The organism is candidate division KSB1 bacterium (genome assembly GCA_022566355.1).
Classification (GTDB): domain Bacteria; phylum Zhuqueibacterota; class JdFR-76; order JdFR-76; family DREG01; genus JADFJB01.
Genome location: JADFJB010000020.1, coordinates 1 through 45,037, shown reverse-complemented (window position 1 = coordinate 45,037; position 45,037 = coordinate 1). Strand labels below are relative to the sequence as shown.

General features: G+C 39.9%; 36 protein-coding genes and 1 pseudogene. 36 read left to right on the top strand and 1 reads right to left on the bottom strand.

Features of this window, described 5'->3' with window-relative positions; genetic code table 11:
- The 35 genes and pseudogenes from recJ to IIC38_05605 all read left to right on the top strand — a co-directional run.
- Window positions 1-1,625: single-stranded-DNA-specific exonuclease RecJ (gene recJ, locus IIC38_05775; protein ID MCH8125453.1), on the top strand; the 1,625-nt coding region annotated here is incomplete at its 5' end.
- 77 nt (window positions 1,626-1,702) lie between these two features.
- Window positions 1,703-3,367 (top strand): acyl-CoA carboxylase subunit beta, encoded by a 1,665-nt coding sequence (locus tag IIC38_05770; GenBank protein ID MCH8125452.1) that lies wholly within the window; start codon window positions 1,703-1,705, stop codon window positions 3,365-3,367.
- An 89-nt stretch (window positions 3,368-3,456) separates the two neighbouring features.
- Window positions 3,457-4,608: an acyl-CoA dehydrogenase gene (locus IIC38_05765; protein MCH8125451.1), complete on the top strand. Its 1,152-nt coding sequence runs from the start codon at window positions 3,457-3,459 to the stop codon at window positions 4,606-4,608.
- A gap of 24 nt (window positions 4,609-4,632) precedes the next feature.
- Window positions 4,633-5,817, top strand: coding sequence for an acetyl-CoA C-acetyltransferase (locus IIC38_05760; protein MCH8125450.1), 1,185 nt, complete (start codon window positions 4,633-4,635; stop codon window positions 5,815-5,817).
- Window positions 5,818-5,843: 26 nt separating this feature from the next.
- Window positions 5,844-6,692, top strand: coding sequence for a 3-hydroxybutyryl-CoA dehydrogenase (locus IIC38_05755; GenBank protein ID MCH8125449.1), 849 nt, complete (start codon window positions 5,844-5,846; stop codon window positions 6,690-6,692).
- Window positions 6,693-6,791: 99 nt separating this feature from the next.
- Window positions 6,792-7,934, top strand: coding sequence for an acyl-CoA dehydrogenase family protein (locus IIC38_05750; protein MCH8125448.1), 1,143 nt, complete (start codon window positions 6,792-6,794; stop codon window positions 7,932-7,934).
- Window positions 7,935-8,057: 123 nt separating this feature from the next.
- Complete coding sequence (locus IIC38_05745; GenBank protein ID MCH8125447.1) at window positions 8,058-8,987, top strand: branched-chain amino acid transaminase; 930 nt, start codon at window positions 8,058-8,060, stop codon at window positions 8,985-8,987.
- A 15-nt stretch (window positions 8,988-9,002) separates the two neighbouring features.
- On the top strand, window positions 9,003-9,458 hold the full coding sequence (gene nusB / locus IIC38_05740) for a transcription antitermination factor NusB (GenBank protein ID MCH8125446.1): 456 nt from the start codon (window positions 9,003-9,005) through the stop codon (window positions 9,456-9,458).
- 126 nt (window positions 9,459-9,584) lie between these two features.
- Entirely contained in the window at window positions 9,585-12,668 is a 3,084-nt protein-coding gene (gene secA, locus IIC38_05735) for a preprotein translocase subunit SecA (protein MCH8125445.1), read from the top strand.
- Between the two features lie 200 nt (window positions 12,669-12,868).
- A complete protein-coding gene (locus IIC38_05730; protein ID MCH8125444.1) occupies window positions 12,869-13,339 on the top strand; it encodes a DUF494 family protein in 471 nt (156 codons plus the stop codon).
- 24 nt (window positions 13,340-13,363) lie between these two features.
- Window positions 13,364-15,604, top strand: coding sequence for a type I DNA topoisomerase (gene topA, locus IIC38_05725; GenBank protein MCH8125443.1), 2,241 nt, complete (start codon window positions 13,364-13,366; stop codon window positions 15,602-15,604).
- A gap of 1 nt (window position 15,605) precedes the next feature.
- Window positions 15,606-16,505: a tyrosine recombinase XerC gene (gene xerC / locus IIC38_05720; GenBank protein ID MCH8125442.1), complete on the top strand. Its 900-nt coding sequence runs from the start codon at window positions 15,606-15,608 to the stop codon at window positions 16,503-16,505.
- A gap of 131 nt (window positions 16,506-16,636) precedes the next feature.
- Window positions 16,637-16,984: a ribosome-associated translation inhibitor RaiA gene (gene raiA, locus IIC38_05715; GenBank protein ID MCH8125441.1), complete on the top strand. Its 348-nt coding sequence runs from the start codon at window positions 16,637-16,639 to the stop codon at window positions 16,982-16,984.
- A 2-nt stretch (window positions 16,985-16,986) separates the two neighbouring features.
- The gene (locus IIC38_05710) at window positions 16,987-17,973 is read left to right on the top strand and encodes an HPr kinase/phosphorylase (GenBank protein ID MCH8125440.1); all 987 of its coding nucleotides are present in this window, start codon (window positions 16,987-16,989) and stop codon (window positions 17,971-17,973) included.
- A gap of 33 nt (window positions 17,974-18,006) precedes the next feature.
- Entirely contained in the window at window positions 18,007-18,411 is a 405-nt protein-coding gene (locus tag IIC38_05705; protein ID MCH8125439.1) for a PTS sugar transporter subunit IIA, read from the top strand.
- Window positions 18,412-18,414: 3 nt separating this feature from the next.
- Window positions 18,415-18,906 carry a PTS sugar transporter subunit IIB gene (locus tag IIC38_05700; protein MCH8125438.1) on the top strand — a complete coding sequence of 164 codons (492 nt, stop codon included), beginning with the start codon at window positions 18,415-18,417 and terminating at the stop codon, window positions 18,904-18,906.
- 41 nt (window positions 18,907-18,947) lie between these two features.
- On the top strand, window positions 18,948-20,363 hold the full coding sequence (locus tag IIC38_05695) for a Glu/Leu/Phe/Val dehydrogenase (protein MCH8125437.1): 1,416 nt from the start codon (window positions 18,948-18,950) through the stop codon (window positions 20,361-20,363).
- 438 nt (window positions 20,364-20,801) lie between these two features.
- The gene (locus IIC38_05690) at window positions 20,802-22,355 is read left to right on the top strand and encodes a PQQ-like beta-propeller repeat protein (GenBank protein MCH8125436.1); all 1,554 of its coding nucleotides are present in this window, start codon (window positions 20,802-20,804) and stop codon (window positions 22,353-22,355) included.
- Window positions 22,356-22,383: 28 nt separating this feature from the next.
- Entirely contained in the window at window positions 22,384-23,127 is a 744-nt protein-coding gene (locus tag IIC38_05685; GenBank protein ID MCH8125435.1) for a DJ-1/PfpI family protein, read from the top strand.
- Window positions 23,128-23,454: 327 nt separating this feature from the next.
- A complete protein-coding gene (locus IIC38_05680; protein MCH8125434.1) occupies window positions 23,455-25,257 on the top strand; it encodes an amidohydrolase in 1,803 nt (600 codons plus the stop codon).
- 84 nt (window positions 25,258-25,341) lie between these two features.
- Window positions 25,342-26,100, top strand: coding sequence for an SDR family oxidoreductase (locus IIC38_05675; GenBank protein ID MCH8125433.1), 759 nt, complete (start codon window positions 25,342-25,344; stop codon window positions 26,098-26,100).
- A 191-nt stretch (window positions 26,101-26,291) separates the two neighbouring features.
- On the top strand, window positions 26,292-26,711 hold the full coding sequence (locus IIC38_05670; GenBank protein MCH8125432.1) for an ATP-binding protein: 420 nt from the start codon (window positions 26,292-26,294) through the stop codon (window positions 26,709-26,711).
- Window positions 26,712-26,727: 16 nt separating this feature from the next.
- Window positions 26,728-26,973, top strand: coding sequence for an STAS domain-containing protein (locus IIC38_05665; protein MCH8125431.1), 246 nt, complete (start codon window positions 26,728-26,730; stop codon window positions 26,971-26,973).
- Window positions 26,974-27,148: 175 nt separating this feature from the next.
- Window positions 27,149-28,816, top strand: coding sequence for a PP2C family protein-serine/threonine phosphatase (locus IIC38_05660; GenBank protein ID MCH8125430.1), 1,668 nt, complete (start codon window positions 27,149-27,151; stop codon window positions 28,814-28,816).
- 148 nt (window positions 28,817-28,964) lie between these two features.
- Window positions 28,965-29,876 (top strand): hypothetical protein, encoded by a 912-nt coding sequence (locus IIC38_05655; GenBank protein ID MCH8125429.1) that lies wholly within the window; start codon window positions 28,965-28,967, stop codon window positions 29,874-29,876.
- A 45-nt stretch (window positions 29,877-29,921) separates the two neighbouring features.
- A complete protein-coding gene (locus IIC38_05650; protein ID MCH8125428.1) occupies window positions 29,922-31,370 on the top strand; it encodes a hypothetical protein in 1,449 nt (482 codons plus the stop codon).
- A gap of 50 nt (window positions 31,371-31,420) precedes the next feature.
- Window positions 31,421-32,596, top strand: coding sequence for a PP2C family protein-serine/threonine phosphatase (locus IIC38_05645; protein ID MCH8125427.1), 1,176 nt, complete (start codon window positions 31,421-31,423; stop codon window positions 32,594-32,596).
- Window positions 32,597-32,945: 349 nt separating this feature from the next.
- Window positions 32,946-33,231: pseudogene (locus tag IIC38_05640) on the top strand (GIY-YIG nuclease family protein).
- A gap of 110 nt (window positions 33,232-33,341) precedes the next feature.
- Window positions 33,342-36,041: a hypothetical protein gene (locus tag IIC38_05635; GenBank protein ID MCH8125426.1), complete on the top strand. Its 2,700-nt coding sequence runs from the start codon at window positions 33,342-33,344 to the stop codon at window positions 36,039-36,041.
- A 128-nt stretch (window positions 36,042-36,169) separates the two neighbouring features.
- Window positions 36,170-37,228 (top strand): SpoIIE family protein phosphatase, encoded by a 1,059-nt coding sequence (locus tag IIC38_05630; protein MCH8125425.1) that lies wholly within the window; start codon window positions 36,170-36,172, stop codon window positions 37,226-37,228.
- Window positions 37,229-37,704: 476 nt separating this feature from the next.
- Entirely contained in the window at window positions 37,705-38,937 is a 1,233-nt protein-coding gene (locus tag IIC38_05625; GenBank protein ID MCH8125424.1) for a M48 family metallopeptidase, read from the top strand.
- A gap of 258 nt (window positions 38,938-39,195) precedes the next feature.
- Window positions 39,196-40,347: an N-methyl-L-tryptophan oxidase gene (gene solA, locus IIC38_05620; protein ID MCH8125423.1), complete on the top strand. Its 1,152-nt coding sequence runs from the start codon at window positions 39,196-39,198 to the stop codon at window positions 40,345-40,347.
- Window positions 40,347-40,862: a cupin domain-containing protein gene (locus tag IIC38_05615; protein MCH8125422.1), complete on the top strand. Its 516-nt coding sequence runs from the start codon at window positions 40,347-40,349 to the stop codon at window positions 40,860-40,862. The genes solA and IIC38_05615 overlap by 1 nt, the downstream gene beginning before the upstream one ends.
- Window position 40,863: 1 nt before the next feature.
- On the top strand, window positions 40,864-41,610 hold the full coding sequence (locus tag IIC38_05610) for a class I SAM-dependent methyltransferase (GenBank protein ID MCH8125421.1): 747 nt from the start codon (window positions 40,864-40,866) through the stop codon (window positions 41,608-41,610).
- Entirely contained in the window at window positions 41,607-42,335 is a 729-nt protein-coding gene (locus IIC38_05605) for a hypothetical protein (GenBank protein ID MCH8125420.1), read from the top strand. The genes IIC38_05610 and IIC38_05605 overlap by 4 nt, the downstream gene beginning before the upstream one ends.
- 129 nt (window positions 42,336-42,464) lie before the next feature.
- On the opposite strand, the gene IIC38_05600 is transcribed toward IIC38_05605, so the two are convergent.
- A complete protein-coding gene (locus tag IIC38_05600) occupies window positions 42,465-43,394 on the bottom strand; it encodes a hypothetical protein (protein MCH8125419.1) in 930 nt (309 codons plus the stop codon).
- Window positions 43,395-43,598: 204 nt separating this feature from the next.
- Here IIC38_05600 and IIC38_05595 point away from each other — a divergent pair, with 204 nt between their 5' ends.
- Window positions 43,599-44,753 carry a beta-lactamase family protein gene (locus IIC38_05595; GenBank protein ID MCH8125418.1) on the top strand — a complete coding sequence of 385 codons (1,155 nt, stop codon included), beginning with the start codon at window positions 43,599-43,601 and terminating at the stop codon, window positions 44,751-44,753.
- Window positions 44,754-45,037: the final 284 nt, after the last annotated feature.

The following is a 45,037-nucleotide window of genomic DNA, read 5'->3' as shown; positions in this document are numbered from 1 at the left end:
TAAATATACCCCTTCCAATAGCTAGAATCTTACTCAAACGTAAAATTCAAAATCTTGAGCAGGCGAAATTATTCTTTCGCCCAAATATACAGAATTTAAATGATCCATTTTTGATGAAAGATATGGATATCGCCGTGGATCGCATTATTACTGCAAAGAAAAATCAAGAAAATGTAGTCATTTATGGCGATTATGATGTGGATGGCACAACCTCGATTGCCTTGCTAACCCTATTCTTTAAAGAAATAGGGCTCCCGACAAAATATTATATCCCTAAAAGATTGAAAGAAGGATATGGGCTTTCAAAAGAAGCAATTGATGAAATTAAAAGCTGGGGTGCACATTTAATTATTACAACAGATTGTGGAATCACTGCATCTGATCAAGTGGCGCATGCAAATCAACTTGGTATTGATGTTATAATCAGTGATCATCACCAGCCTGGTAATGTGCTGCCAAACGCTTTAGCTGTGCTTAATCCCAATCAGCCGGGTTGTGAGTATCCTTTTAAAGAACTTGCCGGTATTGGGGTTGCGTTTAAGTTGGTTCAGGCAATTGCACAAAGGCTTGGCTTGGATCACGATACCTATTGCAAATATCTGGATTTGGCTGGAATAGGAAGTTCTGCAGATATTGTCCCTTTGATAGACGAAAACCGAATTTTAGTTCATGAAGGTTTGAAGCGAATTAATGAGACACCAAGAATTGGAGTTCAAGCGCTTTTACTGCAAGCCGGGTTATTTAAAAAAAATATTGGGACAGGGCAAATCGTGTTTTCGATTGCCCCTAGAATTAATGCAGCTGGCCGGATGGGTGAAGCAAACAGGGCTGTGGATCTATTGATGACAGAATCAGAAAACCTGGCTAATAATATTGCAGCAATTTTGGAAGCTGAAAACAAATCCAGGCGATTGGTTGATGAAAAAATTTTTAAAGAAGCCTGTGAAATCCTGGAGGAAAAAACGGTGGATGCAAAATTCATCGTCTTATCCAAGGCAGGATGGCATCCCGGTGTTATTGGTATTGTTGCCTCTCGTTTAGTAGAGAAATTCTATCGGCCAACAGTTTTAATTGCTACGGAAAATGGAGTAGGTAAAGGATCAGTCAGGAGTATTCCCGGATTTAATGTGTATGAAGCGCTGAAATCCTGTGAACAATTGATGCTGGGATTTGGCGGACATAAGTATGCAGCAGGAATAAAGATAGAATCGGATAAAATACCCCAACTATGTCAGCAACTAAATGAATATGCCGATAAAAATATGGATGAGAATTTATTAATCCCAAAAATTAGGATAGATACTGAATTGAATCTTGATGAGATGACTCCGCGTTTTTTAAAAATATTAAAACTATTTGCTCCTTTTGGTCCACAAAATATGAGGCCGGTATTCATGTCACAAAATCTGGAAGTTGTTGGATCGCCAAACATTGTCGGCAAAAATCATTTGCGGATGAAAGTTCGCCAAAATGGAGTGGTCGTTGATTCGATAGGTTTTGACATGGGTGATTTAATGTACCGAGTAGAACCAAGCAAAAAGAACCTGGACATGGTTTACTGCATCGAAGAAAACGAATTTTTGGGAAGGACCAACCTGCAGTTAAAAATTAAAGACCTGCGATAAAGAAACAGGAATGGATGTTGTATAAATTTGTTTTATCGATATAGAATAGGCAATCAAAAAAAACATAGAAGGGTTCTATGAAAAGATATTCTTCCGGATTAAAATCGAATTCTTCACAATATAAACAGCGCCATAACAGGATGCTCGAGCTTTTAAATGAACTTAATCTTAAACAAAAAGAGATAGTTACACCGGCACCAAAAGCTTTAGAAAAACTTCACAACAGGAACAAAAACTCAGCCCGGGAAAGGATTCAGGCGATTCTCGATAAAGACTCGTCTTTATTAGAACTCGGCTTATTTGCCGGCTATGAGATGTATGAGGATATCCCGGGAGGATACCCGTCTGGGGGTACAATTATTGGCATTGGGACTGTAAGTGGTCGCAAAACCATGATAATTGCGAATGAACCATTGGTTAAATCTGGCGCCTGGGTTGGAATTACCTGTAAAAAAAATCTGCGTGGCCAGGAAATTGCTATGGAAAATCGCTTGCCGGTTATCTATATGGTTGATTCCGCCGGGGTTTTTCTGGACAAACAAGAAGAGGTATTTCCGGATAAAGAGCATTTTGGTCGAATATTTAGAAATAATGCGATTATTGCAGCAATGGGGATTCCGCAAATTACCTGTGTTTTCGGTTTCAGCGTTGCGGGTGGAGCCTACTTACCAGGAATGAGCTCAAGTTTGGCGATGGTGGATCAAAATGCATGCATGTTTTTGGCAGGTCCGTTTTTGGTTAAATCTGCTTTGGGCCAGGAAGTCGATATCCAAACATTAGGAGGGGCCAAAATGCATAATGAAGTAAGCGGTGTCGCCGATCACCAATTCGAGAATGAAAATGAAGCATTCGAATGGATTCGAGATCAGATGAGTCTACTTGGCCATACTTCGAATGCTGTGTTTGATCGTGTTGATCCTGAAAATCCATTTTATGATCCAGAGGAAATTCTTGGCATATTACCGGATGATGCGAGGGGAACTTATGAAACTTTGGAAATTATAGCAAGACTTGTTGATGGTAGCCGTTTGGAAGAGTTTAAGCCAAATTTTGGCAAGACACTTGTCACAGCTTTTGCCAGAATAGGTGGCTTTGCAGTTGGCATTATCGCAAACCAGGGAAGGCCGGTTAAAAAAGAAATGCCACTGGATGCGAACGGGAACCACCAGCCGCCCCAAATCCAGATGGGTAATGTGATCTATAGTGATTCGGCCAATAAAGCCACTCATTTTATTATGCTTTGTAATGAAAGGAAAATTCCACTTGTATTTTTGCATGATGTCACGGGTTTCATGGTAGGACGCCAAGTAGAGAGTGAAGGAATTATCAAGGACGGCGCTCAATTCGTAAATGTACAAGCAAATTCTGTGGTTCCAAAATTTTCCGTTATTTTGCGAAACAGCTATGGCGCCGGAAATTATGCCATGTGTGGTAAAGCTTATGATCCCCGTTTAATATTTTCCTGGCCTACAGCAAAAATAGCCGTTATGGATGGAGAAATCGCAGCAAATACAATATTATCTACTAAAAAGAATATAAGCAATGAAGAAAGAGAAACGCTTAAAAGAGAAATATTGGAAAAGTATAAGAAAGAAACATCGCCGTATTTCTCTGCAGCTAGATTGATTACAGATGATATTATCGATCCGAGAAATACACGTGGTTGCCTCATAGAAGGTTTGGAAATAGCTTCTAATAATCCCAATACCGGTGAATTTAGAACCGGTGTAATGCGGATGTAGCTTTTGTTGAATCTCATTCTTCCTGGTCTTAACAATAATAATTTTAAATAGAATTGAATTTAAATATTTAATTGTAATTTGGAGAATCTATGGATTTCGAATTATCCGAAGAACATAAAATGCTGCAAGACCTGGTTCGTGATTTTGTAGCTTCAGAATTGGAGCCTATTGCATCAGAGCTGGACGAACAAAAACGTTTTCCAAAAGAAATCTTAAGTAAAATGGGTAAATTGGGTTTGCTTGGGATTCCGTTCCCGGAAGAGTACGAAGGGGCAGGAATGGATACCCTGGCATTTGCCCTTGCAGTAGAGCAAATTGCCGGAGCATGCGGTTCCACTGCGCTTACCCTTTGTGCCCACTCATCTCTTGGTACTTATCCAATTTTTAATTGGGGAACTGAAGAACAGAAGAACAAATATTTACCAGACCTCTGTTCGGGTAGAAATCTTGGGGCTTTCAGTCTTACCGAACCGGATGCAGGTTCTGATGCAGCCGCATTAAAAACGACAGCCGTTAAAAGAAACGGCAATTATTATTTAAATGGCACTAAGATGTACGTTACCAATGGCGGTCATGCTAAGACCATCATAGCCTTTGCCAGGACGGATTCAGCCGTAGCAAAACATAAAGGCATTACTGCATTCATAGTAGAAGCAGGGTCACCTGGATTCAAGCTTGGCAAAGAAGAAAGAAAACTTGGTGTGAACGCTTCAAATACGCAAGAAATTATTTACGAAGATTGCATAGTTCAGGAAGAAAACGTGCTGGGTAAACCGGAAGAGGGCTTTGGAATCGCTATGCAAATCTTAGATGGTGGAAGAATAGGTATTGGCGCTATGGCATTGGGTATAGCACAAGCTGCTTACGATCGCGCCAGAAAATATGCCAGTGAAAGGGTGCAATTTGGTAAGCCAATTTCAAACTTTCAACCTATTCGATTCAAGTTATCCGATATGGCAACTGAAATTGCCGCAGCCAGGCTTATGGTCTATCATTCTGCCTGGTTAAAAGATAGGGGAAAGGCATTTATGAAATATGCAGCTATGGCCAAGCTTTTCGCTTCGGAAGTGGCAATGAGAACGACAAATCAAGCAATCCAGGTTCATGGAGGTTATGGGTATCTAAAAGATTACCCCGTGGAACGCTATTATCGCGATGCAAAGCTTACCACCATAGGCGAAGGGACTTCTGAAGTTCAGCGTTTGGTCATTGCTAAGTATATTTTAGATGAAGTGAAATAACCAAATAGACCATTAGGAGGAACCATGGTAAACAATAAAGAAGCTGTAATTGTGAGTGCTTGCAGGACTGCGGTGGGTGCTTTCAATGGAGCATTGGCAACAGTACCCGCTACAAAACTTGGTTCAATTGTAATTGAAGAAGCTTTGAAACGTGTGAATATAAATACATCAGATGTGGATGAAGTGATTATGGGGTGTGTTTTACCCGCAGGGCTTGGCCAAGCCCCGGCACGCCAAGCTGCCTTAGGTGCTGGTTTACCAACCAATGTTGAATGTATGACCATCAATAAAGTATGTGGTTCCGGATTAAAGGCAGTTATGTTGGCAACTCAGGCGATTCTCCTTGGCGATGCAGATATTATTGTGGCTGGCGGTATGGAAAACATGAGTCAAGCTCCGTATTATCTGGAAAAAGCCAGGCAAGGCTATAGACTGGGCCACGGCCAATTAGTTGATGGCTTGATTAAAGATGGTTTGTGGGATGTTTACAATAATTATCATATGGGAAATGCAGCTGAACTTTGTGCTCGAGAGAAAACCATTACGCGGCAGGATCAGGATGAATTTGCAGAGTTGAGTTATAAACGTGCTTTGGCGGCACAAGAATCAGGCTGGTTTACAGATGAGATTGTTCCGGTTTCAATCTCGCAGAGAAAAGGGGATCCCCTGTCTGTTTCCGAAGATGAGGAACCGAAGAAAGTTAACTTTGATAAGATGAAAACTTTACGACCTGCATTCGATGAAGATGGAACAGTGACTGCTGCCAATGCCTCAAAGATCAATGATGGTGCTGCTGCGATAGTTGTTATGTCGGCAGATAAAGCCAAGGAACTAGGCATCGAACCACTTGTGACGATCAAAGGCCAGGCATCTTTTGCACATAAACCGGAATGGTTTACGACTGCGCCAATTGGTGCAATTCAAAAAGTTTTAAAGAAATCTAATCTCGATCTAAACGAAATAGACTTATTTGAAATTAATGAAGCATTTTCTGTGGTACTGTTGGCAGCCCAGAGAGAATTAGCTATTCCGATGGATAAAATAAACATTCATGGCGGCGCGGTTGCTATAGGGCATCCAATCGGGGCAAGTGGCGCTCGAATCTTAACAACTCTTATTTATGCTTTAAAGCGTACCAATTTGAAGAAGGGCTTAGTGACTCTTTGTATAGGTGGTGGAGAAGCTGCAGCTTTAACAGTGGAGAGCTGATAACTATATATTAAGCAGGAGTTGCGATGAACGAAAATAGGGTGGTTGTGATTGGTGCGGGGACAATGGGAAATGGTATTACTCATATTTTTGCCCAACGTGGTTACAAAGTAAGTTTAGTTGATATAAGACAAGAATTTTTGGCTCGTGCTCTAAACGCAATTGAGAAAAATCTTGATCGACAAATCAAAAAAGAATTGATATCCGAAACAGATAAAAAGGAAACTTTAAAGAGGGTCTCTACATCAACCGATTTTGCCGAGGTTAAAGATGCTTTTCTCTATATCGAAGCAGTTCCTGAGAATGCGAGATTAAAATGCGATATTTTCAGAAAACTTGATGTAATCACTACAGAAGGAGCAATTATTGCTTCTAATACATCATCGATTTCAATCACGGAATTAGCGGCTGCGACCAATCGACCGGAAAATGTGATTGGTATGCATTTTATGAATCCTGTCCCGGTTATGACATTGATTGAAGTAATTCGTGGACTCGCAACATCGGACGATACATTAAATACAATCATAGAAGTTTCAAAAAAACTTGGTAAAACGCCGGTTGAGGTTCATGATTATCCGGGTTTTATTTCGAATCGTGTACTCATGCCGATGATTAACGAAGCAATTTATTGTCTTATGGAAGGTGTTGCAAACGAAGAGTCAATCGATACTGTGATGAAATTGGGAATGAACCATCCAATGGGTCCTTTAAGGTTAGCGGATTTTATTGGCTTGGACGTTTGTTTAAATATAATGAATGTCCTTTATGAAGGATTCGGAGATCCAAAATATCGACCCTGTCCATTATTGAAAAAAATGGTCACGGCAGGATATTTGGGTAAAAAAAGTGGACGTGGGTTTTATAACTATTAATTGTTGTCGATAGACTTTACAGCTTAACTTAGTACCATTGAATAGGTTAGCATAAGTTTCAAATTTAATTTCGCATAGAAACTTAAAGGAAATGATTTTATGAATTTTGAATTAAGCGAAGAACAAGAAATGGTTCGCGAAACAGCTAAATCGTTCGCCCAAGAAGTGTTAGCCAAGAACGTTGATGAGAGAGACGAAGAAGAAAGATTTCCTGAAGAAGAAATCAAACAGATGGGCGAGTTAGGATTTATGGGGATTATGGTGCCGGAAGAGTATGACGGAGCAGGCATGGATCCGGTTAGCTATGTCGTTATGCTGGAAGAAATTGCAAAGGTCGATGCTTCTTCAGCAGTCATCGTATCCGTTAATAATTCATTGGTCTGTGAAGTCTTCCTGAAATATGGCAGCGAAGAACAAAAAGAAAAATATCTAAAGCCTCTGGCGGGTGGTCGACAGCTCGGTGCATTTTCTCTATCTGAAGCAGGCGCCGGTTCGGACCCCGGTAGCCTAATTTGCTCTGCAAAGAAAGTAGGTGATGGATATATTTTGAATGGCACCAAAAATTTCACTACAAACGGTGCAAGTGCGGATGTCATTATCGTTTTTGCTACCTTAGATCGTAACCTGGGTTATAAAGGTATTTCAGCTTTCATTGTGGAAAAAGGGACGCCGGGATTTCGCGTTTCTAAGAAAGAAAGGAAAATGGGTATCCGTAGTTCCGATACTTGCGAATTGACTTTCGAAGATTGTCGAATTCCATTGGATAATCTAATTGGACCAGAAGGTAAAGGTTTAAGTATAGCACTTAGTGTACTTGATGGGGGGCGAATGGGAGTTGCTGCTCAAGCGGTAGGGATTGCCCGGGCTTCTTTGGAAGTTGCTTTGAATTATGCTAAGGAACGCAAGCAGTTTGGTAAAACATTGAGTGAGTTTTCAGCTATCCAGTCAAAGTTGGCTGATATGGCAACAGAAATAGAATGCGCCCGCATGATGCTTTACCATGCAGCATTTTTAAGACAAATCGGGAAAGACTATGTTCAAGCAGCAGCAATGGCAAAATTGAAAGCTTCACAAGTAGCTGTGTGGGCATCCGATGAAGCTGTCCAAATCTTAGGGGGATATGGTTATCTTAAGGATTTTCCTGTGGAACGCTATTTTCGGGATGCGAAAATAACAGAATTATATGAAGGAACCACCGAAATCCAAAAACTCGTTATTGCCAGGAAACTCTTAAGTGAATAGTTGGTTCTAATTATAATTATTTCGATTAATTCCATTGTTCTTTGAATATTCTTGTAAGTTCTGGGCAGATTAGTTAACTTTTAATTAACATTCGGAATAATAATTTTTATTCGGAGGATTTAAATGGGCTTTAACGAGAGTTCAAAAATTTGGTATGATGGGGAAATGGTAGATTGGAAAGATGCTACCGTTCATGTAAATGCTCATGTTATTCATTATGGCTCCAGTGTATTTGAAGGGATTCGCTGTTATAATACCGGCAGTGTTGGAACGGCAATCTTTAGATTGGACAAACACATTAAACGTTTGTTTAATTCTGCAAAGATCTATCGTATAGATATTCCATTTACCTATGATGAAATTTACCAGGGATGTATTGATGTTATCAAAATGAATAAGTTTAAAGAAGCTTACATTCGGCCGGTGGTATTTCGTGGTTATGGAAATTTGGGAGTACTGCCAAAAGGATGTCCCATAAATGTTGCCATTTCAGCATGGGATTGGGGTGGATACCTGGGAGATGAAGCCATTACAGAGGGTGTGGATGTTTGTGTGTCATCCTGGAGCCGTTTGCCAGCTAATACAATGCCTAGTATGGCAAAAGCCGGCGGCAATTATATGAATGGTCAATTGATTAGAATGGAAGCAGATGTAAATGGTTATAGCGAAGGAATAGCGCTGAATCAGGAAGGATATGTTAGTGAAGGAAGTGGTGCGAATGTATTCATCGTCTATGGAGGCATTCTATATACCCCTCCATTAGCAGCATCGATTTTACCTGGAATTACACGAGATTGTGTCTTTGATTTGGCTGAGGAGTTCGGAATTGAAGTCCAAAAACAAATGCTTCCGAGATCCTTGCTATACGTTGCTGATGAAGTTTTCTTTTCGGGTACAGCAGTCGAAATTACTCCTGTGAGATCTATTGATAAAATCCAGATTGGAGAAGGTAAACGAGGTCCTATGACCCAAAAATTACAAGAGAGATTTTTTGGTTTGTTTAAGGGCGAGTACGAAGATCGGTATAATTGGTTAACCCAGGTATACACATAGGATTTTTTTCAATTCATGGGAAAAAGCGGTAGAAGAATGGCTCGAGAGCATGCTTTGCAGGTTCTATATTCGTACGAAATGACTGCTAATCCCATACAGCAGGTTATTGAGAATTTTCCGGGTGAAGAACTTTCGGATGAGAACAGCGCCGAGTTTGCAAACAACCTAATCCACAAATCTATCGAAAACATTTCCGAATTGGATAAGCGTATTAAAGAAAAAGCATTCAACTGGGAATTTTCTCGAATTGCAATCTTAGATCGATTAATTTTGAGAATCGGAATATGCGAGTTATTGCTTTTTGAAGATATACCTCCGAAAGTTACGATCAATGAAGCGATTGAGATCGCAAAAAAGTACAGCACCGAAAAAAGTGGGATTTTTATAAATGGTATTTTAGATTCGATATTGCAAGATTTAAGAAAATCGGGAGATTTACATAAAATTGGCAGAGGATTATTGGAGGATTAGTAATTTTAATAATTTTATTCGTTAATTATTCTGTAAATTTGAGTTTTGAACTAAATTATCCTTTAAACCGTAAGAGGGATAAGTTTATTATTCTAACAAATCGACATAACTGGGAAAAATAGCATTATGGCAGTCAGCATTTTCACAAAGGTATTTGGCTCTAAACACGCAAGAGAGATAAAAAAAATTCTTCCAATCGTTGATGAAATCAATAGATATTATGAAGAATTTCAAACGTTGAGTGATGACGAATTAAAAGAGCAAACACCCAAATTTCGCCAAAGAGTATATAAGAATGTAAAATCAACACAAGATGAGATTTCTGATTTGCGTAATGAATTAGACACAAGTTTTTCAGAGGGGAAAGATGCAGAATATCGTGAAGAACTTCGTAGTCAGATTCAAGAATTAGAAGAGCAAGAGTCGGAGAAAATTCAGGAAGTACTTGATGAAATTCTTCCTGAAGCCTTTGCAGTTGTCAAAGAAGTTTGCCATAGACTTGTTGGCTCCACATGGAATGTAGTGGATCAACCGACTAAATGGGACATGATCCCCTATGATGTCCAGTTAATTGGTGCAATTGTTCTGCACCAGGGTAGAATTGCAGAAATGGCAACAGGAGAAGGAAAAACCCTAGCTGCAACAATGCCAATTTATCTCAATGCTCTTCCCGGAAAAGGCGTCCACTTAGTCACTGTTAATGATTATTTAGCTCGTCGTGACGCTGAATGGATGGGCAGAATTTACGAATTCCTCGGTCTTCGAGTCGCTTATCTTTTGAACGATATGAGTCCTGAAGAACGCAAGGTCGCGTATAATGCAGATATTACCTACGGAACTAATAATGAATATGGTTTTGATTACTTACGTGATAACATGGCCCATTCCCTGGACAATGTCGTCCAGCGAACACATCATTATGCAATCGTAGATGAAGTGGATAGCGTACTGATTGATGAAGCCCGTACACCTCTGATCATCTCGGGACCGGTCAGTCATTCTACACATAAATATGACGAGTTAAAACCTCTTGTAAACCAGCTGGTAAAAAAACAAACTGTCCTTGTGAATCAATTATTAGCAGAAGCAGAAAGATTGTTAGAATCTGATGACAAAGAAAAAGAATACGAAGCCGGAATAAAATTATTGCAGTCTCAACGAGGAGGACCCAAGAATAAACGATTGCAAAAAATGGTCCAGGAGACGGGCATAGCTAAATTGATTACGCGGGTTGAGAACGATTTTATCCGTGATAAAAAACTGCATGAGGTTGATGAGGAACTCTACTATGCCATTGATGAAAAAAGCAATGTGACGGATTTAACGGATAAAGGCCGGTTGTTACTTTCACCGCATGATGATGGAGGTATGTTTATCATACCTGATGTCGATGCCATCCTTTCCGAAATGGAAGGTGATGAAAGCTTGTCGGAATCGGAAAAACAACAAAAACGTGCAGAGGTTTATAAAGAATACGGTGAAGTGAGTGAACGTGCACACAATGTCAATCAATTGTTGAAAGCCTATTCGCTGTTTGAGAAGGATGTAGAATACGTTGTTTCTGAAAATAAGGTAATGATTGTAGATGAATTTACCGGTCGCCTTATGCCCGGCAGAAGATTTAGCGACGGTCTTCATCAGGCATTAGAAGCTAAAGAAAATGTAAAAATTGAGCGTGAGACCCAAACACTGGCTACCATCACATTGCAGAATTATTTCAGGATGTATGAAAAACTGGCAGGGATGACGGGGACTGCTGAAACCGAAGCCTCGGAATTTTGGGAGATTTACAAACTAGATGTTACGGTAATACCTACAAATGAGAAAAATATACGAATAGATTATGAAGATCATATTTTTCGTACTAAACGCGAAAAATACAATGCTATTATAGATGAACTAGAAAAAATGAGCAAGATTCGCCGACCGGTGTTGGTCGGTACGGTTTCAGTTGATGTATCCGAATTGTTAAGCCGGATGCTAAAGCGTCGTGGAATTCGCCACAATGTATTAAATGCCAAGTATCATCAGAAGGAAGCGGAAATTGTGGCGAAAGCTGGCGAACCGGGAATGATTACTATTGCAACAAATATGGCAGGCCGCGGAACGGATATCAAACTTGGCGCAGGTGTTGCTAAGAACTTGGATGGGTTACATATAGTAGCCACAGAAAGACACGAAGCCCGGAGGATTGATTTACAGCTTCGCGGGCGTGCCGCACGACAAGGAGACCCTGGCTCCAGTCTCTTTTATATTTCCCTGGAAGATGATCTAATGCGGTTATTTCGCTCAGATAGAATAGCCGGAGTTATGGATCGAATGGGGCTTGAGGATGGCGAAGTAATTCAACATAGTATGGTGACGAAATCTATTCAAAGAGCCCAGAAAAAAGTAGAAGCACAAAATTTTGGCATTCGTAAGCATCTTCTTGAATATGACGATGTAATGAATAAACAGAGAGAAAATATTTATCGTCAAAGAAACCACGCTTTAAGAGAACCTAATCTAAAAGATGATATAATGGAGATGCTGGCTACATTCGTAGAGAAATCAGTTGAGCAGTACACCAATAAGGAATACCAGGAAGATTGGGATTGGGATGGTCTGCGAAGCGAATTGATGCGAGTTTTGCTATTAAATATGAAAATTGATTCGGAACAAACAACAACCATTACTCAAAATGAACTTTTCGATACTATCCTGGAACAGGCGAAAAAACTTTACCAGAGAAAGGAAGAGAGTTTTGGCTCCGAAATTCAGCGCCATCTTGAGAAGATTGCCGTTCTAAGCGTAATTGATGAACGCTGGAAAGAGCATTTATATGAAATGGACATGCTTAAAGAAGGAATTGGCCTCCGGGCTTACGGGCAAAAAAATCCACTTTTGGAGTATAAACAGGAAGGATTTCGAGCATTTACCGAAATGTTGGCAAATAAGAATGAATTGGTGCTTGAATTGGTATTTAAAGCCCAACCTACCAATGTTGTTGAAAGCCGAAGGAGCTCAATACCACAGGAAATGGAAACCAGCCATGCTGCCTCCACAGGGATGGGATATCAATATGCAGGAGTTGAAGAAGGATCAGGATCGCCAGTACAAGCAGCAAGCAGAGGTAAACTAAAACCCATTAAAGTTGAACAAAAGGTGGGTCGAAATAATCCATGCCCATGTGGGAGTGGCAAGAAATATAAACACTGCCATGGACGTTAATATTAAAAATTACAGAATTTTAATAAATAGAAATAACCCTATTAAAAATAACGAATTGTATTAGAAAATTGTTTTGAGGTTGAATAAACGATTTAGATAAAATGTAAATGGCTTGAAAATCAAATTTTATATCTTATATTGAAGTCAATCAGCCCAATAACTGGAATAAGGCTATTTACGCAGCGCGGAGTAAAAAATAAATGAATGAACGAGTTGTTGAAATTCTCATCTATTTAATGCATGAAATTCGTCAAAAACGCGGAAACATCGAACTAATGGATGGAATTTCTAAAGACTTGATTGGTAAAGGTTATACTGAAAACGAGATTAATGCGGCATTCTCTTGGTTGTTTGAGCGATTTAAATCCGATAGTGAAGATATTCTGGTTAATGAAGAAGCTGACGTAAACTCATATCGAATGCTTAGCGATATTGAGAGACTGGTAGTTTCATCTAAAGCTTTTGGGTATTTAATTCAACTGCGTCAATTACGCCTAATCGAGCAAAGTCAAATGGAGCAAATCATTGAAAGAGTAATGATGTTAGGAGTAAGTTCAATTGGCATAGAGGAAATCAAGACTGTCGTTGCCGCTCTCTTTTTAAATTCCGATAACAGTGAAATGTTACCTCTTGGGAAATCTATGTTAGATCCCGATAGCATGATTCACTAATCAATATTATTTCTTATATTATATATGGGTCAATCTTTAGTAATAGTTGAATCGATAGCCAAAACTAAAACGATTAATCGAATACTTGGCAAAGATTTTGTTGTTAAAGCCTCCGTAGGACATCTTCGTGATTTACCCAAAAAACGCCTGGGGGTAGATGTTGACAATGGATTTGAACCGGAATACATAACGGTCAAGGGGAAGGGTAAAACCCTGCAGGAATTAAAAAAGACTGCCAGTAAAGTTACTAATGTATTAATCGCAACGGATCCAGATCGGGAGGGAGAAGCAATAGCTCACCACATTGCGTTAGAATTAAAAGATAAGAATGGCAATATTAAGCGAGTTTTATTCAACGAAATTACGGAATCAGCAGTAAAAGAAGCGATAAACAACCCAACAAAAATCCAACACCAAAAAGTAGAAGCACAGAAAGCTCGGCGGGTTATGGACAGGTTGGTTGGCTACCAGGTAAGTCCCTTATTGTGGAAAACAATTCACAGGGGGTTGAGCGCCGGACGGGTTCAATCTGTAGCTCTTCGTCTTTTATGTGAACGAGAAGATGCTTTTGAAGCATTTGTTGCGGAAGAATATTGGACAATTTCTGCATTCGTCCGCGGGCAGACCGATCCGTTTCATGCTAAACTAATCAAAATCGAAGAAAAAGATCCAAAAATTAAGGATGAATCTACTTGCCAATATTATGTCGATGATATACGGAAAAAAGAGTTTATTGTAAAGAATTCATCAAAGAAAAACGTTCAAAGAAATCCCTTTCCTCCATTTACTACAAGCACCATGCAACAAGATGCAGCTAGACGATTTGGATTTAGTGGTCAAAGAATAATGGCTATTGCTCAACAGTTATATGAAGGAGTTGAACTTGGCGGGGAAGGTAGTGTGGGTCTCATTACATACATGAGAACTGATTCAACTAGAACTGCAAAAGAAGCCATCGCAGCGTCCAGAGAATATATTGGAAGTTCATACGGCCAGGAATACTTACCAGAAAAACCACGAACTTTTCAGAAAAAAGGTAAAATCCAGGATGCTCATGAAGCCATACGACCCACGAGTATGAAATGGTCACCAAAGAAAATCGCCAAGTTTTTAACAACCGATCAGATGAAGCTTTACAGATTAATTTGGAATCGTTTTTTAGCTTCGCAAATGGCAACTGCAATTTATGAAAATAGAACAGTTGATATTGAAGCAGGTGAATATCTGTTCCGTAAAACGGGTTCAACGATAATATTTCGAGGCTTTTTACAAGTTTATGAAGATATGAACGATTATGATGCAAAGGAAGAAAAAGATCCGTCGGAAGAACCCTTCCCTTTAAATTTAAGTATTGGCGAAAATCTAAAATTACTGGATGTAGAAAAGAATCAACATTTTACAAAGCCGCCATCCAGGTTCAATGAAAGTACTTTAGTGAAAGAACTGGATCAGTTGGGAATTGGCAGGCCATCTACATATGCCACGATTATAAGTACTCTCATCAACAGGAAATATACGGAGAAGATCGAACGGAAATTAATCCCAACTGAACTTGGGAGAACTGTCAACAAATTATTGGTTGCTAATTTTCCTGATATTTTCAATGTCAAATTTACTGCCAAAATGGAGAATGAGTTAGACCAAATTGAGGATGGAAAGAAGAACTTGAAATCTGTTTTGACGGATTTCTATGAGCCATTTCAAGCTGCAGTAAAAAAACTTGATGAAGATAAATCTGAAATTAGAGCTTCTTTACAAAAGCAAACGGATGAAAAATGTCCCGACTGTAGTGGAGGGTTGGTTGAAAAATGGGGTAGAAATGGTAAATTTATTGCGTGTAGTAATTATCCGGACTGCAAATTTACACGAAATCTTGATGAAGTGGAAAATAAAACGGATGAAAAATGCGATACTTGCGGTTCTGAAATGATCATTAAAGTAGGCAGGTTTGGACGTTTCTTAGCTTGCTCTTCATATCCTAAATGTAAAAGTACCAAGCCATTAACGTTGAATATAAAATGTCCCAAACCGGATTGTAGTGGAAGCATAGCTGAAAAGAAGAGCAGGCGAGGTAAGATTTTTTATGGCTGCAGTAATTATCCGAAGTGTGATTTTGCAACATGGTATAAACCAATAAAAAAAGTATGTGACCAATGTGCTAATCCATATATGGAGGAAAGGCAAACCAAAGCAAAAGGAGACTTTATTCGCTGTCCGGAATGTAAATACGAAATTGTTCAAGAGTTAGTAAACCAAGAAGGATAGTGTGGAGTTATCAATACAAAGATTTCTTAAATCATTACAAGCTGAAAAAAATTATTCTGAATTTACGATTATTGCTTATTCAACTGATTTACAGCAATTTCTAAATTTTCTTCAATCCACTTATAGTGACGATTCATACTTATTAAATGCTTCAAAAAATCAGATACGTGCATTTCTTGCAAATTTAACTGCAAGGGGGGTATCACGAAATTCAATCGGAAGAAAACTTGCTGCTCTCAGGTCATTTTATCGCTACCAGACAAAAATAAATGCAATAGAATCAAGTCCTGCACAAACCATTCAAACACCAAAATATAGCAAGAAATTGCCATCAATTCTCAGTATTTCCGAAGCATTATCACTGCTGGAAACTCCTAATGCTGATTCTCCAGAAGGAATTAGGGATCGAGCGATATTGGAAATATTTTACGGCACTGGAATTCGGTTACGGGAATTGACTAAATTAAACATTTTGGATATTGATTTAAAAAGTCGATTGATCCGGGTTCATGGAAAAGGCAATAAAGAGCGGATCCTCCCTATTGGTTATAATGCAGCCAAAATGTTGCAACGGTATTTAAAAGTGAGGAAATACCTGGTTTTCAATTCATCGCTAATTGACGATAAGGCTGTATTTTTAGGAAAGCGTGGCAAGCGGATAACTCCCCGGCAGGTTCAATATAAAGTCAACCAGTATTTAAAAAGTATCTCTGCGGCTAATTCCCTCAGTCCTCATATTCTGAGGCACAGCTTTGCTACCCATCTTCTGGATGCCGGAGCGGACTTGGAAGCTGTTAAAGAGTTGTTAGGACATGCCAGTTTGTCCACAACCCAGATATACACTCATGTAAGCATGGAAAAATTGGTGAAAATTTATAAACAAGCACATCCGAGAGCTTGAAAAATGATCATTAAATCAATCAATTACCGGAAGGAGGTACTGGATTTTTTTGATAAAAAATCTCCTAATTCATGATGGTATAATTATAGAATTATCAAAATTGCATGTGGCAAATAGAAAAGGAGACGACTATGCAAATCACATTCACAGCAAGGCATTTTAAAGCTCCCGATAACCTAAGACAATATTCAGAAAAGGAAGTATTAAATCTGTTAAAACATTCCTTAAATATTGTTGTTTGTGATATAGTCCTGGTTAAAGAAAAAATTAATAAGATTGCTGAAATTACAATAAAAGCCTCCAACATAATTTTATCAGCAAAAGAGACCTCTGAAGATTTTTTCAAATCAATTGATTTGACTGTAAATAAACTAGAACGACAGTTGAAAAAATATAGGGAAAAAGCAAGACAGCATTCACATGATAAAATCAATGATGTTTTGAGAGATCATGAACTTCTCGAAGAAGAGACAAATTAGATATGTCTTCAATTTCAGTTAATGAATTCTATGATAAAAGCAAACGCGCGTTAAAGCTCACTCTACTTTCGGGTGAAAGTGGCTTAGAAAAAAGAATAAACCAACTTGAAATCCACAGACCCGGCTTAGCATTAACCGGGTTTGTGGATATTTTTTCTTACGAAAGGATTCAAGTTCTTGGCAACACTGAAATTGCATATTTGGATTCCTTAACTGAAAAAGAAAGAGAAGTCGCGTTTAATAGACTTACCGAATTTGAAATTCCTTGTCTTGTTATAACCAATCAAAATAAATCCTTCAAAGGTCTCATCAATCTATGTAATAATCACAATATTCCTGTTTTTCGAACCCCTGTAACCACTACAACTTTTGTGCGGTTTATCGGGAATTTTCTTGAAGATGAATTTGCTCCGAGAACCCAGATCCATGGAACCCTAGTAGATGTTTATGGTATTGGTGTGTTATTATCAGGTCGAAGCGGAATAGGGAAAAGTGAAATCGCATTAGATTTGATAGAAAGAGGCCATCGCTTAGTTGCAGATGATTTGATTGCAATTAAACGAAAAGGCGATGATATATTAATCGGAACCGCTAACGAAATATTAGAACATCATATTGAAGTCAGGGGACTTGGAATCCTGGATGTAAAAACTATGTTCGGAATTCGTTCTATAAGATTGCAAAAAAGAGTTGAAGTTGAAGTATTTCTGGAAGAATGGGATGCCAAAGAAAACTATGAAAGAATTGGATTGACAGATGCTTTTACAGAAATTCTGGATATAAAAATACCGCAGGTTCGGTTGCCAATTTTCCCTGGCAAGAATATAACGGTTATCATCGAAACAATTGCAATGAATTCGCTGCTAAAAATATATGGCATTCATCCAGCCAAAGAATTCAATAAACGATTATTGAAAAAAATGAGTGCACAAGGTAAAACGATTTACGGCAAGAAACGAAAAGAATATCTTGAACATGACTTGGAATAATAATGAAATTCCAATCGATAAAACTTAATAATTATGGTATCGTTGATATTACTCACCCATGGTGACCTATGTAGTTCATTTTTTAAAGCAGCCACAACCATGTTAGGCGATCAACCTGATGTTTACTGTATTCCAACCCTTCATCTCTCGTCGAATGAAATAACCAAAAAAATAAAAAACATTTTTGAAAACTCAGATATTTTAAAGTATGGTGCTGTAATTGCCGTGGATTTAAAGGGTGGCAGTACTTGGAATGTTGCTTGTAAGCTAACCAGAGATCATGATCGGATTGCTATTATATCCGGGATTAACTTACCCATGTTGCTTTCATTCTTAACAAAGAGGGAATCATTAAATTTTAAGGAGCTTACTGCTAGTTTGGTGGATGCCGGGAAACGAGGTATCGAAATATTCAATTGTAGTGTCGAAGGTTCTTGAAACATGTCATTTCTACTAATTCGCGTTGATGATCGTATGATCCACGGACAAGTTGTGGTGGGTTGGGCAAATTATCTTCATCCAGATCGTATCGTCCTATGCAATGATGAAATTGCCTCCAATCAATTTGATAAAGATTTGTACGAATCTTCATTTTCAGATTCAGATGTTTCAATCAATGTTTTTAGCACTGATGAACTACTCAATTATGTGAAAAATGAAAATTTTAATAAAGAAAAATGTATTTTATTACTTAAAAATCCTAAAGACGCTCTAAAACTCTACGAACTAAATGTGCCGATGAATACCTTAAATATCGGTGGACTTCATTACCAATCCCAAAAAAAGGAACTAAACGATTACATTTTTTTGGATAACAATGACATCCATTGCCTTGATAAATTGGCGAATCGTGGGATTGTTATTGAGGGACAAGATACGCCTAATGCAAAAAAAATTGATGTGATGAAATTGATTCATCAGAAACTTCATTGAACCAATCAATCACTAGAAAATACAATTGGAGAATCAGGACTATGGCGCATAAAATAAGTTTTTTCGCACAAGTGAACCGGAACTTTGATAAGGCAGCTGTTTTAACAAAACATGCACCTGGATTACTAAAACAAATAAAAATGTGCAACGGTATATACCATATTTCTTTTCCATTAAAGCGTGATGATGGCTCCATTGAAACAATCCACGCATGGCGGGCTGAGCATAGCCAACACAAATTACCGGTTAAGGGAGGAATTCGATATAGTATTGAAGTGAATGAAGATGAGGTTAAAGCCTTAGCAGCGCTCATGACTTATAAATGCGCGATTGTTGATGTTCCGTTTGGCGGTGCAAAAGGTGGAATTAAAATTGATCGCAGGTTTTATTCGGAAAATGAAATTGAAAGGATCACCAGAAGGTATGTGTATGAATTAGTTCGCAAAAATTTTATTGGCGCCGGAATTGATGTGCCTGCACCGGATTATGGCACGGGACCGAAAGAAATGGCATGGATTGCTGATACTTATAGCGCCTTAACTGGCGGTAGATTAGATTCTCTAGCTTGCGTTACAGGTAAGCCTCTTGCTCAGGGCGGGATTCATGGCCGTATTGAAGCAACAGGGCGAGGGGCCTATTTTGGCATCCGGGAAGCTTGTGAGCATGTAGAAGACATGACGTATTTAGGACTTAAACCCGGGTTGGGAGACAAACGAGTTATTGTGCAAGGGTTGGGGAATGTCGGCTATCATGCTGCGAAATTCCTGCAAGAAGGTGGTGCAACTATCACTGGAATCGCTGAATATGAAGGAGCCATTTTTAATGCGGATGGGCTTGATGTGGAAAGTGTGTTTCAACTGCGCAAAGAAACCGGTTCGTTATTGGATTTCCCGGGCGCTAAAAATATTATACCTTCGATTAAAGTTCTGGAAATGGAATGTGATATTCTGGTCCCAGCTGCTCTGGAAAATCAGATTACAGAAGAGAATGCATCTAAAATAAAGGCAAAAATTATTGCGGAAGCTGCAAATGGACCCATTACAAGTGAAGCTCATGAAATGCTAAAAGAAAGAAACGTTATGATTATACCCGATACTTTTTTGAATGCAGGCGGTGTAACGGTTTCCTATTTTGAATGGCTCAAAAACTTATCCCATGTAAGATTCGGCCGAATGGAAAAACGTTTCGAGGAAAAAACACAACTTCAATTATTAAAGGCTATGGAAAGAGTTTCCGGCAAATATTTTTCAGATGATGAATTGAAATCGCTGGCACAAGGTGCTGGTGAAGCTGATTTGGTCAATTCCGGTTTGGAAGAAACCATGATAAATGCCTATGCTGAAATTAGACGGATAAAAGAAGATCATAATAATGAGATAGATCTCCGTATGGCAACATTCATTTGTGCGATTGATAAGATTGCATTGGTGTACATGGAGATGGGGATTTTTCCGTAGAAAGTACCTTACTTAGAGAACCACAAATAAAATACGAGGGGTACCGGTCAGATAATCGCCACATCCCATTTCCCTGGGTTGTGGCGATTCTTTTTTCTACTTCAATTATTTGTTGATTACTTACAGAACGGTATAAGATAAAGCAATTGCCAGGGATTGATTGAGTTGTCGTTTAGCAGAGAAGTTCTTGTTGTAAAATTGTGATATTGAAATTAACGAAACGAAATACTTCGATATTTTGGTAGTCAATTGGTTGTCCAATTATATCGATTTCATCAAATGCCAAATCGTATAATGATCATACAATTCTCAAAATTTCCTACCAGTAAAAATTATTTCTTGCGTAATCTTCAAAAAATGGTTATTATTTTTGGATTAAATTCAGTAAAAATACTTTAAAATAATATGGGTTTTATGTCTATTTCATTGAAAAAAGAGATGAAAAAGAAACAGTCCATTCGCTGGTGGCCGGCTATTGTAATAACTTTATTGGCAATAGTCATCTTGATTTGGGTATGGTCGTCAGAGGCTTCTAGCAGGCAGGTACAAATTTTAACGACTGGTCCAGTATTAATTTTAACTTCCTTATTTCTATTAATTTGGGCGCTTTTTTTTGCACGGATAGTGCGTAAAATCCGGTTCGTGATTTTTGGTTTGTTTGTGCTTAGTATCCTGACTTCTGTTTTATTACTGGATTTCCGCGGCGTCTCCGGTGATGTTGTCCCGGTTTTAGAATGGCGGTGGTCAAAGATAGCCGGTGAACCCACTGATAAGAAGATAATTGATTATAAGGACACGACGGCGGAAAGTGCTGCTATAAAAGGCTTGACATACAATTTTCCTCAATTCCTCGGGCCGGATAGAAATGCGATTATTCCAGACCTGAATTTGGATAGAGACTGGGCGACAAACCCACCGACTTTAATTTGGCGAAGACAAGTTGGGGCTGGTTGGTCAGGATTTGCAGTCGTAGGCGATTATGCAATTACACAAGAGCAGAATGGCCAGGAAGAATTGGTGGTAGCCTATGATCTATCCACTGGGAATGTTCGCTGGATTCATAAGGATGTAACTAAATATGAACACGCTATGACCGGGGATGGTCCTCGTGCAACGCCAACTATTTCTGGTGACAGAGTTTATTCACTCGGTGGAAACGGTTTATTAAATTGTCTTGACTTAGCTTCTGGTAAAAAGATTTGGGCTAGGAATGTTCATGAAGATCATCAAGCTCTAAATCCTGAGTATGGAACCAGTTGTTCTCCATTGGTTCTTAATGAATTAGTTATTGTAACCTCAGGAGGAAGAAAAGGAACTTCCTTGGTTTCTTATAATAAGCATTCTGGTGATTTCGTTTGGGGCGGCGGTGATGATCCTGCAAGTTATAGCTCGCCGATTTATACAACAATTGCTGGAATTCCTCAAATTATCATTTTCACGAATGTAAGTCTTGTTGGGCACGACCCTACGAATGGCAAAGTATTGTGGCGGCAACCCTGGCCCAGTGGCTCCGAACATGTTGCGCAACCTGTTATTTTACCAGAAGATCGTATACTTGTATCAACCGGTTATGGAATAGGAAGTAAATTATTTAAGATTGAAAAGAAAAATCAAAATGATTTTTTCGTGAAAATTCTTTGGGAATCTCGTGGATTAAAAGCAAAATTTGCTAATTTTGTATATAAGGATGAGTTCATATATGGGCTGGATGACGGCATCCTGGTTTGTATCGACCTGGTAAATGGAAAGCGAAAATGGAAAAGCGGCCGTTATGGTCATGGCCAAATCATTCTTGTAGGTGATCTTATTTTGATAATGGCAGAAAAGGGGTATGTTGCCCTTTCGGAAGCCAGGCCAGAAAAGCATAATGAACTTGCACGATTTAAAGCCTTGAAAGGCAAAACCTGGAATTCTCCAACCTTAGCTGGGAATTATCTCCTGGTTAGAAATAATAAAGAGGCGGCATGTTTTGAATTGCCGGTTTTAAAATAGATTGTTATTCTGGTTTTTGTGAGGCTGAATGAAAATTATATTTAAATATATTTCGATTGTATTTGGGTTTATCATAATTGCTTGTACGCAAAAGGAAAGTTCTGATTCACTTTCTGATATGTCTTTAAATGCCAATGAGAACAAGAATATTCTCAATGCTGGTTTTGTTTGTGTCGACAAAGTCTATAATTCAGAACTCATGGCCCCTTACGATATTTTACAACATACGGTTTATCGGGATTCAAGCAATTATATTCGCTGCTTTATCGTAACACCGGATGGCAAACCATTTACCACCTCAGAAGGTATTGTTATCAAACCCCATTACTCTTTTGAGAATTGCCCGCCAATCGATATTCTTGTGATCCCAAGTACCGAGAATAGTATGTCTTCCGACCTGGAAAACAAAATTTTAATGGATTGGCTCAAAGAAAAAATAGGTTTTGCAACAACAGTAATCACTCTTTGTGATGGTGCATTTCCTCTCGCCGCTACAGGAGCTTTGGAAAATCGTGTCGCTACCACATTTCCAGGAGATCGTGACCGTTTTTCAAAGATGTTTCCGAATATAGACGTTCGTTATGATGTCAATTTTGTTGAAGACGGAAAATTTATTACATCGGTTGGTGGTGCGTTGAGCTATGAGCCTGCGTTATATTTGGTCGAAAAGCTTTATTCAAAAGCCAGTGCTCACCGAACCGGGCAAGGGTTGGTTTTGGATTGGGATTTGCAGAAGACTCCACACTTGATTGTTAAACATAATTATAATTAGCTATTTGTGAAAATATTTATGATTGATTTTTAAGATTTTATATGAAATGAATAAAGAATCGGGGAAACCGTTTATTAATGTCTGTACAAAGTTGACCTTATGCCATTCCAGTACGTTTGAAGAAACTTGTTAAAAAAAATCTTGCCTTCAAATAAGTCAATCAAAAATTATTACCAGCTTAATAAAAAATAATAAATAACAACCCATATTTAAATTGGATATTTGTTTTTAGTTTTTTTTATCCATACCTTTCATTTGTACATATAACACCGCCAAACAAATCATAATTTACTTTAAATATACAAAATCAATTAAGGAATCAAATTTATGTCCTATGTACTAAAATTAAAAAATGGTATATTCCAGGTTTCTTCTTGCCTGGTCATAATATTTTTACTGTTTTTTCAAGGTTGTAGTCAGGAGCCTGGCCCAGAATTAATTCTCACCAACGGAAAAGTTTACACTTTATCCTGGGATGAACCTGCCCCTGACGGAACTCCTGCATCTAATGCTCCTTATTCAAGTGATGGATGGCAGCCGGATGCTGAAGCCCTGGTGATCGGCAGTGGACAAATATTATTTGTTGGTTCCACTGAAGATGCATTGAATTATCCAAATGAGCGGGTGATTGAAGCCAACCAAATTGCTAACCAGGATGAGTCAGTGAAAGTGATAGATGTTAATGGCGCAACCATTCTACCGGGATTGGTAGATTCCCATACTCATGTAACCAATTTGGGGAAAGCGCTTTCAATACTCAATCTAGTTGGGGTGGAAACAGAAGAAGAGGCAGTCGCGAAGGCTGTGGAATGGGCTAAGAATATTCCCAGAGGCGAATGGGTGATCGGACGCGGTTGGGATGAAGGCGCCTGGGCTAATCGCTATCCTGATATGAAACTGTTGTCTGAAAAAATTCCGGATCATCCGGTTTGTTTGCGAGGACTCCATAGTTTTGCAGTCTGGGGCAATAAAATGGCTTTCGAGAAAGCCGGCATTACATCAGAAACAAAGGCGCCAAAAGGTGGAGAAATTCGCAAAGATGCCAATGGAAATCTCACAGGTATACTGATCAACAACGCCACGGATTTGCTCGAAACTGCAATTCCAGGGTCTACTCCCGAACAGATTAAGCAACAGTTATTAGCCGGTCTTAATGCAATGGCAGAAGCTGGCTATGTTGCCGTACATGATGCTGGTGTAAGAAGAGAAATGATGGATGCATTGCAAATCCTGGATGATGAAGGAAAATTACCCATTCGAATCTATGCCATGCTTTCTGCTCGCGATGAATCTTTCATGCCGGAATGGCTTCTGATGGGTCCCAGGACCAATCCAGGCAACAAACTTATTGTTCGCTCTGTGAAAGCCTATTATGATGGCGCTCTTGGTTCACGGGGTGCCAGGTTACTGCAAGATTATTCCGATAAACCTGGTCATCGTGGGGTTAGCGGGAATGAATATGGATTTGACGAAGATATTATAGCTAGTATGATGATAAGAGGATTTCAAGTCGCTATTCATGCGATTGGTGATGCCGGTAATCGTGAGGCTCTTGATTTTCTTGAAACTGTAATCAATGAGAATCCATCTGTTAAATCCAATCGCCACCGTATTGAACATGCCCAGGTAATCCACCCTGATGATTTTAAAAGATTTATTGAATTAGGTCTAATTGCTTCCATGGAGCCGCCCCATGCTGTTGAAGACAAAACCTGGGCTGAGGATCGTTTAGGTTCTGAGCGTGTAAAAGGAGCCTATGCCTGGAGAACACTCCGAGAGATTGGCGTCAGGCTAACGTTTAATTCAGATCTGCCAGGTTCCGATCACAATATTTTCTATGGTTTACATGCTGCTATGACTAGAAGAGGTAAAGATAAACAACCGACTGAAGGATGGTACCCGGAGCAAAACATGACACCGGAAGAGGCAATCCGTGGTTATACCAATTGGAGCGCTTATGCAGCTTTTCTGGAAAATGAAACCGGAATCCTGGAGCCAGGAAGATGGGCGGATATCACGGTAATGGATATCGATCCTTTTGTTTTGGGCGAAACGGACCCTGGTAAAATTCTTGATGGGGAAATCTTGATGACTATTGTAAATGGGATAGTGATTTATGAAAAAAAATGACAGGATTACCCGGATAGTCTGAGAATTTTTATTTTCATCCTGCACAATCCTGTTAATCTTGTCAAAAAATGTGGAGACAATAATATGAATTTCACAAACAAAATCGTATTGGTAACAGGCGGCTCACGCGGAATTGGCCGTAGTATTTCACAACAATTTGCAGAAAACGGTGCAAGAGTTGCGATCAATTACAAAAAGAATCTTGCTGCTGCAGAAAAAACCAAAGCTTCTCTAAATGGTGGTCCGCATTTGATCGTTCAGACGGATATAGGTGATTCGACTGCAGTTCAAAATATGATTGATCAGGTTGTATCAGAAATGGGTGGTTTGGATATTGTCGTGAATAATGCAGGCATTTTTGAAGAACATCCCGCTCATAGTGTCACTTACGATCAATGGCAAGATAAATGGGATCGGACTTTGAAAACAAATCTGATTGGCCCGGCAAATCTGTGTTATTGCGCTGTACAGCACTTTTTAAAGCAGGGTGGAGGTAGAATTGTCAATGTTGGATCTCGAGGCGCCTTTCGCGGTGAGCCAGACAGCCCGGCTTATGGCGCCAGTAAAGCCGGATTGCATGCGATGGGACAATCTCTGGCAAAATCTCTCGCTCCTTTTAATATATTCGTGCATAATGTGGCCCCAGGTTTTGTGGAAACTGAAATGGCCGTCGAAGATTTGAAGGGGAAAAAAGGCGATGAAATTCGCGGGCAAAGTCCGCTTAATCGAGTGGCAAAACCGGAAGAGATCGCTCATACGGTTTTGTTCCTGGCATCGAAAGAAACGGAATTTTTAACCGGATGTATTGTGGATGTAAATGGCGCTTCGTATTTGAGGACCTAGTACCAATATATAGGGCGATTCCATCGCTGCTAGCGATGGAATCGCGAATCTTTCTAAACCAAAATTTCCGAATTCTAATTGTAATATTACAATGTGCTATATTTGAAATAAATTATTTTATTTCCTAAAGTTATTTTCTTATATTAACTCAACACCCACAAATAGGATAGAAACTATTTGAGAGGATTCGCATGAAAAATGAATCTATAAAACTAACAGTAATTCTTCCGCAAATTCCAGATGTTGAGGTTGTAGCCATAAAAGGCATGGAACACCTCGCAGAACATCTCGGTATTCAGGATGAGAAAATCGGTGAAGCAAGAATACTGGTAAACGAAGCCATTATTAATGCGCTCGGGCATGCTGGTGAAGATAGCCAGGAAGTTCGAGTTGAGTTTACAATGACTAAAGAGAAATTAGTCATTTTTGTTGAAGACTATGGCACCGGGTTCGAACCTGACAAGGTTGAAGATCCAAATATAGACGAGAAAATCCATTCCGCCAATAAACGTGGGTGGGGGCTTAAACTGATGAAATCCATGTCAGACGACTTTATCATCGAATCTGGTCCCAATGGAACAAAAATCACTATGATCAAGAATTTGATTTAAATATGTGGAGGGTTGCATGACACAGCTAACATTTACATCCAGAATGGAAGAAGATCATTTGGTAGTAACTACATCAGGTTATATCAATCAACATGGTGGAGAAAATATTGCTAAAGAGTGCTTTAAGTATATCGATGAAGGTACAACAAAAGTGATCCTGGATTTAAAAGATTCCAAGGTTGTGAACTCGATAGGGATATCGGTACTGATTGAAGTGATTGAAAAACTCAATGATGTAAAGAGGTACACTAACCTTTATTAACCTGGATCCACCCATTGAAAAATCCTTCACAATTATGGGGTTATTTCAATATGCAAAGAAGGCTGATTCCTTAGAGGCGGCCATGCTATAGAATTCGTCAAATTTCTCTTACAAGCCACGATTTCTAAATTAACTGAAATTACGGAATAAAGATTTCAATTACAAAATTGTCAATATGAGCCATTCTAATCTCCTGGAACATTTCTCACTCAATATCGCTTCTTTCCAGGAAGGATTCAATTCTCTCTTAACCTCAACTTCGTTAAAAGATTTTGCCAATAAATATGCCCAATTAATAAAGAGAAATCTTTTGGTATCAGGAGTGAGTGTTTTTTATCGCTCTTCGAATTCAGATGAATGGCAATCCTTATTTTCCAATCACTCTAAGACGATTGAAAACAAAGTTACACATCATTCAAAAGAAGAATTCAGTATTTCTTATGACTATCCTGAATCGAACCATATTTTTGTAATCCTTCCGAATGGAACCGGGTCAATTTTTCATATTCTTATTGGACATAAACTCGACAATTCAGGCTTTTCGGATTTGGATAAACTCACTTTACAATTTTTGATTAACCTGTTAAACAATGCGTATCAAGCATTCGATCAACTCAAAAGAGAGAAAGATCTAATATTTTCATTGAATACCAGAGTCCTGCAAATAAATAGCTTAATTGATACCGGAATCGAAATTGCAAGCATGGCGAAACAAAATGCGGTTCAGGAGTTTAATGCCTTTCTTGAAAGTGGTCATGATAGCGATCAGGTTGGTAACCAACTTTCACTATTTGAACTATCGCTGCAAAGCGTCGCTTCGCTTACAAATGCCTCAAAAGCCCACCTGAGAATTACTGCCGAAGAGACTGTAAACCATATTTATTTTCCAGGCGAGTTTAACAATGAAGAACCCTCATTAGAAGAAAGCAGGATCACCCATTCGTTTGATTACCAGGATAAAACCTATTGTTTTACACTGTTTGAAAAAGAAAGTAGATCTGGAGTTGTTTCATTCGATGATACCGATTCAATGATTTTGGAAGGCATTGTCAGGCAGGTAAACGCTGCTTTGGAAAATGATTATTTATTAAAGCAATTGTTAGAAAAACAAAAGATCGAGCAAGAGATTGCAGTTGCCGGGGCGATTCAACAGGCAATAATTCCCAAAGAACTTCATAAAATTCCTGGCTATGATTTATTTGGAATCAATATTCCTTCGAAAGATGTAGGTGGAGATTACTATGATTGTATTCATCTTCAAGATGGTCGATTTGCACTAGTCATCGCTGATGTGAGTGGTAAAGGTGTTCCGGCTTCATTGCTTGTAAGCAGCTTGCAAGCCTCTCTTTATGCGTACCTGGAGGGCAATCTCTCATTGCCAAAATTAGCCCATAAATTAAATCATGCAATATTCAATGCTTCAACGATTGATAAATACATCACATTTTTTATGGCAGTGCTTTCACCCGGACAAGGCAAACTGGAGGTTCTAAACGCAGGACACAATCCAGCTCTATTGCTAAAAAGTGATAATTCTCTTCACAAGTTAGAAGCGGGTGGAATCTGCATCGGAATGTTTGATTCAGGAATCGAATTTACGACTGAATCCATAACTATCGAACCTGGTGAAAGCTTGCTGTTGTTTACAGATGGCATACCCGAAGCAACAGTTGATGAAGAGAACTTTTATGAAGATGAAACATTGGAAGAATATTTTGTGAATAATGCACATAAAAATGCTGACCTCTTTATTCATGATTTGATGAATGATGTCCGGGAATTTGTCGGCGGCCAGCCGAAGAGTGATGATATTACGGCCTTGTTTTTGAAACGAAATAAGTAAAACGTGAAACGGCAAACGGCAAACGTGAAACGAAGAAAACCACGAGTCATAGAAGCACAAAGTAAAGTAATAAAGTTACAAAGTGAAGCTTTTTAGACTACATGCTTGACGCTTATAAAATACCTAACCTGAATAATTCAGGAAGCTAATGAATAAACCATCCTCCAAAACACAGCAGAGCCAAGAAAAAGAGCTGGCTTTAGCCCGTCAAAAAATCGAGAAACTGGAACGTGAGGCACAGATCGAAGCTGCACTCGAACGTGTTCGGTCAAAGGCGATGTCCATGCACAACAGCGACGACATCTCAGATGCTACGGCAATCGTATTTAGGGAACTCGAGAGACTGGGAATCGTCACGCTCCGCTGCGGAGTCGGCATTCTCGATGAAACCAAACACATGGATGTCTGGACTGCAACTGCAAGCGCTGATGAAGATGATATTCGGATCATAGGCCGAGTGGACATGACGATTCATCCAATGCTGGAAGGCGCGTTCGACGCCTGGAAAACACAGCAGTCATTCTACACACGCGATTTGGTTGGCAAGGACGTGAAGAATTATTTCGCCGCCCTTGACGCTGCCCCTGACTATCCCAACATTGTGCCGGACAAGATTCCTAAACGACAGTCTTTAGCTACGTTCAGTTTTCGAGAGGGCTTGCTCTTCTTTTTTTCTGATGATCCAATAACCGAAGAAGCGATCCGGATATTCAAAAGATTTGCATCGGTCTTTGCCTTGACCTACCGGCGCTACCTGGACCTGAAGCAAGCCGAGGAGCGGGCCCACGAGGCCCAGATCGAAGCTGCCCTTGAACGCGTCCGCGCCCGCGCCATGGCCATGCACACATCCGATGAACTCACCCGCGTAGCCGAAGTGGTTTTCGAGCAATTTACTAGGCTGGAGATCCCTTCGCTACGCCGTATTGTGATTACCGTAATCGATCAGGATGAAGAGACGTTCTCAATTTGGGCTTCCTCCACTGGTGACCAGCCTGGTGTACATGGTTTTACGGTCCCTATGCTGGAGAACGACAAAATACGTGAGTTCTCAGAACGTTAGCTCGCAAACGAAGATCGCTTCTCCGTTTTCTTTGAAGAGCAGGCCATGAAGGATTTCGTGACGCACATCGTGCAGTATGGATGGCGGTATCCTGCCGGAGAAAGCGCCCCAGACAGAGTGGTTATGAACTGTGCTTCCTACAGCCACGGCATTATGAACACGATTACGTATGAGCCTTTAGCCGAGGACGACTTCGATGTTCTCGCACGCTTCGCTAAGGTCTTCGAGCAGACCTACACGCGCTTTCTCGACCTTCAAAAAGCCGAAGCCCAGGCGCGTGAAGCACAGATCGAAGCAGCGCTCGAAAGGGTTCGGGCGTGCACAATGGCCATGCATCAAAGTGAAGAACTACAAGAAGTTATCAGGGTCGTCTTCGAACAATTAGAATCCCTGAATCTCGACATAGATGCAAGTAACATCAACGTGCATTTAAAAGACTCCAAAGACCATTATATGTGGACAGCCGCTACCAGCCAGCGATATGATAGGCGGGTGCATTTACCATACTTTAACCATCCATTTTTTACCCGATATGAGACGGCTCTTCACAATGGAGAAGCACTGCTGACTGATACCATGACTTTTGAAGAAAAGAACAGCTTTTTTGTCCACTTTTATACACATGCGGAATTTACAGTGCCTAAGAAACGAAAAGCGTATATTGCTGCCGCAAAAGGAATAGCCAGGTCTACTGTCCTTTCAAAAGATACTTCTCTGACTATTTGGAATTACAAGGTAGTACCCTATACCCCTGATGAGAATGGCATAATCAAGCGATTTGCACAGGTATTCGAGCAAACATACACGCGCTTCCTCGACCTTCAAAAAGCCGAGGCACAAGCCCGCGAAGCACAGATCGAAGCTGCTCTTGAGCGTGTGCGAGCCAAGGCGATGGCTATGCATAGTTCTGAAGATCTGGCCACAACTGTCAGTGTCGTTTTTCAAGAATTGCGGACCCTGCACATCACACCGATGCGTTGCGGCGTCGGTCTGATCGACGGAGAAACTCAGGTCGTCGAGCTATTAACCACCAGCGCCACCAAAGAGGATCATGCCTTGGAACTTGTCGGCACAGTAAAGTTGAAGGGCCACTACGTATTGGAAAGCGTATTCGAATATTGGAAGGTGCAGAAGGAATATCATCCTGTACTGAAAGGCAATTCCTTAAAAAAATATTATGAACTTGTAAGACCTCATATTGACATTCCGGATTGGCAAAGTATCAATATCCAGTATGGGTATTTTTTCTACTTTCCGGAAGGAGCCCTTTATACTTGGGCTGAAAAGGAATTCGTGGAAGAAGAACTTCGCATCTTCCGAAAATTTACGTCGGTGCTGGGATTGACCTACCGGCGGTACCTTGATTTAAAGGAAGCCGAAACGCGGGCACGGGAAGCCGAACAGCAAGCCTCCGTAGATCGCGTACGGGCGGAGATCGCGACGATGCGAACCGCCGACGACCTGCAACGCATCACCCCCGCTCATCTGGCGTGAACTAAACGTCCTCAGTGTGCCATTTATCCGCTGCGGGGTTTTAATTATCGATGAGGCCAGCGGAGCATGCCCTTTTTTATCTCTCTACCCCGTCCGGAGAATCCCTCGCCGCGCTGCATCTGAAATTTGGCAGTACGCCCCTGGTTGAGCAAGCTGTGCAGTACTGGCGGCAGAGAAAGGTTTTTCGGGAAGAATGGGACCGGGAGCAATTCATAGCGTGGACGCAGACGATCCTATCGCAGATTGATAGTCCGAAACAGTACCAGGCCGGTGAGGAAGCGCCCGAGAGGCTCGCGTTGCAGTTCGTGCCTTTTACCCAGGGTATGCTCTATGTCGGCAGCGCCACACCGCTGGCGGACGATGAAATTAACCTCATCCAGGCGCCCCTTGCCGATGCCTTTGCCGTAGCCTATGCACGTTATGAAGACTTCACACAATTGGCGGCAGCCAAGGCTGAACTGGAAAAAGAAAACCAGCGCAAAGCCCGGGAATTAGAAGAGGCACGACAGCTGCAGCTTTCGATGCTGCCGAAAGACGTTCCTAAATTGCCCGGCCTTGAAATCGCTGTTTACATGAAAACCGCTACAGAAGTCGGCGGTGATTATTATGATTTTCATACAAGTGATGATGGCACTTTAACAGTCGTGGTTGGGGATGCCACCGGACATGGCTTGAAAGCCGGTACCATGGTTACGGCTGCCAAAACTTTGTTTAGCGCTTTGGCTAAGAATCCTGATATCTTATCCACATTTGCAGAAATGAACACATCCATCAAATCGATGAAATTGCCATTATTATCCATGTGTTTGGCAATGCTTAAATTCAGTAATGGAATCCTAAAATTATCTTCTGCTGGAATTCCGCCCGTTTTGATCTATCGCAATGCCAGCAAAAAACTCGAAGAATTGAATATTGACGGCATGCCGTTGGGCGCCATGAAAGGATTTCCTTACCGGCAAGAAACGGTAAAATTGAAACCTGGAGATACGATTCTACTCATGAGCGACGGTTTTCCGGAATTGATGAATGATAAGGAAAAAATGCTGGATTATCCAAATGCGTATGCCGCATTTAAAAATGTAGGGGGGAAATCACCGAAGGAGATTATTGACCACCTGGTTAAAACAGGCATCAAATGGGCCAATGGCCGCCCCCAGGATGATGATGTGACGTTCGTGGTTTTGAAAATAAAACGTGAAACGGCAGACGGCAAACGTGAGACGTGAAAAACGGAAAACGCGAAGAAACCTCTGAGCTTAAAGTATGTGGGTATTAGATTCCCGATAAAAGCATTCGGGAATGACAGGGATAGGAAAAAATTGTCATTCCTGCATGTTTTTAGCAGGAATCTTGATTGTGAAATGACTTAAATGTGAAGTACTATTTTGTATATATTTAATATGGGTGTAAGAAAAATGGTGCTTCCCGATTAAAGCATTCGGGAATGACAGGTAGGGTAGCATGGTTATCATTCCAAATAATTATTAGGCGGTCAGCAAACCCCAAAACTGTCACCCCCGAATGTCTTATCGGGGGTCTAGATTGTGATTTTTTAAAACATAACTGGCCTTTTTATTGAATTATTATTTTGTCTACGTTTTAGCTAGTAAGAAAAATGGTGTTCTTTACATTGGAGTTACAAATAATCTCAAAAGAAGAATATATGAGCATAAACATGACTTAATAAAAGGGTTTACAAATAAATATAAAGTTCATAGTTTGGTTTTTTATGAGGTTCATAACGATATTAAATATGCTATCTTCAGGGAGAAACAAAATTAAAAAATGGAACCGCCAATGGAAGATAGACTTGATTGAGAAAGAAAATCCTGATTGGAAAGATTTGTATAATAAAATATAGAAAAAGTAGATTCCCGATAAAAGCATTCGGGAATGACAGAATAGAGAATAATGACTTAGCGCTTATATTATTATCGAGGAACACACATGAAATTACAAAGGAAATCACTTATGAACATATGCTCATCCACTAAAACTAGAGTCACTAGCATTCGATTATTACTCTACTTAACGCTGTTCACAACCTCTTCAATCGCCTACTCCCAACCCCAGAAAATGGTATTCGAACACATTACCGTACAAGATGGCCTGCCGGAAAATAGTGTGTTTTCCATGCTGCAGGACCACCTGGGCTTTCTCTGGCTCGGTACTCAAAACGGCTTGGTGAAGTACGATGGTTATCATATGAAAATCTATACATCGGATGCTGACAATACCCACAGCATTAAGGGGCGTTCTATTTTTACTTTGCATGAGGATCGGTCGGGAAACATCTGGGCTGGAACTAGGGAAAACGGGCTTAATAAATTTAACCGGGCTACAGAGCAGTTTACTAACTACCGGCATGTCCCGGGAGATAGTGCCAGTCTAGGTAACAATTTTGTCTTTTTTATTCATGAAGATCAAAAAGGATTTATTTGGGTTATTACAAGTGACCAGCGGTTGAAAAGATTGGATCCTCAAACCGGAACTTTTACTCATTATGAACATGATCCGGAAGATCCAAACAGTTTGAGCGCCAATTCAATTAGTGTTTTTGGCATTTCATTTCTTGTTTTTTCGTTCCTGGAGGATAGAAATTCAAATATCTGGTTCGGCACAACAAATGGGTTCAATCGTTATAATCATAAAACGGATTCTTTTACACAGTATTTGCCTGATTCGGAAAATAGCGGCAGTATAAGTGGAAATATTATTACATCAATTTTAGAAAGCAAAGACGGCCAGTTGTGGATCGGAACTATTGGCGGAGGTCTCAATCGTTATGATCCTCAAACCGATTCTTTTACAAATTTCATCAATGATCCTGAAGATCCAAACAGCATTGTAGATAATACAGTTGCACATTTGTTTGAGGATGAAGCCGGTACACTCTGGCTTGGTACACAAGGTGGATTGGACCGAATGGAGCCAAGTACGGGTATCTTCACCCATTACAAACACGACCCGGAAAACTCTTCAACACCCAGCAATATTGGGCTGATGCCTCTGTTTGAAGAGGAAAATGGCGACATCTGGTTCCTTTCGGGAGGAGGAGGCCTGGATCTTTTCAATCGGCAAGCCGGAACCTTTTCGAATTACCACAGCGATCCGGATGATCCCGCCAGCTTGAGTTCAGATCGAACTGTCGCATTTTTAGCCGATCGTTCCGGGAGTTTATGGTTCGGGACCAGTAATAGAGGTTTGAATAAACTTGATCGTTCGCAACAGAAATTTACAAATTATAATAAAAAGGAAGGGGATTTGAATAGTTTAAGTGATAACCGTGTAACCGCTATTTTTGAATCGAACTCTGAACCGGGAATAATTTGGATAGGTACTCGGGATGGTCTCAACCGATTTGACCGCGAATCGAATACCTTTGTCCATTTCAAACACGATTCATTAGATAAAAATTCATTGAGCTCAAACATTATTCTAGCTATTTATGAAGATTCGTCAGGAGAAATGTTTATCGGCACTGCTCAGGGCTTCCATCGCTTTGATCGTGAAAAAGGTCATTTCACTCGTTATAAAAACGACGTAAATGATCCTACAACTTTAAGCAATAACAGGGTAAATGACATCCTGGAAGACCACACAGGCGCTCTCTGGATCAGTACAGAAGGCGGATTGAATCAATTCGACAAGGAAACCGGAAAGTTTATCCGCTATATGTACATGGATACCACATATCATCGTATGGTTTTTCAAACTATAGAAACAAGCATGCAACAGGGTCGAATTCTTTCTGAGATAGTGAAGGTAGGAAATGACCAAAAAATCTCGAAAACCTTTACTCTTGATAAGGAAACTACGATACTAATCGTTTCTATGGGAGAAGGGACAACCCAGATGTTCGATTTTGGCTCTCTTGAATCAGATAAATCGACCATCTGGGAAATGGATTTGGACAGCACGAAACATGCAGGAGGAAATATAAAAAACAGAATCCAAATTGTTATGAAAACACTTCAACCAGGCAAATATACCCTCCGGTATCAAACTGACGACAGTCATAGCTACAGAAACTGGAATGCTCAACCACCGCACCGCCCGGATTATTGGGGTATTCTCGTTTTTAGCCTCAACCACGCCGAAACCGATACACTTTTAGCCTATATCGATCAATTTGAATATGGCAATTCAATACCCGAAGATAGAGTTCGTCCAATTTTTGAGGACGGCTCCGGAACGCTTTGGTTTGGTACGAACACCAATGGTGTTTTTCGCTATAACAGGGATACGGATGATTTTACAGCCTTTAATGATGAAAGCCGCGGTTTGATCGCTGTTTTAGATATTTTTGAGGATGCATCCGGCAGTTTATGGCTTGCTGACTATATCGGCGGATTGTTGAAATTCGACCGCGAAACAGGTTTGTTCAAAGCTTATACAGTTCAGGATGGATTACCAGTCAATAGTGTGAATGTAATTTTGCAAGATGAAAGCGGCTTTCTCTGGCTTGGCACTTTTAATGGGTTGACAAAATTCGATACTCGAAACAACATGTTCACAACCTTCGATGCTTCCAATGGCTTGCTAGGCCATGAGATTTTTAGAGCTTATAAGAATGCGGCTGGGGAAATGTTTTTTGGTGGTCCAGATGGGTTAAATGTTTTTTCACCGGATCAAATGCAAACCAATACTGTCCCCCAACAATTGCACTAACCGGATTTAATCTATTCGATCAACCCGTTGCAATCGGGGGTGACTCACCCTTAAAACAGCATATTTCCATTGCCGACAATGTTGATTTAGCCTACAATCAGAATGATATATCCTTTGAATTTGCAGCCTTGCATTTCAGTCGCCCAGAAAAGAATGAATACGCCTACAAACTGGACAATTATGATTCAGACTGGCGCTATGTTGGAACCAAACACACGGCAAATTATACAAATCTGGATCCTGGAGAGTACATTTTTCATGTTAAAGCTGCCAACAGTGATGGGATATGGAATGAGGAAGGGACTTCAATCAATATTATAATCAATCCACCATTCTGGAAAACCTGGTGGGCTTATGCTATTTATTTTGTCCTTTTGATATCAGCGATTGTTTCTGCAGGTAGGTACCAAAATCATAGAGTGATTCAGAAAGAAAAGACCAAAGCGATTTTGGCAGAAAACCAACGGCGAGCCAAAGAACTTGAAGAAGCGCGAACCTTGCAACTTTCCATGCTGCCCAAAACCGTTCCATCCCTTCCCAATCTGGAAATTGCAGTATATATGAATCCTGCCACCGAAGTGGGTGGCGACTATTACGATTTTCATGTTTCTAATGATGGCACACTCACAGTCGCTGTCGGCGATGCCACCGGCCATGGCTTGAATGCCGGTATGATGGTGACAGCTACTAAAAGCTTATTTGAATCGCTGGCGCCGGATGCAGAAGTCTTAGGCTTTATGAACCAGTCCAATCGAGTTTTGAAAAACATGAACCTTCGCACACTTAATATGGCTATGACCATGCTGAAAATTAAGGGTTCAAAAATTGCGATTTGTGGCGCTGGTATGCCGCCATTGTTAATTCACAGGGCGGCTGAAAATAAGATGGAAGAGATCCTGTTGAAGGGCATGCCCCTGGGTTGTGTGGAGGAATTTCCATACAAAGAGCAAGTGTTATCAATTTCTGCCGGTGATACTTTATTGCTTATGAGTGATGGTTTTCCGGAACGTTTCAACAGTCACGGGGATTATATGGGTTATGATGAAGCCTATGCAGCATTTGAGAAAGTAGCGACAAAAAGTCCCAAGGAGATCATCGACTATCTTGTGAAAACCGGAGATGAATGGGCCAATGGAAGACCCCAGGACGACGATGTGACGTTTGTGGTGATGAGGGTGAAGACGTGAGACCCTTCGACTGCACTCAGGGCAGGCGGCAAATGTGGGACGAAATAAGTAGATTCCCGATAAACTTGTACCCTTATGTTTTAAACGGGTAAACATTTCGGTAATGACAGCTCCATAATTGTCACCCCCGAGTGTTTTTATCGGGGGTCTGTCCTTTTTTTTAAGGGATCAGAATTTTAACGATGTATAAGATTCCCGATTAAAGCATTCGGGAATGACAGTTTGGGTTGTAATTGAATTCTTAATTCTGCATAGTCGGAAATGACAGGTTAGGGAAGCATGATTATCATTTATGCAGTCTCGCTTTTAGCAGAAATCTTATTCGTTGAAAGTCCATCAAAATCTATCAAGATAAAATCATTACTTTAATATCACTATTTTACTGCCCAACCAAAATAAAATTTGCGGGATTCATTTCAATTCGCTACCTATTATTGAAGTATCTTTACATCAATAACAAAATAGGTTAGTGGAATATGAATATTTATGCAATCATCATTTTAGCAACCATATTGTTTGGCTTCGTTTTAGATGTCATCGCTGAAGTCCTCAATTTAAAGGCATTGGAAGAAGAACTCCCAACTGAATTTGAGGGAGTGTATGATTCGGAGAAATACGCCAAATCACAGGAATATACCAAAGTCAATACAAAATTCGGATTTATTACGGGTACATTTGGATTACTGCTCACATTGGTATTTTGGTTTGCAGGAGGTTTCAATTACTTGGACCAAATTGTCAGGGGTTGGAATTTAAGCTCAATCTGGACGGGTTTATTGTATATTGGCATTTTGATTGCTGTGAAAACATTACTATCACTGCCATTTGGCATCTACTCAACTTTCGTAATCGAGGAACGGTTTGGTTTTAACAAAACCACACCCAAGACATTTATCCTGGATATGGTCAAAGCGTTATTACTTGGCATCATTATTGGCGTCCCACTGCTAGCCGGGATTATGGCTTTCTTTCAGTATGCCGGCAACCTCGCCTGGCTATATTGCTGGATTGCTACCACCATATTTACTTTAATTATCCAATTCATTGCGCCAACCTGGATTATGCCGCTGTTTAACAAATTCACACCTCTTGAGGAGGGTGATCTGCGCAATGCAATTATGGCTTATGCGGAAAAGGTTAAATTTTCATTACAAAATGTTTTTGTGATGGATGGTTCGAAACGGTCGTCAAAATCAAATGCATTTTTCACGGGATTTGGGAAACGTAAACGAATCGCTCTGTTTGATACCCTCATCGAAAAACATACGAACCAGGAATTGGTATCTGTTCTCGCTCATGAAATTGGTCATTATAAGAAGAAGCATATCCTGAAAGGAATGATCATCAGCATGTTACATACGGGTGTGATGTTTTACCTCCTTTCTATTTTCATGCGTCATCAAGGTCTTTTCGCAGCATTTTATATGGAGGAAATGTCAATCTATGCAGGGTTGATTTTCTTTGGTATGTTGTTTTCGCCAGTGGAGATGATTCTATCCATATTTATGCAGATCTTTTCACGAAAAAATGAATACGAAGCGGATCGATTCGCGTCCGAGACAACAGAAGATCCTGCTTCGATGATCTCTGCATTAAAAAAACTCTCGGTTGATAATTTGAGTAATTTAACACCACATCCGTTTTATGTATTTTTGAATTATTCACATCCACCGGTATTGCAACGGATTGAGGTGATTAAGAAAACTTGAAGTAGATCAATAATTTTGACAGGATTAACAGGATATACAAGATTACTAGTCGGAATGATTTGTTTATTTGTTATAAATCTACGATTTTAAAAGAGTTTTTTTGAAGTGGAATGCAACAAAACAATGTGTTTAATAAAGAAAATTGAAGAATTCCTACATTTGTCATCCTGTCGTGACGGTATCTTGATAAAAAACAATATCTTACATGAATTTAAAATAGATTCCTCTGAATGACATTAATTTTTTTCATTAGTAATAATGCCTAAAAAATATTTCGACGTCGCAGTAATCGGATGTGGGGGAATGGGAAGTGGCGCTCTGTACCATTTGGCGAAGAGAGGGATCAAAGTCTGTGGCATAGAACAGTTCGGGATTGCTCACAACTTAGGCAGCTCCCATGGCGAAACCCGCATCATTCGCAAGGCTTATTTTGAGCATCCGGATTATATGCCGCTTTTGAATCGGTCTTATGAGCTTTGGGACGATTTAGCGCAAGAAACGGGCAAAAAACTCATGGTACAGAATGGCTTAATCGTAGGAGGCAAGCCGGATTCTGAAACCATAGTGAATCTTGAAAAATGTTATCAAAAATATTCTGAGCCCCATGAATGCTGGACAGTTGCTGAAACGAGAAAACGGTTTCCGCAATTTAGGATTCCGGAAGATTCGACTGTTTTTTACGATCCATTTGGAGGATTTTTATTTGTTGAAACATGTGTGCAAGTGCATTTAGAAGCAGCTCAAAAATTGGGCGCTGAACTTTTCACGAGTGAAAAAGTGTTAGAATGGAGGCGGGATAGAGATGGCTTCTGTATACAAACAACCAATGGGGAAATTTTCGCGGACCGACTTGTTTTAAGTATGGGTGCCTGGTCAAAGAATTATTTAGCTCAATTAGGAATTCAGATCGATATTTGGCGAAAGGAAGTGTATTGGTTCAGAAGTCACAATCTGGCATGTTTTAAACCTGATCAGTTTCCGGTATACTTTTTCGAAACAAGTTATGGCACTTTCTATGGCTTTCCGGCAATCAATGAAAAAGGTCTCAAAATAGCGGAACATTCAAAATCCAATATTATCGAAACGGCTGATGAAGTCAATCGCAATTTGGAGTCATTGGATGAAGAGGAACTCTTACGATTTCTTTCCGAATATATTCCCAATGCCGGACAAGAACGCACCGATTATTCTGTTTGCATGTATAGCAAAACATCAGATGATGATTTTATATTAGATAATCATCCGCAAGATTCTAATATCGTTTTAGCTGCTGGATTTTCTGGACATGGTTTTAAGTTTACACCCATTGTTGGTGAGATCATGGCTGATCTTACCTTAAACGGAACGACTGAACATCCCATAGATTTTTTAAGATTGTCGAGATTCCATAAGGACCAGGTAGAGGTATAGTGAAATCCGCTGAGTACTGGATCGAGAAATTGCAATTGCAGTCCCATCCTGAAGGCGGGTACTTTCGCGAATCCTATCGAGCGACAGAATCGATTCAGGCTGTTCATCTACCTAATCGTTTCAACGGCGATCGCTCCTTTTCAACCGCTATTTATTATTTATTAAAAGGCGAACAATTCTCTGCATTCCACCGTCTAAAATCTGACGAATTGTGGCATTTCTATTCTGGTTCTTCCTTGACAATTTATTTGCTCAATCAAGAAGGCGTTTTAGTAGAATTGCAATTGGGAGATGATTTTGATGCTGGTGAGTCCTTTCAACTGGTGGTTCCAGCAAATACCTGGCTTGCCGCTCGTTGCGGTAGAAAGGACAGTTATTCATTGGTCGGCTCTACCGTTGCTCCCGGTTTTGATTTTATAGATCTGGATTTCGCAAACCGGCAGGATCTGATCAAGGAATATCCTGAAAATACAGCGATTATCAGCCAGCTCACTCAACCTAAGCCGAGAAAGTAGCATGACATTTAAAGATCACTTGTCCACACAATCCGATATTTACGCCAAGTACCGTCCGAAATATCCCCCTGCTTTATTCGATTATCTTGCATCAATTACCCCAGATACACAACAAGCCTGGGATTGTGCTTCCGGTTCAGGTCAGTGTGCGACGGGATTAAGAAACAGTTTTGTCCATGTAATAGCAACAGACGGAAGTGAAAGCCAGGTTGTTCATGCAACTCACGAGAAGAATATATCGTACATGGTTTCAGTTTCAGAACAAATAGCGATACGGTCAAATACAATAGATTTGGTGACGGTTGCTCAAGCGTTGCATTGGTTCGATTTCGAAAAATTTTATGCAGAAGTAAACCGTGTGTTACGACCTGGTGGTTTAATAGCAACCTGGTGTTATACGCTTTGTCAAATCTCGCCTCAAATCGATCAAATTATTTTTGAATTGAATTATAACACGCTTGGGGAATATTGGAGTCCGGAGATATATCATGTCGATGGTGGCTATGCTACAATCCCTTTCCCATATAAAGAGGAAAAAACTCCGGAGTTTAAAATTCAAGCCCAATGGGATTTTCTGGAATTTATTGGGTTTCTCAGTACGTGGACAGCAGTTAAAAAATTTGTTCAAACACACAATCGCAGTCCAATTGCTATATTTTATAAAAAACTGCTACACGCCTGGGGTGATGAAGAAACAACAAAGGAGATCACATGGCCTATTCACATGCGAGTCGGGAGGTTAAAATGAAAACAGGTATTGGATTTTTAATATTACTTTTTATGTGTGCTTGTTCCGGTAATTCAGATCCACAGAAAATAATAGATCAATCGATTGACAAATATGGAGGAATACGTTACAAACATTCATACATACAGTTTGATTTTCGAGATAAGCAATATGATATTCACAGGACTGGAGGTAATTTCACCTATATTCGGGCATTCAAAGATTCCATAGGTGATGTTCGGGATATTTTGACGAACAACGCCTTCAATAGGGAGGTCAACGGCGAGCGTGTAACTCTGACAGATCAGGAGCGGATTTCGTACCAGGCTTCTCTAAATTCCGTTATTTATTTTGCCCTGTTGCCTTTTCCACTCAACGATCCTGCAGCTCAAAAACGATATCTTGGTAAATCGAAAATAAATGGTGAATCTTATCATAAAATTGAAGTTACATTTTCGGAAGAACAGGGAGGCTCTGATTTTGAAGATCGGTTTGTGTATTGGATTCATCAAAAACACAAAACAATGGATTTTCTTGCTTATACGTTTCATCAAAACGGTGGTGGAACGCGTTTCCGCCAGGCATTGAATCCCCGAGTTGTCAATGGTATCCGATTTGCCGATTACTTAAATTTTACTTCCGATTCGATCCAGAAAAATATAGAAGACTATGATGAATTATTTATGACTGGTGATCTCAAAAAAATTTCTGAAATTAATTTGGAGAATATTAAAGTCAGCAGATAAATATGTACCCGCTAGCTGTTTTTAATATCGATTTTAAGTTCTATTGATTATTTGCCATCTAGTGATTGATCGAAATGACAATGAGTGGTATGGGCAAAGAGTTTTCGTTCATACACTATCTACTTAGATCTAGAATTTTTCTTTTAATTTTCTTTTTAGAAGTTTACTGGGCGGCAATGGATCTCCTGTTAATTCTGTCATTTCAATTACTAGTTTTCCAGCTTCTAGCAGTAGGTTTTGATCGATACCCGTTTTGACACCATTTGTTTCAAACATGTTTACGATTTCTTCTGTAGCCACGTTTCCGACTGCTTCTGTTAGAACTTTCTGATTACCACCAATTCCTCCAATTGCTGAATCAAATGTGTTAACTCCGGCATCAAAAGCTACACGGACTTTCTTAAGACCATCTCCATTTCTGTTATGTAAATGAACTGCAATTCCTGCTGAGCCAAAGGTGTTAATTACATATTTTAGCACTCTTTCGATGTCATCTTCTTTAGCGCGGCCATCTGTATCTGCCAGAGCTATAGTTAGTTCAGGATCAAAGTGACGAAGCTTTGAACATATTTCGGCAACTTCTTCCTCTTTGGTTGGCCGGTTCTCTTGGGTTAGATCCCTAAATGCACCGGATAAATGAGCTCGTAAACGATAGCCTTTTTTAGTTGCAATGTCAACCACCTCTTCTGCATTATTAATGGCTTGTTCTATAGTCATCTTTGTGTTCTTTAGAGAATAATACTCTGAAGCAGAAAGAAACAATGCAACTGTGTCCAGGTTTGGGGCTTTTTCAAACTCATGGAAATACTTGATATTCGGGACTAGCGCAGCTAATTGGCCATTGTAACTATTAACCTGCTTCATTAGCTCGCTTGTATCCTTCATGGCCGGTATGATCTTCTGATTAACAAAAGAGCCAACTTCTATGTATTTTAAAGAAGCTCTTTGCAGTATTTTAATTAGCTCGATTCGTTTCGCTATAGGAATTTGCCCATTACGATTTAATACTTGCATGCCATCGCGCGGGGCCATTTCGCATATCGTAACTATTTTTTCCATAATATTTATCTTAAATTAGCAATTTAATAATTGCGCTGATTAACATTACTTTGGCAATGTATTAAGAGAATATTTTCTTGAATATGCATTATGTTATGGAGCTTCTTAAATACGCAAGCAAGAACAAAATTAATGCATTAAATTTAAAATATTATAACATATAATGAATATATTATAGTTACTCTTTCAAAGGATGTCAAGACGATGAGCCAAAATAGAAAACTTCATTTCCAAAAGACCTTTTTCTTCTTTCTTTTTTCTTGTTCGATTGCACTTAACGCGCAACAGCCTGTCTCTACTAAAACAGCTGAAGTTTTCGCACGTTTAGAAGAGCAAATTGCATTAGATGTGGAAGAGGATAATGTAGGAAGTATTGCAGCAGGTATTGTAATGGGCAACGATTTGGTTTGGGCAAAAGCCTTTGGTTGGGCAGATGTTCAAAATAAAGTCCCGGCTGATATTACCTCGATCTATCGTATTGGCTCAATCTCAAAGTCGGTAACGGCTGCTTTGCTGGTTCGATTAGCTGAAAAAGGAATATTAGATTTAGACGATCCTGTTTCCAAATATTTGCCGGAAATTAAAAACCTGGTGGATTCCCTAGATGTAGCACAAAAAATTACCCTGAGGCAATTAGCAAGCCATACAGCCGGATTGATCCGGGAACCGAAACTGCCAAAAGCTGCTGCTGGCTCAATCGAAAAATGGGAAGAGAAAATATTAGCATCTATCCCGACGACTTCATTTTTATCTAAACCCAAAGAAAAGTACTCCTATTCGAATATTGGTTACGGTATTCTCGGTTTGACTATCTCACGAGCTGCTAATCGTCCTTTTATGGATTTAGTACATGAGTATATTTTTGAGCCTCTTGGCATGAATAGCAGTACATTTATCATTTCTTCAGATTTAAAAAAACATTTGACTGTTGGATATGCAAATCGTCGAGATTCTATCAACACAACATTCCCAGCCATGGAACATTCCGGGCGTGGCTATAAAGTTCCTAATGGCGGGGTTTATTCCACTGTTGGAGATTTGGCGAAATTTATCGCCGGCCAAACCGGAGTCTCCCCCGTGCAAATTCTATCCACTGAATCCCGTGCTGAGATGCAACGTATCCAAACACCGGCTAATCCAAACAGCGGTTATGGCCTGGGTTTTTCCATAAGAAAAGAGGAAGGAGGAATTCAGATTGTCGGGCATGGGGGTAGTGTTGCCGGTTATAATGCATACATTGCTTTTGATATAAAAACAAAAATTGGGATTATTTTACTGCGAAATTACAATCGTGGTAGGACTAGGTTGTCTAATTATTCTGATGTGGTGCTTGAATTAGCTAAAATCAATGAAGAGTGAGATTCAGAGTAATCTTTCATATTTTGCCGCCACAACTTTTGAAAATAGTCAATGCCGGTGCTTTTTGTGATCTCTTCAAATGAAAGAAATTCATTTAACGGTGTGCATTGTTATCACTTCCAGGTCCAAATAAAACCGCGGGGATCTTTGCCTAACTGTAATTAGTGTCTGAACGAAAAGCACCCATCTGTCATTCCCGCATGCTTTTAGCGGGAATCTACATGCCTGGAATGATTAGATTCCGGCTCAAGCTTGTCCCTGCATGTTTTTGGCAGGGAAGATTA

Excerpts from the sequence above, each read along its gene's own strand:
- IIC38_05770 (MCH8125452.1), top strand. The coding sequence starts at position 1,703 with ATGAAAAGATATTCTTCCGGATTAAAATCGAATTCTTCACAATATAAA.
- IIC38_05765 (MCH8125451.1), top strand. The coding sequence starts at position 3,457 with ATGGATTTCGAATTATCCGAAGAACATAAAATGCTGCAAGACCTGGTT.
- IIC38_05760 (MCH8125450.1), top strand. The coding sequence starts at position 4,633 with ATGGTAAACAATAAAGAAGCTGTAATTGTGAGTGCTTGCAGGACTGCG.
- IIC38_05755 (MCH8125449.1), top strand. The coding sequence starts at position 5,844 with ATGAACGAAAATAGGGTGGTTGTGATTGGTGCGGGGACAATGGGAAAT.
- IIC38_05750 (MCH8125448.1), top strand. The coding sequence starts at position 6,792 with ATGAATTTTGAATTAAGCGAAGAACAAGAAATGGTTCGCGAAACAGCT.
- IIC38_05745 (MCH8125447.1), top strand. The coding sequence starts at position 8,058 with ATGGGCTTTAACGAGAGTTCAAAAATTTGGTATGATGGGGAAATGGTA.
- nusB (MCH8125446.1), top strand. The coding sequence starts at position 9,003 with ATGGGAAAAAGCGGTAGAAGAATGGCTCGAGAGCATGCTTTGCAGGTT.
- secA (MCH8125445.1), top strand. The coding sequence starts at position 9,585 with ATGGCAGTCAGCATTTTCACAAAGGTATTTGGCTCTAAACACGCAAGA.
- IIC38_05730 (MCH8125444.1), top strand. The coding sequence starts at position 12,869 with ATGAATGAACGAGTTGTTGAAATTCTCATCTATTTAATGCATGAAATT.
- topA (MCH8125443.1), top strand. The coding sequence starts at position 13,364 with ATGGGTCAATCTTTAGTAATAGTTGAATCGATAGCCAAAACTAAAACG.
- raiA (MCH8125441.1), top strand. The coding sequence starts at position 16,637 with ATGCAAATCACATTCACAGCAAGGCATTTTAAAGCTCCCGATAACCTA.
- IIC38_05710 (MCH8125440.1), top strand. The coding sequence starts at position 16,987 with ATGTCTTCAATTTCAGTTAATGAATTCTATGATAAAAGCAAACGCGCG.
- IIC38_05705 (MCH8125439.1), top strand. The coding sequence starts at position 18,007 with ATGGTATCGTTGATATTACTCACCCATGGTGACCTATGTAGTTCATTT.
- IIC38_05700 (MCH8125438.1), top strand. The coding sequence starts at position 18,415 with ATGTCATTTCTACTAATTCGCGTTGATGATCGTATGATCCACGGACAA.
- IIC38_05695 (MCH8125437.1), top strand. The coding sequence starts at position 18,948 with ATGGCGCATAAAATAAGTTTTTTCGCACAAGTGAACCGGAACTTTGAT.
- IIC38_05690 (MCH8125436.1), top strand. The coding sequence starts at position 20,802 with ATGAAAAAGAAACAGTCCATTCGCTGGTGGCCGGCTATTGTAATAACT.
- IIC38_05685 (MCH8125435.1), top strand. The coding sequence starts at position 22,384 with ATGAAAATTATATTTAAATATATTTCGATTGTATTTGGGTTTATCATA.
- IIC38_05680 (MCH8125434.1), top strand. The coding sequence starts at position 23,455 with ATGTCCTATGTACTAAAATTAAAAAATGGTATATTCCAGGTTTCTTCT.
- IIC38_05675 (MCH8125433.1), top strand. The coding sequence starts at position 25,342 with ATGAATTTCACAAACAAAATCGTATTGGTAACAGGCGGCTCACGCGGA.
- IIC38_05670 (MCH8125432.1), top strand. The coding sequence starts at position 26,292 with ATGAAAAATGAATCTATAAAACTAACAGTAATTCTTCCGCAAATTCCA.
- IIC38_05665 (MCH8125431.1), top strand. The coding sequence starts at position 26,728 with ATGACACAGCTAACATTTACATCCAGAATGGAAGAAGATCATTTGGTA.
- IIC38_05660 (MCH8125430.1), top strand. The coding sequence starts at position 27,149 with ATGAGCCATTCTAATCTCCTGGAACATTTCTCACTCAATATCGCTTCT.
- IIC38_05655 (MCH8125429.1), top strand. The coding sequence starts at position 28,965 with ATGAATAAACCATCCTCCAAAACACAGCAGAGCCAAGAAAAAGAGCTG.
- IIC38_05650 (MCH8125428.1), top strand. The coding sequence starts at position 29,922 with ATGAAGGATTTCGTGACGCACATCGTGCAGTATGGATGGCGGTATCCT.
- IIC38_05645 (MCH8125427.1), top strand. The coding sequence starts at position 31,421 with ATGAGGCCAGCGGAGCATGCCCTTTTTTATCTCTCTACCCCGTCCGGA.
- IIC38_05635 (MCH8125426.1), top strand. The coding sequence starts at position 33,342 with ATGAACATATGCTCATCCACTAAAACTAGAGTCACTAGCATTCGATTA.
- IIC38_05625 (MCH8125424.1), top strand. The coding sequence starts at position 37,705 with ATGAATATTTATGCAATCATCATTTTAGCAACCATATTGTTTGGCTTC.
- solA (MCH8125423.1), top strand. The coding sequence starts at position 39,196 with ATGCCTAAAAAATATTTCGACGTCGCAGTAATCGGATGTGGGGGAATG.
- IIC38_05610 (MCH8125421.1), top strand. The coding sequence starts at position 40,864 with ATGACATTTAAAGATCACTTGTCCACACAATCCGATATTTACGCCAAG.
- IIC38_05605 (MCH8125420.1), top strand. The coding sequence starts at position 41,607 with ATGAAAACAGGTATTGGATTTTTAATATTACTTTTTATGTGTGCTTGT.
- IIC38_05600 (MCH8125419.1), bottom strand. The coding sequence starts at position 43,394 with ATGGAAAAAATAGTTACGATATGCGAAATGGCCCCGCGCGATGGCATG.
- IIC38_05595 (MCH8125418.1), top strand. The coding sequence starts at position 43,599 with ATGAGCCAAAATAGAAAACTTCATTTCCAAAAGACCTTTTTCTTCTTT.